Origin of the sequence: Xanthobacter agilis, from assembly GCF_021730435.1 — a bacterium.
Lineage (GTDB): Bacteria > Pseudomonadota > Alphaproteobacteria > Rhizobiales > Xanthobacteraceae > Xanthobacter > Xanthobacter agilis.
This window is the reverse complement of sequence record NZ_JABWGX010000017.1, coordinates 57,672-112,089: the sequence shown is the minus strand read 5'-3', so window position 1 is coordinate 112,089 and position 54,418 is coordinate 57,672. Positions and strand designations below refer to the sequence as shown.

At 70.6% G+C, this 54,418-nt stretch carries 55 protein-coding genes and 1 tRNA gene (2 of these 56 only partly in view); 33 read left to right on the top strand and 23 right to left on the bottom strand.

Annotated features, from left to right (window positions below):
- A protein-coding gene (locus tag HUW53_RS13685) for a GGDEF domain-containing protein (RefSeq protein WP_237346325.1) crosses the window boundary here: on the bottom strand, window positions 1–1,030 show its 5' portion. It extends 155 nt beyond the left edge of the window; only the first 1,030 of its 1,185 coding nucleotides appear in the window; its start codon is at window positions 1,028–1,030; the stop codon falls past the left edge of the window.
- Between the two features lie 584 nt (window positions 1,031–1,614).
- Here HUW53_RS13685 and crtY point away from each other — a divergent pair.
- Genes crtY through HUW53_RS13665 form a run of 4 tightly spaced genes read left to right on the top strand, consistent with a single transcriptional unit; the run spans window position 1,615 to window position 6,486 of the window.
- Window positions 1,615–2,772, top strand: coding sequence for a lycopene beta-cyclase CrtY (gene crtY / locus HUW53_RS13680; protein WP_237346324.1), 1,158 nt, complete (start codon window positions 1,615–1,617; stop codon window positions 2,770–2,772).
- On the top strand, window positions 2,769–4,292 hold the full coding sequence (locus HUW53_RS13675; RefSeq protein WP_237346323.1) for a phytoene desaturase: 1,524 nt from the start codon (window positions 2,769–2,771) through the stop codon (window positions 4,290–4,292). Before crtY ends, HUW53_RS13675 begins: the two co-directional genes overlap by 4 nt.
- The gene (locus HUW53_RS13670; RefSeq protein ID WP_237346322.1) at window positions 4,289–5,224 is read left to right on the top strand and encodes a phytoene/squalene synthase family protein; all 936 of its coding nucleotides are present in this window, start codon (window positions 4,289–4,291) and stop codon (window positions 5,222–5,224) included. Before HUW53_RS13675 ends, HUW53_RS13670 begins: the two co-directional genes overlap by 4 nt.
- Window positions 5,221–6,486 carry a glycosyltransferase gene (locus HUW53_RS13665; RefSeq protein ID WP_237346321.1) on the top strand — a complete coding sequence of 422 codons (1,266 nt, stop codon included), beginning with the start codon at window positions 5,221–5,223 and terminating at the stop codon, window positions 6,484–6,486. Before HUW53_RS13670 ends, HUW53_RS13665 begins: the two co-directional genes overlap by 4 nt.
- A 1,258-nt stretch (window positions 6,487–7,744) precedes the next feature.
- Here HUW53_RS13665 and HUW53_RS13660 read toward each other — a convergent pair.
- The 4 genes from HUW53_RS13660 to HUW53_RS13645 form a co-directional block, all read right to left on the bottom strand.
- Window positions 7,745–8,239, bottom strand: a complete 495-nt coding sequence (locus tag HUW53_RS13660; protein ID WP_237346320.1) for a sterol desaturase family protein — start codon at window positions 8,237–8,239, stop codon at window positions 7,745–7,747.
- A gap of 100 nt (window positions 8,240–8,339) precedes the next feature.
- On the bottom strand, window positions 8,340–9,539 hold the full coding sequence (locus HUW53_RS13655; protein WP_237346319.1) for an ABC transporter permease: 1,200 nt from the start codon (window positions 9,537–9,539) through the stop codon (window positions 8,340–8,342).
- Window positions 9,539–10,534, bottom strand: coding sequence for an ABC transporter ATP-binding protein (locus tag HUW53_RS13650; protein ID WP_237346318.1), 996 nt, complete (start codon window positions 10,532–10,534; stop codon window positions 9,539–9,541). The genes HUW53_RS13655 and HUW53_RS13650 overlap by 1 nt, the downstream gene beginning before the upstream one ends.
- Complete coding sequence (locus HUW53_RS13645) at window positions 10,531–11,496, bottom strand: polyprenyl synthetase family protein (RefSeq protein ID WP_237346317.1); 966 nt, start codon at window positions 11,494–11,496, stop codon at window positions 10,531–10,533. The genes HUW53_RS13650 and HUW53_RS13645 overlap by 4 nt, the downstream gene beginning before the upstream one ends.
- A gap of 385 nt (window positions 11,497–11,881) precedes the next feature.
- Here HUW53_RS13645 and fni point away from each other — a divergent pair, with 385 nt between their 5' ends.
- Window positions 11,882–12,952, top strand: coding sequence for a type 2 isopentenyl-diphosphate Delta-isomerase (fni, locus tag HUW53_RS13640; protein ID WP_237346316.1), 1,071 nt, complete (start codon window positions 11,882–11,884; stop codon window positions 12,950–12,952).
- 9 nt (window positions 12,953–12,961) lie between these two features.
- On the opposite strand, the gene HUW53_RS13635 is transcribed toward fni, so the two are convergent.
- Complete coding sequence (locus HUW53_RS13635) at window positions 12,962–13,783, bottom strand: DUF1194 domain-containing protein (protein WP_237346315.1); 822 nt, start codon at window positions 13,781–13,783, stop codon at window positions 12,962–12,964.
- 281 nt (window positions 13,784–14,064) lie between these two features.
- Window positions 14,065–15,372, bottom strand: a complete 1,308-nt coding sequence (gene ribB / locus HUW53_RS13630) for a 3,4-dihydroxy-2-butanone-4-phosphate synthase (protein WP_237346314.1) — start codon at window positions 15,370–15,372, stop codon at window positions 14,065–14,067.
- Between ribB and HUW53_RS13625 the strand changes: the two genes are divergently transcribed.
- Together HUW53_RS13625 and HUW53_RS13620 are read left to right on the top strand one after the other, a co-directional pair.
- Window positions 15,348–15,578 carry a hypothetical protein gene (locus HUW53_RS13625; RefSeq protein ID WP_237346329.1) on the top strand — a complete coding sequence of 77 codons (231 nt, stop codon included), beginning with the start codon at window positions 15,348–15,350 and terminating at the stop codon, window positions 15,576–15,578. The genes ribB and HUW53_RS13625 overlap by 25 nt on opposite strands.
- Window positions 15,575–16,168: an HXXEE domain-containing protein gene (locus HUW53_RS13620; protein ID WP_237346313.1), complete on the top strand. Its 594-nt coding sequence runs from the start codon at window positions 15,575–15,577 to the stop codon at window positions 16,166–16,168. The genes HUW53_RS13625 and HUW53_RS13620 overlap by 4 nt, the downstream gene beginning before the upstream one ends.
- Here the strand turns inward: HUW53_RS13620 and HUW53_RS13615 are convergent.
- Window positions 16,158–16,958, bottom strand: coding sequence for a cupin domain-containing protein (locus HUW53_RS13615; protein ID WP_237346312.1), 801 nt, complete (start codon window positions 16,956–16,958; stop codon window positions 16,158–16,160). The genes HUW53_RS13620 and HUW53_RS13615 overlap by 11 nt on opposite strands.
- 705 nt (window positions 16,959–17,663) lie before the next feature.
- A complete protein-coding gene (gene aroC, locus HUW53_RS13610) occupies window positions 17,664–18,776 on the bottom strand; it encodes a chorismate synthase (RefSeq protein WP_237346311.1) in 1,113 nt (370 codons plus the stop codon).
- 159 nt (window positions 18,777–18,935) lie between these two features.
- On the opposite strand from aroC, the gene HUW53_RS13605 reads away from it, so the two are divergent.
- Window positions 18,936–20,246, top strand: coding sequence for a hemolysin family protein (locus tag HUW53_RS13605; RefSeq protein ID WP_237346310.1), 1,311 nt, complete (start codon window positions 18,936–18,938; stop codon window positions 20,244–20,246).
- Window positions 20,247–20,346: 100 nt separating this feature from the next.
- Here HUW53_RS13605 and HUW53_RS13600 read toward each other — a convergent pair whose 3' ends face one another.
- The 4 genes from HUW53_RS13600 to fabI form a co-directional block, all read right to left on the bottom strand.
- Entirely contained in the window at window positions 20,347–21,099 is a 753-nt protein-coding gene (locus HUW53_RS13600) for a hypothetical protein (protein ID WP_237346309.1), read from the bottom strand.
- A 168-nt stretch (window positions 21,100–21,267) separates the two neighbouring features.
- The gene (locus tag HUW53_RS13595) at window positions 21,268–21,906 is read right to left on the bottom strand and encodes a histidine phosphatase family protein (RefSeq protein ID WP_237346308.1); all 639 of its coding nucleotides are present in this window, start codon (window positions 21,904–21,906) and stop codon (window positions 21,268–21,270) included.
- A gap of 136 nt (window positions 21,907–22,042) precedes the next feature.
- Window positions 22,043–22,552, bottom strand: a complete 510-nt coding sequence (locus HUW53_RS13590; RefSeq protein ID WP_237346307.1) for a hypothetical protein — start codon at window positions 22,550–22,552, stop codon at window positions 22,043–22,045.
- Window positions 22,553–22,610: 58 nt separating this feature from the next.
- Window positions 22,611–23,438 (bottom strand): enoyl-ACP reductase FabI, encoded by an 828-nt coding sequence (fabI, locus tag HUW53_RS13585; protein ID WP_237346306.1) that lies wholly within the window; start codon window positions 23,436–23,438, stop codon window positions 22,611–22,613.
- A 176-nt stretch (window positions 23,439–23,614) separates the two neighbouring features.
- On the opposite strand from fabI, the gene HUW53_RS13580 reads away from it, so the two are divergent.
- A tRNA-Pro gene (locus HUW53_RS13580) sits at window positions 23,615–23,691 on the top strand.
- A 412-nt stretch (window positions 23,692–24,103) separates the two neighbouring features.
- Here the strand turns inward: HUW53_RS13580 and HUW53_RS13575 are convergent.
- Window positions 24,104–25,354, bottom strand: a complete 1,251-nt coding sequence (locus HUW53_RS13575; RefSeq protein WP_237346305.1) for an Hsp70 family protein — start codon at window positions 25,352–25,354, stop codon at window positions 24,104–24,106.
- Between the two features lie 175 nt (window positions 25,355–25,529).
- Between HUW53_RS13575 and HUW53_RS13570 the strand changes: the two genes are divergently transcribed.
- The 3 genes from HUW53_RS13570 (at window position 25,530) to HUW53_RS13560 (ending at window position 28,446) form a co-directional block, all read left to right on the top strand.
- Window positions 25,530–26,489 (top strand): GGDEF domain-containing protein, encoded by a 960-nt coding sequence (locus HUW53_RS13570; RefSeq protein ID WP_237346304.1) that lies wholly within the window; start codon window positions 25,530–25,532, stop codon window positions 26,487–26,489.
- 129 nt (window positions 26,490–26,618) lie between these two features.
- Window positions 26,619–27,173, top strand: coding sequence for a hypothetical protein (locus HUW53_RS13565; RefSeq protein ID WP_237346303.1), 555 nt, complete (start codon window positions 26,619–26,621; stop codon window positions 27,171–27,173).
- On the top strand, window positions 27,070–28,446 hold the full coding sequence (locus HUW53_RS13560) for a DNA-packaging protein (protein ID WP_237346302.1): 1,377 nt from the start codon (window positions 27,070–27,072) through the stop codon (window positions 28,444–28,446). The genes HUW53_RS13565 and HUW53_RS13560 overlap by 104 nt, the downstream gene beginning before the upstream one ends.
- 31 nt (window positions 28,447–28,477) lie before the next feature.
- Here HUW53_RS13560 and HUW53_RS13555 read toward each other — a convergent pair whose 3' ends face one another.
- Window positions 28,478–28,741, bottom strand: a complete 264-nt coding sequence (locus HUW53_RS13555; RefSeq protein WP_237346301.1) for a hypothetical protein — start codon at window positions 28,739–28,741, stop codon at window positions 28,478–28,480.
- 151 nt (window positions 28,742–28,892) lie between these two features.
- Between HUW53_RS13555 and HUW53_RS13550 the strand changes: the two genes are divergently transcribed.
- Window positions 28,893–30,059 carry a phage portal protein gene (locus HUW53_RS13550; RefSeq protein ID WP_237346300.1) on the top strand — a complete coding sequence of 389 codons (1,167 nt, stop codon included), beginning with the start codon at window positions 28,893–28,895 and terminating at the stop codon, window positions 30,057–30,059.
- A gap of 6 nt (window positions 30,060–30,065) precedes the next feature.
- Here HUW53_RS13550 and HUW53_RS13545 read toward each other — a convergent pair whose 3' ends face one another.
- Entirely contained in the window at window positions 30,066–30,470 is a 405-nt protein-coding gene (locus tag HUW53_RS13545; RefSeq protein WP_237346299.1) for a ribosomal maturation YjgA family protein, read from the bottom strand.
- A gap of 10 nt (window positions 30,471–30,480) precedes the next feature.
- Window positions 30,481–31,416 (bottom strand): DUF817 domain-containing protein, encoded by a 936-nt coding sequence (locus tag HUW53_RS13540; protein ID WP_237346298.1) that lies wholly within the window; start codon window positions 31,414–31,416, stop codon window positions 30,481–30,483.
- 232 nt (window positions 31,417–31,648) lie between these two features.
- Between HUW53_RS13540 and HUW53_RS13535 the strand changes: the two genes are divergently transcribed.
- Window positions 31,649–32,704: a DUF5677 domain-containing protein gene (locus tag HUW53_RS13535; RefSeq protein WP_237346297.1), complete on the top strand. Its 1,056-nt coding sequence runs from the start codon at window positions 31,649–31,651 to the stop codon at window positions 32,702–32,704.
- Window positions 32,705–32,839: 135 nt separating this feature from the next.
- On the opposite strand, the gene HUW53_RS13530 is transcribed toward HUW53_RS13535, so the two are convergent.
- On the bottom strand, window positions 32,840–33,145 hold the full coding sequence (locus tag HUW53_RS13530; RefSeq protein WP_237346296.1) for a hypothetical protein: 306 nt from the start codon (window positions 33,143–33,145) through the stop codon (window positions 32,840–32,842).
- 407 nt (window positions 33,146–33,552) lie between these two features.
- Window positions 33,553–34,017, bottom strand: coding sequence for a hypothetical protein (locus HUW53_RS13525; protein ID WP_237346295.1), 465 nt, complete (start codon window positions 34,015–34,017; stop codon window positions 33,553–33,555).
- 312 nt (window positions 34,018–34,329) lie between these two features.
- On the opposite strand from HUW53_RS13525, the gene HUW53_RS13520 reads away from it, so the two are divergent.
- The 6 genes from HUW53_RS13520 to HUW53_RS13495 all read left to right on the top strand — a co-directional run bounded on the left by HUW53_RS13520 (window position 34,330) and on the right by HUW53_RS13495 (window position 38,617).
- Entirely contained in the window at window positions 34,330–35,301 is a 972-nt protein-coding gene (locus HUW53_RS13520; RefSeq protein WP_237346294.1) for an antibiotic biosynthesis monooxygenase, read from the top strand.
- A 60-nt stretch (window positions 35,302–35,361) separates the two neighbouring features.
- Window positions 35,362–35,844: a nucleoside deaminase gene (locus HUW53_RS13515; RefSeq protein WP_237346293.1), complete on the top strand. Its 483-nt coding sequence runs from the start codon at window positions 35,362–35,364 to the stop codon at window positions 35,842–35,844.
- 313 nt (window positions 35,845–36,157) lie between these two features.
- The gene (locus tag HUW53_RS13510; protein WP_237346292.1) at window positions 36,158–36,355 is read left to right on the top strand and encodes a hypothetical protein; all 198 of its coding nucleotides are present in this window, start codon (window positions 36,158–36,160) and stop codon (window positions 36,353–36,355) included.
- 198 nt (window positions 36,356–36,553) lie between these two features.
- Window positions 36,554–36,772 (top strand): hypothetical protein, encoded by a 219-nt coding sequence (locus HUW53_RS13505; protein ID WP_237346291.1) that lies wholly within the window; start codon window positions 36,554–36,556, stop codon window positions 36,770–36,772.
- Window positions 36,773–36,829: 57 nt separating this feature from the next.
- On the top strand, window positions 36,830–37,327 hold the full coding sequence (locus tag HUW53_RS13500; protein WP_237346328.1) for an HK97 family phage prohead protease: 498 nt from the start codon (window positions 36,830–36,832) through the stop codon (window positions 37,325–37,327).
- Between the two features lie 33 nt (window positions 37,328–37,360).
- Complete coding sequence (locus HUW53_RS13495; RefSeq protein WP_237346290.1) at window positions 37,361–38,617, top strand: phage major capsid protein; 1,257 nt, start codon at window positions 37,361–37,363, stop codon at window positions 38,615–38,617.
- A gap of 311 nt (window positions 38,618–38,928) precedes the next feature.
- On the opposite strand, the gene HUW53_RS13490 is transcribed toward HUW53_RS13495, so the two are convergent.
- Window positions 38,929–39,828, bottom strand: a complete 900-nt coding sequence (locus tag HUW53_RS13490) for a lytic transglycosylase domain-containing protein (RefSeq protein WP_370877842.1) — start codon at window positions 39,826–39,828, stop codon at window positions 38,929–38,931.
- Between the two features lie 235 nt (window positions 39,829–40,063).
- Complete coding sequence (locus tag HUW53_RS13485) at window positions 40,064–41,011, bottom strand: S1 family peptidase (RefSeq protein WP_237346289.1); 948 nt, start codon at window positions 41,009–41,011, stop codon at window positions 40,064–40,066.
- Here HUW53_RS13485 and HUW53_RS13480 point away from each other — a divergent pair.
- The 8 genes from HUW53_RS13480 to HUW53_RS22105 are packed head-to-tail and all read left to right on the top strand — an operon-like array spanning window position 41,010 to window position 44,744.
- The gene (locus tag HUW53_RS13480; RefSeq protein ID WP_237346288.1) at window positions 41,010–41,567 is read left to right on the top strand and encodes a head-tail connector protein; all 558 of its coding nucleotides are present in this window, start codon (window positions 41,010–41,012) and stop codon (window positions 41,565–41,567) included. The two genes, HUW53_RS13485 and HUW53_RS13480, sit on opposite strands and share 2 nt — an antisense overlap.
- A complete protein-coding gene (locus HUW53_RS13475; protein ID WP_237346287.1) occupies window positions 41,564–41,887 on the top strand; it encodes a head-tail adaptor protein in 324 nt (107 codons plus the stop codon). The genes HUW53_RS13480 and HUW53_RS13475 overlap by 4 nt, the downstream gene beginning before the upstream one ends.
- Window positions 41,884–42,201, top strand: coding sequence for a hypothetical protein (locus HUW53_RS13470; protein WP_237346286.1), 318 nt, complete (start codon window positions 41,884–41,886; stop codon window positions 42,199–42,201). The genes HUW53_RS13475 and HUW53_RS13470 overlap by 4 nt, the downstream gene beginning before the upstream one ends.
- Complete coding sequence (locus HUW53_RS13465) at window positions 42,198–42,617, top strand: DUF3168 domain-containing protein (protein ID WP_237346285.1); 420 nt, start codon at window positions 42,198–42,200, stop codon at window positions 42,615–42,617. Before HUW53_RS13470 ends, HUW53_RS13465 begins: the two co-directional genes overlap by 4 nt.
- A gap of 24 nt (window positions 42,618–42,641) precedes the next feature.
- Window positions 42,642–43,049: a phage major tail protein, TP901-1 family gene (locus HUW53_RS13460; RefSeq protein WP_237346284.1), complete on the top strand. Its 408-nt coding sequence runs from the start codon at window positions 42,642–42,644 to the stop codon at window positions 43,047–43,049.
- A 49-nt stretch (window positions 43,050–43,098) separates the two neighbouring features.
- On the top strand, window positions 43,099–43,449 hold the full coding sequence (locus HUW53_RS13455; protein ID WP_237346283.1) for a gene transfer agent family protein: 351 nt from the start codon (window positions 43,099–43,101) through the stop codon (window positions 43,447–43,449).
- Window positions 43,446–43,691 (top strand): rcc01693 family protein, encoded by a 246-nt coding sequence (locus HUW53_RS13450; protein ID WP_307500621.1) that lies wholly within the window; start codon window positions 43,446–43,448, stop codon window positions 43,689–43,691. The genes HUW53_RS13455 and HUW53_RS13450 overlap by 4 nt, the downstream gene beginning before the upstream one ends.
- A 39-nt stretch (window positions 43,692–43,730) precedes the next feature.
- Window positions 43,731–44,744, top strand: coding sequence for a phage tail tape measure protein (locus HUW53_RS22105; RefSeq protein ID WP_370877840.1), 1,014 nt, complete (start codon window positions 43,731–43,733; stop codon window positions 44,742–44,744).
- 6 nt (window positions 44,745–44,750) lie between these two features.
- Here HUW53_RS22105 and HUW53_RS13440 read toward each other — a convergent pair whose 3' ends face one another.
- Both HUW53_RS13440 and HUW53_RS13435 read right to left on the bottom strand, forming a co-directional pair.
- Complete coding sequence (locus tag HUW53_RS13440; RefSeq protein ID WP_237346281.1) at window positions 44,751–45,179, bottom strand: porin; 429 nt, start codon at window positions 45,177–45,179, stop codon at window positions 44,751–44,753.
- A 316-nt stretch (window positions 45,180–45,495) separates the two neighbouring features.
- On the bottom strand, window positions 45,496–46,296 hold the full coding sequence (locus HUW53_RS13435) for a hypothetical protein (protein WP_237346280.1): 801 nt from the start codon (window positions 46,294–46,296) through the stop codon (window positions 45,496–45,498).
- Window positions 46,297–46,403: 107 nt separating this feature from the next.
- Between HUW53_RS13435 and HUW53_RS13430 the strand changes: the two genes are divergently transcribed.
- The 5 genes from HUW53_RS13430 to HUW53_RS13410 all read left to right on the top strand — a co-directional run.
- Window positions 46,404–47,045, top strand: coding sequence for a DUF2460 domain-containing protein (locus HUW53_RS13430; RefSeq protein WP_237346279.1), 642 nt, complete (start codon window positions 46,404–46,406; stop codon window positions 47,043–47,045).
- A gap of 73 nt (window positions 47,046–47,118) precedes the next feature.
- Window positions 47,119–48,009 (top strand): DUF2163 domain-containing protein, encoded by an 891-nt coding sequence (locus HUW53_RS13425; RefSeq protein ID WP_237346278.1) that lies wholly within the window; start codon window positions 47,119–47,121, stop codon window positions 48,007–48,009.
- The gene (locus tag HUW53_RS13420) at window positions 48,006–48,449 is read left to right on the top strand and encodes an NlpC/P60 family protein (protein ID WP_237346277.1); all 444 of its coding nucleotides are present in this window, start codon (window positions 48,006–48,008) and stop codon (window positions 48,447–48,449) included. The genes HUW53_RS13425 and HUW53_RS13420 overlap by 4 nt, the downstream gene beginning before the upstream one ends.
- A 26-nt stretch (window positions 48,450–48,475) precedes the next feature.
- The gene (locus HUW53_RS13415) at window positions 48,476–52,387 is read left to right on the top strand and encodes a baseplate multidomain protein megatron (protein ID WP_237346276.1); all 3,912 of its coding nucleotides are present in this window, start codon (window positions 48,476–48,478) and stop codon (window positions 52,385–52,387) included.
- A 96-nt stretch (window positions 52,388–52,483) separates the two neighbouring features.
- Window positions 52,484–54,418, top strand: partial view of a DUF2793 domain-containing protein gene (locus HUW53_RS13410; protein ID WP_237346275.1) — the 5' portion only. The gene runs 27 nt beyond the window's last position; only the first 1,935 of its 1,962 coding nucleotides appear in the window; it begins with the start codon at window positions 52,484–52,486; the stop codon falls past the right edge of the window.

Below are 54,418 nucleotides of genomic sequence, written 5' to 3'. Positions count from 1 at the left end.
TCCCCACGCTCGCCGTGAGCGAGATGGCGTGGCCCCGCCAGTGGAGGGGCGTCGCGGCCACGGCCCGCACCAGGGCGTCGGCCACCTGCACCGCGTCGCTCGGCTGGGCGTCCTCCAGCAGCATGGCGAATTCGTCGCCCCCCAGGCGCGCGACGAGGCTCCGCAATCCGGCGCTGGCGGCGCACAGGGCCGAGAAATGGCGCAGGCAGGCATCGCCGGCGGCGTGACCCAGGCGGTCGTTGATGCCCTTGAAATGATCGAGGTCGATCAAGAGGATGGCCAGGGGCTGTTGATCTGCCCGTGCGCGGTTGAGGCCGTCTTGCGCCACTTCCAGGAAATGGCGCCGGTTGGGCAGCTCGGTCAGGGGGTCGGACATGGCGAGCCGGTTGAGCTTCAGGCGCAGCCGGTCCACCGCCATCAGCAGAAAGCCGAGGTACCACAGGCCGGCGCCCACGATGACGGCCACCAACAGGCCGGCGGCAACGGTGTAATAGCCTTCGGTGGAAAGGCGCCCCAGCAGGCGCAGGGTGTTCAGCGCGGCTTCCGCGCCATGCCCGCCGATGGCGACGAGGAGGCCAGCCTCAGCCACATAGGCGCCGAGCGTGCCGCGCCCCCATCTCCAGAGCACGGTGAGCGACAGCACCAGCGGCACCAGCTGGCTGCCGGCATAGGCGATGTTCTGGCTGGCCCGGCTGTGGTCCGCGAGCAGCCCCGCCAGCACCGCGCCGGCGACGATGGCGAGGCCGATCCGCCAGCGCGGCCGGCACCCGTAGAACGCGCGGATGCCGTGCCATACCAGCACGAATCCCCCAACCACCAGCGCATTGCCGGCGATCATGAAGGCCCGGCCCCAGGTCGAGCCGTCGGCCGCCATGAGCAGGCCGCCGAGGGTCGTCATCACCGCCGCGCCGAACCAGTATCGCGCGCCGGGAATGTCGCGGTGCACATGGGCGAAGCCGGCCCAGACCACGCAATAGCTCAGCGAATTGAGCAGGACGATGACATAAAGGGTCTGGAAGTCCAACCGCATCTTCGCGTCCAGAGGCAAGGGCTGTCCGGGAGGGTCGTGAACCCCGCGTGGTGCCTGGATCAGGCGTGTGCCCTTTTAAGCGGAGTGGAGTCCCGTCCGCGTGAAAAAGGCGTAGACATAGTCGTTTGATACGTCTTCCAGCGCTGGCGACCGGTTCCCGTGACGCGTGAAGCGCACCTGCGGCCCCCGCGCGCGACCTTGAGAGCCGGGAGTGGTGGTCGCAAGCCGCGGCGCGCGGAAGACACGCGCGGATTATGGCCCGGCAGCTTACACGAGGGCGGGTGAAAGGGAAGGCGCGCCGGGTCCGGATGCATATCCAAGGTGGAATGCCGGCGTTTTGCACCGGGTGCGGCGACGGTGCCACACCCTCGACGCCGGTGCACAAGGCGCGGCTCCGCTCTGCTCTCTCTTGTTCCCTTTCTTGGTCCGTCTCTTGGCCCTCTCTTGGCCCTCTCTTGGCCCTCTCTTGGCCTGTCTCTTGGCCTGTCTCTTGGCCCCCATGGCTGAAAGGCTGGTCCGGGCGGCGGGAACGGGGTATGCGAGAGGGGGCGGATCTGTAGCCCCGGGCGGGGAGGAGCCGGCGCATGGACATCCTTTTCGTCGGGGCGGGGTTGGCCAATTGCCTCATCGCGGCGCGCCTGTTCGAGCGGCGGCCGCAGGTGCGCTTCACGCTCCTGGAGGCGGGCGAGAGCGTGGGCGGCAACCACACCTGGTCGTTCCATGCCTCCGACCTCGATGCCGCCGGCAGCACCTTCATCGCGCCGTTCCGCGCGCTCGGCTGGATCGGGCACGAGGTGCATTTCCCCGCCTTCTCCCGCAGCCTCTCCGGCCATTACGGCGCCGTCACCTCCGAGCAGCTGGCCACGGTGCTGGCCGAGCGCGTCTGCGCCCGCATCCGCACCCAGGCCGAGGTCGTGGAGGTGGCGCCGTTCCATGTGACGCTCGCCGATGGCACCCGCATCGCGGCTGACGCGGTGGTGGACGGGCGCGGCGCCGCGCCCTCGCCCCACCTTGACCTCGGCTATCAGAAGTTCCTGGGGCAGGAGGTGCGCCTGACCCGCCCCCATGGGCTGAAGCGGCCCATCCTGATGGATGCGCGGGTGCCGCAGGTGGACGGCTATCGCTTCGTCTATGTGCTGCCGCTCGATGCCGAAACCCTGCTGGTGGAGGACACCTATTATGCCGACGGGCCGGAGCTGCCGCGCGCGGCGGTGCGTGCCCGCATCGGCGCCTATCTGGAGGCCCAGGGCTTCGTGCCCGACTATGTGGTGCGCGAGGAGGCCGGCGTGTTGCCGATCGCCCTCGGCGGCGACATCCGCGCCTATTTCGCCGATGGGCACCCCCATGTCGCCCGGAGCGGGCTGCGGGCCGCCCTGTTTCATCCCACCACCGGCTATGCCCTGCCGGATGCGGTGGCGCTGGCCGAGCATGTGAGCACGCTGCCCGACCTGTCCGGGCCGGCGCTGGCCGCCGCCATGCGCCGCCACGCCATCGCCGCCTGGGAGCGGCGGGGCTTCTTCCGCCTGCTCAATCGCATGTTGTTCCGCGCGGCCGATCCCGAGCGGCGCTATATCATCCTGCAGCGCTTCTACGGCTTGTCCGAGGATCTGGTCGCCCGTTTCTACGCCGATCGCCTCAGCTTCGCCGACAAGGCCCGCATCCTGACCGGTCGGCCGCCGGTCTCGATCCTGCGCGCCGCGCGCTGCCTCCCCGAGACCAAACGCGCCGCGACGACCGCATGATGCTCGATGCCATACGTCCCCCTCGCACCGCCGCGGTCATCGGCGCCGGCTTCGGCGGGCTCGCCCTCGCGATCCGTCTGCAGGCGGCGGGCCTCGCCACTACCCTCTATGAGAAACGCGACAAGCCCGGCGGCCGCGCCTATGTCTACGAGGATCGCGGCTTCACCTTCGATGGCGGGCCCACCGTCATCACCGATCCCACCTGCCTTGAGGATGTGTTCGAGGCCGCGGGGCGCCGGCTCGCCGACTATGTGGAGCTGATGCCGGTCTCGCCCTTCTACCGGCTGATGTGGCGGGACGGGCGCGCGTTCGACTATGTGAACGATCAGGACGCGCTGGATGCGCAGATCCGCCGCTTCGCGCCGCAGGACGTCGAGGGCTATCGTCGCTTCCTGGCCTATTCCCAGGAGGTGTTCGAGGAGGGCTATCTGAAGCTCGGCGCGGTGCCCTTCCTCCATTTCAGCGACATGATCAAGGCCGCGCCCCAGCTGCTGCGCCTACAGGCGTGGCGCTCGGTCTATTCCATGGTGGCGCGCTTCATCTGCGAGCCGCACCTGCGGCAGGCGTTTTCGTTTCACTCGCTGCTGGTGGGGGGCAACCCCTTCGCCACCTCCTCCATCTATGCGCTCATCCATGCGCTGGAGCGCAAATGGGGCGTGTTCTTTCCGCGCGGCGGCACCGGCGCGCTGGTGAAGGCCATGGTGCGCCTGTTCGAGGAACTGGGTGGACAGGTTCGCCTCTCGACCCCGGTGGACGAGGTGGAGGTGGAGGAGGGCCGCGCCTGCGCCGTGCGGCTGAAGGGCGGGGAGCGGGTGCCGTGCGACCTCGTCGCCTCCAATGCGGATGTGGTGCACACCTACGGCACGCTGCTGCGCAACACCGCGCGCGGCCGGCAGGAGGGGGCGCGGCTCGCTGGCAAGCGGCACTCCATGAGCCTGTTCGTCACCTATTTCGGGGCGCGGCGCACCTGGAGCAACCTGGCCCAGCACACGGTGCTGTTCGGCCCGCGCTATCGCGGGCTGGTCCGGGACATCTTCAGGGGGCCGGGGCTGGCGGCGGATTTCTCGCTCTATGTCCATGCGCCGAGCGTCACCGACCCGAGCCTCGCGCCGGCCGGATGCACCGCCTTCTATGTGCTCTCGCCGGTGCCGCACCTGGGCAAGGCCCCCCTCGACTGGGGGCGGATCGGCCCGCTCTACCGCGACCGCATCCTCGCCCACCTGGAGCAGCGCCTGCTGCCGGGCCTGCGCGAGAGCCTCGTCACCACGCGCATGCTCACCCCGTTCGGCTTCCGCGACGAGCTGAATGCCCACCATGGTTCGGCCTTCTCCATCGAGCCGATCCTGACCCAGTCGGCCTGGTTCCGGCCGCACAATCGCGACGACCGCATCCCCAACCTCTATTTCACCGGCGCCGGCACCCATCCGGGGGCGGGGGTGCCGGGCGTGGTGGGCTCGGCCAAGGCGACCGCGGGGCTGATCCTGGCCGATCTCGCCGCCGACGGGGCGTCGCGTCCGTGAGCGCGCCCGCCAGCAGCGTGCTCGGCGCCAGCGAGGCGGCCATCGCCCAGGGCTCCAAGAGCTTCGCCACCGCCGCCCGCCTGTTCGATCCGCGCACCCGCGCCGACGCGGTGATGCTCTATGCTTGGTGCCGCCATTGCGACGACGTGGTGGACGGGCAGGTGCTGGGGCATGGGCGCGTCGCCTCCGCCGCCACGCCGCAGGCGCGGCTCGACGCGCTCCAGGAGGAGACGGCGCGGGCCTGCCGTGGCCAGCCGGGCTCCCATCCGGCCTTTGTCGCCTTGGCCGAGGTGATGGCGCGCCATGCCATTCCCGCGCGCCTGCCCATGGACCTTCTGGCCGGCTTCCGCATGGACGTGGAGGGCCGGCGCTATGGCACGCTCGATGACACCCTGGGCTATTGCTACCATGTGGCCGGCGTGGTGGGGGTGATGATGGCCCTCATCATGGGGGTGAAGGACGAGCATGTGCTCGACCGGGCGTGCGACCTGGGGCTCGCCTTCCAGCTCACCAACATCAGCCGCGACGTGATCGAGGATGCCGGCCTTTGCCGCCTCTACCTGCCGGCCGACCTTCTGGCGGCGGAAGGGGTGGAGGCGGGCGCGGTGGCGGACCCGGCCCGGCGGGCGGCCGTGGCCCGCGTGGTGGCGCGGTTGCTGGACGCGGCGGAGCCCTATTACGATCAGGCGCGGATCGGCATCCGCGCGCTGCCGTTGCGCTCGGCCGCCGCCGTCGCCACGGCGCGGGCCGTCTACCGGGCCATCGGCAGCGGCGTGCGGGCGCGCGGCGCCGCCGCCTGGGACGGGCGGGTGTCCACCAGCCGGATGCAGAAGCTGGGCCTGCTCGCGGGCGGGGTCGCGGTGGCGGTGGGCTCGCGCTTCACCGCCCCCGCCCCGGCGCGGCCGGCGGAGTTGTGGACCCGGCCGCGATGACCCATTTCGCCGTCGTCGCGCCACCCCTGCCGGGCCATTACAACCCGCTGCTGGTCCTGGCGCGGGAGCTGGGCCGGCGCGGGCACGAGGTGACGTTCGCGCACATGGCCGATGCCGCCGCCCTGGTGGAGGGGCGAGACGCGCGCTTCGCGGCGGTGGGGCCGGCGAGCCACCCGCCGGGCGCGCTTGGGGCCTATCTCGATCGTCTCGCTCATCCCGGCGGCCTGTTCGGCTTTCTCGCCATGCTGCGGGCGACGGCGGGGATCACCGACATGCTGTGCCGCGACCTGCCGGGCGCGCTGGCGGCCATCGGCGCCGAGGCGGTGATCGCCGACCAGACCGAGGCGGCGGGGGTGCTGGTGGCGCGGCATCTGGGACTGCCGGCGGTGTCCACCGCCACCGCGCTGCCGCTCAACCGCGAGCGCGGCGTGCCGCCGCCATTCGTGCCCTGGCCCTACGATCCGTCCGAGCGCGGGCGGGTGCGCAACCGGGGCGGCTATCGGGTCACCGATCTTCTGATGACGCCCATGCGCCGGGTGCTGGCGCGCCACGGCGCCGCCTTCGGCCTCGACCCCAACGCCGACCAGGGCTTCTCGCCGCTGCTGACCGTGGCCCAGATGCCGGCGGGGCTTGATTTTCCGCGCCTGGAGCTGCCCGCCAGCTTCCATTACGGCGCGCCCTGGCGCGACGGCGAGGACATCGCCGCCTTGCCCTGGACGCCGCCGTGCGCGGACGGGCGACCTTTGGTGTTCTGCTCCCTCGGCACCCTCCAGGGGGCGCGGGGCGACCTGTTCGCCAAGGTGGCGCGGGCGGCGGCGCTCTGCGGGGCGCGGCTGCTCATCGCCCATGGCGGGCTGCTCTCGGCGGCCGAGGCGGCGCGGCTGGCCCCGGTGGCCGAGGTCCATGCGTTCGTGCCGCAGCGGGCGGTTCTGCGGCAGTGCGCGGCGGCGGTGCTCCATTGCGGCATGAATACCGTGCTCGATGCCCTGGCCGCCGGGGTGCCGCTGGTGGCGCTGCCCATCGCCTTCGAGCAGCCGGCCACCGCCGCCCGCCTTGCCTTTGCCGGCGTGGCCGAGGTGGTGCCCGCCGGGCGCGCCGGCGCCGGCCGCCTGACGCGGGCGCTGGAAGGCGTGCTGCGCGAACCCCGTTATCGCGCGGCCGCCCGTCGTCTGGCGGCCGACATGGCCGGGCATGGCGGCGTCGCTGACGCAGCGGACCGGATCGAGGCCGCGGTCGGCCGAGGGCATCCGCGCGGGCCGTGAAGACCGGGGCGGGGAGATGGGGTCTTCCGAAGCCCTGGTGGCAGGGGCGGAACGGATGGATGGAGCTCGGGGCCGCACGGCCGGGGTGCTCCCGCTGGCGCCGTTCGCGCAGGCCACGCCGTCGTGCCGCGACGCGAGCGGGCGGGAATGGGGAGGGTACCCGAGCGCCAGCGTCGAGCCGGGGCGGCGGGGGTGCGGCGCCCTGTTCGCCGTTCCGGTGGCTGGAGCGGGGTCGCTGGCGGGTGGCGGTGGCTCGGGAGCGTCCTCAGGGGCGGTGAAGACCGGTGCGCAGGTCCAAGCCCTCGTGCCGCGACGCGCGCGGGTGGCAAGCGGAAACGGGGAGGGTGCCCCCGCCAGCGTCGAGCCGGGGCGGCGGGGGCGCGTCGCCCTGTTCGCTGTTCCGGTGGCTGGGGGGCATTCTCAGGGGCGGTGAAGACCAGTGTGCAGGTCCAAGCCCTCGTGCCGCGACGCGCGCGGGTGGCAAGCGGAAACGGGGAGGGCGCCCCCGCCAGCGTCGAGCCGGGGCGGCGGGGGCACGGCGCCCTGTTCGCTGTTCCGGTGGCTGGAGCGGGCGGCGTTTGAGCCCGATCGGCGCGGACGGACCCTGTCGGCGTGGGGGATGGCTCTCCACGTTACAGCGCGACGACCCGTTGCCCGATCATCTTGCGCGGCAAGCCGATTGGCGCAGCGGTGAGGGGGAGCGTTTCGCGTGCCTCATGGCGGTGTGACTTCGGCGCGCGCTGCCGTGGCCGCCGGGGTGGCGCGGCCCATGGCCGCCGGCCACCGTGGCCCGCCTCACCTGTGCCGGCGTGGCCGAGGGGGTGCCGCCGGGCGGGGGGCCGGTACCGGCCCGGCTGACGTGGGCGCTGGACAGCCTGCTCAGCCCCCGCGATCGCGCGACCGCCCGTCGTCCGGCGGCGGATATGGCCGGGCACGGCGGCGGCGCGGCGGAGCGGATCGGGTGCGCCATCTCCACATGAGGCCAGCACCACAGGGGACCAGCTCCAAAGGGGGAGATATCCGCGCAGGCCCTTTGTCCACCGCGCCTTCAGCCGGCCGGGTGCCGGGCTTCGAGGTGATCCCGTCGGGCCGATGGGAGCCGGTGGCACACGGACCGGTTCCGCGCGCCGAAGGGTGCGGCGCCGTGCGCGCCTTTTTTCCTGTCGGCTTCGGCTTTCGCGCCGTGCCGGTCGCGCGCGCCGGCGCAGGGAACGGGATGCCCCGAAGGCCCGTGCGTGATGCGCTCACCCGCTTGGGGTCATTCTGCCGGGGGCGTGGACTTCAGGGCGGGGCCGTGCAGGGCCTTCAGGCGCGCCTTCAGGGCCGGCACCGGGGGGGCGTAAAGGAAGCCGAAGGACACGCAGCCGTCCTTGCCGTCCACCGCATGATGCAGCCGGTGGGCCTGCACCAGCCGTTTCAGGTAGCCCCGGCGTGGCACGAACTGGAATGGCCAGCGCTGGTGGGCGATGCCGTCATGGGCCACGAAATAGAGCGCGCCATAGGCCGTCATGCCCACCCCCACCCACAGCACCGGGGCCCCATGGCGGCCGATGAAGATGAGCGCGATGGCGATGGCGGCGAAGAACAGGGCATAAAGATCGTTGCGCTCGAACAGGCCGGTGCGCGGCTCGTGGTGGGATTTGTGCCAGCCCCAGCCGAACCCATGCATGACATATTTGTGCGCCCACCAGGCGACGCCCTCCATGGCGGCCACGGTCAGAAGCACGATCAAAAGGTTGATGGCGAAGCCCATGGCGGCTTTTCCCTCGGAGGTTCTGACGTTTTAGGCGCGACCGGGCGCCGGCACCATGGCGAAAGTCAAAACGCGGGTCGAGGCATGGCGCATGTCGCCCCTATCCCAGCCGCGCCGCCCGGCGCAGCAGCCAGAACGACAGGAGCGCGCCCGCCGCGCCATAGGCCAGCAGCACCGCCAGCGCCGGCAGCAGGGTGTCGAGGGGGGCGCCGCGCCACAAGGCATCCTGATAGGCCTCGATCCCCCAGGCGGTGGGGGTGAGGTCACCCAGGCGCTGGAGCCATTCCGGCATCAGGAAGCGCGGTGCCATGGAGCCGCCGACGGCGGAGAGCAGCAGCACCACGAAGGTGGACAGCGTCTGCGCCTGCTGGCGGGTGCGGCTGGCGGCGGCCAGCGGCAGCGCCACCCCGGCGGCGGCAGCGGCGGCAGCCACCGAGACCACCAGCCAGGACCAAAGGTGCCCGGCCGCGTCCACGCCATAGACGAGCTGCGCCACCGCGAACAGCACCGCCAGCAGGGCGAGCCCCTGCAACAGCAGGAAGGCGAATTTGCCCGCCACCAGAGCGCCGATGCCGCCTCGCGTCATCAGGATGCGGTCGAACACGCCGCTGCGCCGCTCCTCCACCAGGCTGGCGGCCCCCTGCACGGCGCTGAACAACAGGAACAGCAGGGCGATCGCCCCCGCGTAATAGGTAACCGCCGGCTGCCCCTGCGCCGGTTCCACGCTCTGGCGCGCCATCAGCTCGGCGCCGCCGCCGGCCACCAGCTCGGGGGCGCGGGCGACGGCCTCTTTCAGGCGCCGCGCCTGTTCGGGAGAGAACGGGCCGACCAGCACCTGAACCTGCCCCGCCACACGCGACAGCGCCATGCCCGGCAGAACCGTGGTGAACAGCGTCTGGATCCGGGCCATCAGCAGGGCCGCCGCCACCGCCCGTCCCGGATCGGCGACGATGACGAGGGGGGATGCCGGGGTGACGATGCCGGGGTCGTCGCGCACCAGCAGGCCCACGTCGGCGCGGCCATCCCGCACCTGGGCTTCCACCCGCGCCGCGGCATCCGCGCCGGTGACGAGCCGCAGCGTCGTGTCGGGGGCGGCGGCGAGGGCATCGAGGAATGCTTCGGCGGCGGGCGCCGGGGTGAGCCGCGCGGCGGCCACCTTCAGCGCGCCGGCATCGCCTCCGGCACCGGAGAAGATGGCCGCGAACAGCAGGAACAGCAGCGGCGGGAGCACGAACGTCATCGCCAGCGCGCCCCGGTCGCGCAGCAGCGTCAGCGCCATGGCGCCCATGATCGCGCCCATCACACCCCCGCCGATGTCACGGCATCATAGAGGGCGGGAAGGCCCGGCGTCTTCAGAGTGAGGGTGCGCGGCGGCAGGCCGAGGGTGTCCAGCCGCGCCAGCAGCGTGCTCACCGCGCGCGGGGAATCGGAGATGAGGCCGCGCGCGGTCGCGCCCTCCGTCGCGAGGCCGAGGCTGGCCAGCAGCTCCGCCCGCAATGCCGGCGGCGGGGCGGCGAAGGTGATCTCCACCGCGCGCCGATGGGCGAAGCGCTGGCCGAGGAGATCCGCAAGCGGGCCTTCGAGCGCCATGTGCCCGCCCATGAGGATGGCGGCGCGATCGGCCACCTGTTCCGCGAACTCGAAATCGTGGGTGACGAGCAGCACCGCCAGGCCATCGTGCGCGAGGGCGCGGACCAGGACCGCGAGCGCCTCGCGGGCCGAAGCGTCCACCCCCGCCGTGGGTTCATCGAGCAGCAGCAGGCGCGGCGCGCCCATGAGGGCGGCGGCGAGGTTGGCGCGCCGCTGCCAGCCGCCGGACAGGCGATCGATGCGCTCGTCCTGCCGGGCCGCCGTTCCGGTGCGCTCCAGCACCTGCGCCACCCGCAAGCGGCCATCCGAGGGACTGAGCCCCGACAGCTCGGCGAACACGGCGAGATTTTCGGCGATGGTGAGGGCGCGGTAAAGGGCGATGTCCTGGGGGGCAAGGCCGATCTTCCCGCGCGCCTCGGCGGTGTCGGCGGGGAGGCCACAGATGGCGATCGCGCCCGCCTTGACCGCGAGACGGCCGCAGATGGCGCGGATCAGCGTGGATTTGCCGGCGCCGTTCGGTCCCACAAGCGCGGTGACGCAGCCGGCCGGGACCGTCAGGCTCAGCGCGTGCAGCACCGGGGTGCGGCCATAGCCGGCGTCGAGGCCCTCGATCGCCAGCGGCGGCGGCGCGCTGGCGATGGCGGTCGGCGCTCCGGCTTGCGGTGGCGCCGGGGCCGCCACGAGATGCAGGTGGGAGGGGCTCACGGCGCGTGGTGCCGCGTCAGGTCGCCGAAGGCGGCGTCGAGGAACAGCAGCAGCGGCTGGTGCCCCTCGTCATTGGGGCCGATCCGATGGGACGCCTCGGCCGCCCGCGCCAGATGCGTGTCGAGCAGCGCGCGCGCCTGCGGGGCGCCGAGGGCGGCGATGAGGGTGGCCTTGCCCGCGTCCTGCCCCACGTCCTTGCCCAGGGCGTCGCGGGACGCGGTGGCGTCGAGCAGGTCGTCCAGGATCTGGTAGGCGCGTCCCACATGGGCGGCGAAGGCGGCAAGGTCCGCCATGCGGGCCGCGCTGGCGTCCGCCACCCGGCCGGCGATCTCGGCGGTGAGGGTGAACAGGACGCCGGTCTTGCGCCGGTTCACCTCCTCGGTGGCCCGCGCCGGCCGCCCGGCGGCAGGCCGCAGATCATCGAACTGGCCGCCGCACAGGCCCAGCGAGCCGACCGCCATCGACAGCCGCGCCACCGCGTCGAGCCGAACCGGCGCGCTCACGCCGGGCGCATCCGCCGCCACCCCGAACGCCCGCGACAGCAGCGCGATGGCGGCCAGCAGAGCCACATCCTCCCCGAATGCGACATGGGTGGTGGGCTGGGCGCGGCGCAGGGCGGCGTCGTCCATGCACGGCAGGTCATCCATGATGAGGGAGGCGGCGTGGATCATTTCCACCGCGCAGCCGAAATCGAGCACCGCATGCTCGCTGACGCCGAGCTGCAAGGCCGCCGACAGGGCGAGCAGCGGCCGCAGCCGCTTGCCGGGGGCCAAAAGAATGTGCCGCATGGCCGCGTGCAGCGCCGCCGGATGCAGCGCCGTCGACGGCACCAGAAGGCCGAGGCGCCGATCCACCATGGCGCGCAGAAAGGACAGGTCCCGCGCGCCGGGACGCGCCGCGCCGTCGTCCGCCGGCGCGGCGGGCGCATCGTCCGCGCCATCGTCGCGGCTTGCCTTGCGCATGATGAACATCCGTATCTCAACGGCCCCGCTCGCGCTCTGGTAGAAGGCCGCGGGGGCGTATCTCGCACGACTTTAGATCATTCCTCGCCCATCGATGCCAGAGGCGGCGGCACCGCCGGCCCGGTTCGGACCGCCTTGTGTGAAACCTGCATCGCTTTGAAGGTATTAAGGTGCGTGCGCGGCTGTCGGGCGCGAGACGGCGCCCGCCGGGCTGATTTTGGCGGTTCATCGGCGGCGGAAAATGCTCTACATCAAAATCCGATGCCGGTTCCGCCGGAAGCGGCCTTGCGTTCCGTCTGTTCGCGCCGGACACGACGCGTCCGGGGGGCGCCGGGGCCGCATGCGGCTCCCCCTCGACGTGCCTCTCCAGCCCCAAGGCTTGTGCATGCCCGTTCCGCCCCTCGTTCCGCCGCCCGATGTCGCGTCGTCCGCGGCCGATGGCGCGCAGCGGCGCAAGAGCGATCATATCGAGGTGGTGCGCGCCGGCCATGCCGCGAGCGCCTGCGACCCCGGCTTCGACGCCGTGCGCCTGGTCCATTGCGCCCTGCCGGAACTGGCGTTGGACGAGGTGGATCTGTCGACGCGGCTGCTGGGCAAGCCCCTGGCCGCGCCGCTCCTCATATCCGCCATGACCGGCGGGCCGGCGCGGGCGGAGCGCATCAACATCCATCTGGCGGAAGCGGCACAGGAATTGGGGATCGCCTTCGCCATCGGGTCCCAGCGCATCGCCCTGGAGCGCGGCGGGGCGGCAGGGCTCGGCGCGGAGCTGCGGCGCCGCGCGCCGGACGTGCTGCTGTTCGCCAATCTCGGCGCCGCCCAGTTCGTGCGCGGCTACGGGCCGGAGGAGGCGCGCCGGGCGGTGGAGATGGTGGGGGCGGATGCCCTCGTGATCCATCTCAATCCGTTGCAGGAGGCCATTCAGCCCGAGGGTGACCGCGATTGGCGGGGGGTGCTCGATGCCCTGGGCGTGCTCGCGGCGGCGCTCGCGGTGCCGGTGGTGGTGAAGGAGGTGGGGTTCGGCCTGTCGCCGGCGGTGGCGCGGGCGCTGGTGGCGCGGGGCATCGCCGCGCTCGACGTGGCCGGGGCCGGCGGCACCAATTGGGCGCTGGCGGAAGGCGCGCGCGGCGAGGGCCGCACCCGCGCCGTGGCCGCCGCCTTCGCCGATTGGGGCGTTCCCACCGCCATCGCCATCCGGCTGGTGCGCGCCGCATGTCCCACGGTGCCGGTCATCGCCTCGGGCGGGGTACGCCATGGGGTGGACGTGGCCAAGGCCATCCGCCTCGGGGCCGATCTCGCCGGGCAGGCGGCGGCGGTGCTGCCCGCCGCCATGGAGTCCACGGCGGCGGTGGTGGAGCATTTCACGATCCTGCGCGATCAGCTCAAGGTGGCGTGCTTCGCCACCGGCGCGCGCGATCTCGAGGCGCTGCGCCGGGTGCCGCTGCTGGACGAGGCTTGAGGTACGGCCTCAATTGGACCAGTGGTCGAGCCACATCTTCTCGCCGATGGTGCAGGACACGCGCGGCCGGGCCGCCGCCGCCGGCACCACCAGACCCGGCGTCGGCTCCGGCACCACCCCGGCCACCTCCAGCACCAGCTTGGTCTTGATGGCGCGGGCGAATTCGGACATGTGCTCCACCGGGATCACGAACGCCCCCGGCCCGCCGATGACGCAATCCTCGTAATAAATGTCGAGTTCCGGCGCATCGACGGCGGCGGCGGAGCCGCGCTTCATCACCAGCGGCAGGCCGTTCACGGTGATGCCGCGCCCGACCACGGCGTCGCGCGCCACCTCGACCGGCGGACCCTGGTTGTTCACGCCGTCGCCGGACACGTCGATGACCCGGCGCGGGCCTTTGAACCCGTTCAGGTCGAACTGATCGGCGCTGTAGAGCAGCGCGGACGAGATGGAGGTGCGGTAGACCCGGTGCAGGGGCGCGGATGTCACCGCGGCGGCGAACGCCTGGGCGGTCTGCGGCCCGTCGATGATGCGCCAGGCCACCACCACCTGTTGCTCGGTCTCGCCGGCCCATTCCACATAGGCCACCGCGATGCGGCCCTGGGGCCCGAGGCGCAGCGCCTGCAGGAATTCCGGCGAGGTGACGGCGGCCGCGTAGCCGTTGCGCTGGAGCGCCTGTTCTTCGGTGTCCATGGAATAGGAGATGTCCACCGCCAGGACCAGCTCCAGGTCCACCGGCGTGGTGCCCGCCTCGCCCGCCGTCGCCGCATCCGCGGCCACCAGGGCGAGGCCGGCCAGCCACGCGCCATGCCAGAGCCTGCGTGTCCCCATCGCCTTCGCTCCCCTTCGCACATCCGCCGCGACATGTCGTCGCGATGATGCTGACACCTTCCGGTCGGGGGCAAAAGAGGTGAGCCGCCTCTTTTGGTTGCGGTGGGCGCGATGCAAAGCGGCATGGGTGAAGGATTTCAAGCGCGGTGACGCGTGTCGCGCCATCGTCACAATGCGTTGAGCCCCGCCGCCCTGCGCAAATTTTGCGCAGGGCGGCGGGGCTCAAGGGCCAGAGGTCATGGATTCTCCATGGATCCTCGTCGCGACTCAGCCGCCCGTGGTCACTGCTCGAGGGTCTCGGTGTCCACGATCTCGATGCCGAAACCGCCGAGGCCCACATAGGTGCGGGCCTTGGAGGCCAGCAGGCGGATGGAGACGATGCCGAGATCCCGCAGGATCTGCGCGCCCAGGCCCACCTCGCGCCAATGGCGGTCGCGCTCGGCCTCGCTAGAGGTCACCTCGCCGCTCAAGGCGGACGCCGGCACGCCGGCGGTGCCGTCGCGCAGATAGACCAGCACGCCACGGCCTTCCTGATCGATGCGCTCCAGCGCCCTCTGAATCGACTTGCCGCCGCCGAAGGCGTCGCCGATGGGATCGGCCCGGTGCAGGCGCACGAGCACCTTCTCGCCGTCGCCGATCCGGCCCTTCACCAAGGCGAGATGATTCACCACGTCGAACGGAGTGGTATAAGAGTAGCCCTGAAGCTCGCCCACGCAGGTGGGCACGGGAAATTCGGCGGCGCGGGTGACGAGTTTCTCGCGCGCCTGGCGGTAGGCGATGAGGTCGGCCACCGAGATCCGGGTCAGCATGTGGGTCTCGGCGAACTGGGACACCTGCGGGCCGCGCTTCACGGTGCCGTCGTCGTTCACCAGCTCGGAGATGACGCCCACCGGCGGCACGCCGGCAAGGCGGCACAGGTCCACCGCCGCCTCGGTGTGGCCGGAGCGCATGAGCACGCCGCCTTCCTTGGCGATGAGCGGGAACACATGGCCGGGTCGCACGAAATCCGCCGCCCCCATGTTGGGGTTGGCGAGGGCGCGTACGGTGTTGGTGCGTTCCTCGGCGGAGATGCCGGTGGTGGTGCCGTGCTTCACGTCGATGGAGATGGTGAAGGCGGTGCCGAGCGGGGCGTCGTTATTGGACACCATGGGATCGAGCCGCAGCCGCTTCGCCTCGGACGGCGGCAGCGGCGCGCACACGATGCCGGAGGTGTTGCGGATGATGAAGGCCATCTTCTCCGGCGTCGCCAGGGAGGCGGCGAGGATCAGGTCGCCCTCGTTCTCGCGGTCGTCGTCATCGGTCACGACGATGATCTCGCCACGGGCGAAGGCTTCGATGGCGGCTTGGACGCGGGACTGGGTACTGTCGGTCACGGGAGAACCTCGGAGACTGAGCGGAGGGAGACCGAGGAAATCGTTGGGCGTCACCTCGTGGCCGGTGGCCTCTGCGATCCTCTCGGCCGTCTCGCGGGAGATCCAGGCCCTCTCGTCATTGCACAAAGACGTGACGCTGGCGGGGGATAACCCCACCTGCCGCGCGAACGCGCTGCGCTTGGTGCCGGTGCTTGAAAGCCAGTCCGCGAGCTTCATGGCGCCAGCATATCATCGCCAATTTCACTCGCAATGAAATTTTCAAAAGTTCAGCATCAGTGAAATTCGTCGAAAACGGCCTGCCGGTCCCTGGCCGCTTGCGGGATGGAATGAATGGCGTCACCGTCGAAGCGGCAAGCGGCAAGCGGCAAGCGGCAAGCGGCAAGCAGCAAGCGGCGCGCAGCGCGCGGAGGGGCGGACGATGAAGGATTGGCTCGCGGTCCATTGGGTCACCGGCGCGATGTTCATGTGCGGCGCGCTGCTGCTGGTGGTGCCGGTGGTGCCCGGCGGGGCCGAGCGCATCATCTATCTCGCCGGACCCCTCTATATGCTGCATCAGGTGGAGGAGCACTTCGGCGACCGCTTCCGGACCTATGTGAACAGCCGCGTGTTCGGTGTCGAGGCGCTGACGGTGGCCGACGTGCTGTGGATCAACCTGCCCGGCGTGTGGGGCATCAATCTTCTGGCCCTCTATGCCGCCCAGTGGCTGGCGCCCGGCTGGGGGCTGTGCGCGCTCTATCTCATCCTTTTGAACGGCATCGCCCATGTGGGCATGGCGGTGGCCCTGCGCGGCTACAATCCGGGGCTGGGCACCGGCGTCGCGCTGTTCATCCCGTTCGGCATCCTCGGCCTCGTCACGGTGCCGGCGACCACGGCGCAGCATTTGTTCGGCCTTGCGGTGGCGGTGCTGGTGCACGCGGGCATCGTCGCGGTGGTGAAGCGCAATGCCGCCCGAGCGGCTCAGGTCCGGGGCGGGGAGCCGGGACGCGCCCCGCCGTCCGCGATCAGCCCTTGACGACGGGGCTGTAGCCCTGGCGCAGGGACGAGAGCAGCGGGTCGCCGACGTTGAGGTGGCCCTTGACCAGGTCTTTCGGGGTCAGCGCCAGCCACTGGTTCAAGGAAACGTCCTTGTATTCGCCTTTATTGAACGCGTTGAGCACGCGCATGGGTTCGTTGCCGACGTTCTCGATGTAATGGGCCAGCATCTTCGGCACATAGCCCACGTCGCCGGAGCTGTAGTCGAAGGTGCGAGCATTGTTCACCGCGTCGAACACGGTCATGCGGGCCTTGCCGCCGAGATAATATTGGATCTCGTCCGCATTGGGGTGCCAATGGATCTCGCGCATGCCGCCCGGCTCCAAATCGATCATGAGCGCCGCCATGTTGGTGACTTCGAAGGTCTTGGAATCGATGATCTTGGTGGCCCCGCCGGCGAACGACTTGGGCGGCACCTCGGAGGCGCGGAACACGTATTTCCCGGTCATGGAGGCGGCGCCAAGCTGCTTGCGCACGTCCGCGATCGGGCTAGGCACGGGCATGCGGAAGATGTATTTCTCGGGCGCCGGAAGACCCTCGAAGGCGCTTTGCGGCACGCCGAAATTCTTCGCCAGAACCGCGCGCGGGGTATGGGCGAACAACTCGGTGACGAGCAGGGTCTGGTTCTCGGAAAAGTTGCCGTCGTTGAACACCAGGACGAACTCGGTGCCCTCCTCAAGGCCCTGGATGGCGTGGGGGAAACCGGCGGGCGCAAGCCACAGGCCGCCGGGGTTGAGGTCTTCCACCAGAACCTGAAGCTGGTCGTCCACCAGCTAGAAGCGCACGCGGCCCTGGACCACATAGGCCCATTCGGCCTCCTTGTGCCAGCAGCTCGCGCACCACGCTGGGGCCGAGGCGCATGTTCACGATCGCCAGCTCCTTGAGGGCGCCGAGCTCGCGGATGGTCACCTCGCGCGCCCAGCCGCGATCCTCCAGGCGGTTGTGCGCCATGGCGAACGGGAACTTGAGGTTCGCAATACCTCCATTGTCGGTGGCGGGCGGAATGAGGAGATCGGGGTTCTGCGCTTCGACGGCGGGGTTGCGGCGACCGGTGATGGTGGCCCCGTTCGTGCCCACGATCGGCTCCGGCAGGTCAGTCATCTTGACGTTCCGTGTTGCCGGCCGCAGTCGCGACCGCGAACTTGGCAATGCGTATCAATGTCTTACGCGTCAAGTTAGGGCCGGGCCTGGAACGCGCGGACTTTTCGGACCGATCGGATGCGAAAGATCAAAGCGTCAAATCAAAAGCGTGAAGCCCCTCGAGGGGCCTTGCTCAAGCCGGAGTCGCGTGGTCGGGGTGCGGCGAACGCGTGGGTGTTCGTCGCCGGAGGGCGGAAAAGGCCGGGTGTGGACGTCCGCCGGCCCCGGCCGGTGCGCTGCAGATCGGTGCCGATGGAACGCGGACCTTGGCAACGGACCTCGCCGTCAGGCGCCGCGATGGAGGCCCTATCGCAGGGGAAGTCCGTCGGCTTGGTCTATCGCGTGAACGGCCATTGGGGTGGCGTGCCGACCTGTCCGCGATGGCGCAACATGTGGTCCGCGAGCACGCACGACACCATCGCCTCGCCCACCGGCACCGCGCGGATGCCCACGCACGGGTCGTGCCGGCCCTTGGTGAACAGCTCCGTTTCGTCGCCGAAACTGTCCACCGTGAGCCGGGGCGTGAGGATGGAGGAAGTGGGCTTCACCGCGAACCGCGCCACGATCGGCGCCCCGGTGGAGATGCCGCCCAGGATGCCGCCCGCATGGTTGGCGAGGAACAGGGGATGGTCCGCGTTGCCGCGCCGCATCTCGTCGGCGTTTTCCTCGCCGGTGAGGCGGGCGGCGTTGAAGCCCTCGCCGATCTCCACCGCCTTCACCGCGTTGATGCCCATGAGCGCGCTGGCCAGTTCCGCGTCGAGCTTGCCATAGAGCGGCGCGCCGAGGCCGGGGGGGACCCCTTCGGCCACCACTTCCACGATGGCGCCGACCGAGGAGCCCTTCTTGCGAATCGCGTCGAGATAGTCGCTCCACAGGTGCACGGTCTCGGCATCCGGGCAGAAGAAGGGGTTGTTGCCCACCTCGTCCCAGTTCCAGCGCGTGTGGTCGATGGGGATGTTGCCGATCTGGACGAGGGCGGCGCGCACGGTGACGCCCGGCAGCACCTTGGCCGCGATCGCCCCCGCCGCCACCCGCATGGCGGTCTCGCGGGCCGAGGAGCGCCCGCCGCCGCGGTGGTCGCGGATGCCGTACTTGATGTCGTAGGTGAAATCCGCGTGCCCAGGCCGGTAGGCGCCGGCGATGTCGGCATAGTCCTTGGAGCGCTGGTCCACGTTCTCGATCAGCATGGCGATGGGCGTGCCGGTGGTGACGAGCCCGCCCATGGGATGGTCCAGCGTGCCGGAAATCACCTTCACCTGGTCCGGCTCGCGGCGCTGGGTGGTGAAGCGCGATTGGCCCGGACGGCGCCGGTCGAGGGCGGACTGCACCTCCTCGAGGGTGAAGCGCAGGTTGGGCGGACACCCATCCACCACGCAGCCGATGGCCGGCCCGTGGCTCTCGCCAAAGGTGGTGACGCGGAAGAGGTGCCCGAAGGTATTGAACGACATGACGCGACCTTGTTCTCCAACGCGCCCAATAGACGACAACGCGCGCGTTGGAAACCATTCCGCCATCATGATGGTATTATCGTGCGATAATGTCACTCGGAAGGTGCGATGGGGCGCTGAAAGTGATAGGAAGAAGGCGACGGAGCCCCATTTCCCGCCATGCCTTTCCTTGAAATCCTCATCGTTGTCGCCCTGGTGCTGTTGAACGCGGTGCTCGCGGCGGCGGAATTGTCCATTGTTTCATCCCGGCCCGCGCGGCTGAAGCTCATGGCCGAGCGCGGCCGCTCCGGTGCCCGGGCGGCGCTGGCGCTGGGGGCCGACCCCGGCCGCTTCCTGTCCTCGGTTCAGATCGGCATCACGCTGATCGGCATCGTGGCCGGCGCCTTCTCCGGCGCCAGTCTCGGCGCCCAGCTCAGCGACATGCTGCGCGACGCCGGCATGCCGGCGAGCTTCGCCGGGCCGGTGGGCTATGCCGCCGTGGTGGCCGCCATCACCTATGTCTCGCTGGTCATCGGCGAGCTGATTCCGAAGCGCCTCGCCCTGCGGGATCCGGAGCGGCTCGCCTGCATGGTGGCGCCGCTGATGGTGAGCCTGTCCAAGGTGGCGGCGCCGGCGGTGTGGCTGCTGGACGCCTCCACCCGCCTCGTGCTGCGCCTCATGGGCGAGGGCGGCGACCGTGATTCGGCCGTCACCGACGAGGAGATTCGCGCCATCATCACCGAGGCCGAGAGCGCGGGCGTCATCGACCCCGCCGAGCGGCGCATGATCTCGGGGGTGATGCGCCTCGCGGATCGTCCCGTCACCGCCATCATGACGCCGCGGCCGGATGTGGAGTGGGTGGACATCTCCAAGAGCCCGGACGAGGTGCGCGCCGAACTCTTGGAAACCCCCCATTCGCGGCTGCCCGCCTGCGAGGGCTCGCCGGAGGAGACCATCGGCGTCATCCAGGCCAAGCGCGTGCTCGACGCCTATCTCAAGGGGGAGGACCCCGACCCGCGGGATTTCGTGCAGCCGGCCCCGTTCCTGGTGGAGACCGTGGGCGCGCTGGAAGCCATGCGCATCCTGCGCGGGTCGCAGGTGCCCATGGGCATCGTGGTGGACGAATATGGCGACATGGTCGGCGTGGTGACCGGCTACGACCTGCTCGACGCCATTACCTCCACCGTGCCGGTGGACACCCAGGCCGAGCGCAACATCGTGGAGCGGCAGGACGGCTCCTATCTGGTGGCCGGCGACACCCCCATCGACGAATTGATGGAGCTGATCGATGTGGATCTGCCGGTGGACGAGGGCTTCCACACGGTGGCCGGCTTCGCGTTGTCGCGCATCAAGGAGCTGCCGGAGGAGGGCGCGGTGTTCCATGCCCACGGTTGGCGCTTCGAGATCGTGGACATGGACGGGCGGCGCATCGACAAGCTGCTGGTCTCGCGCCCCCATGTCCTGCACCGCCAGAAGACGGCGGGGGAGTGAGGCTTCCCCGCGCCCGGTGACGAATCAAAACGGGCGCCCGCGTAGGGCGCTCGTTTTCTTGGGAGGTCTGTTTTCTTGCCGCCGGGGCGGGAGGGGCGGCTCAATCCCGCCGGGCGAGCGAGCGCAGGAAGCCCTGGTATTCGTCGGTCAATTCCATCTCCACCGCCGGCGCCATCTTCAGGAGCATGTTGGCGATGAAGGCCTGATCGTTGCGGGGGTCTTCCAGCAGTTCGCGCAGCAGGGGCACGTTGTCCTCGATGTGGGCCATGAAGGCGATGCCCTTCTCCTGGGTCTCGGTCCACTTCTCCCGCGTCCATTTGGCGAGCGGGAACATGATCTCGCTGACGAAATTGGATTTGCGCGCCTTCTCGAAGAAGCGCAGCCCGGCGTTCCAGTTCTCCTTGGCGCGCATGGGCGGCGGGGGGATGTCGCCCGCGAGCATCTTCTTGCCCGCCTGGCCGACGAAATCCTCCAGGGTCTGCGGCGCGTCGATCTGGGCGCGGAAGTGCCAGAGGGCGAAATTGCCCGGATATTCCTTGCCCATGGCGGCGACGAGGGCGGCTTCCACCGTGTCCACGGCGGCGGTGTCGCCTTTGAGCGCGGCGGTCATGGCGAAGGCGAAGACGGTGTCGTTGCCGACATTGTGCACGCCGCCGGTGGCGAGCTGCTGGGGCGTCAGCGCCGGCGTCTTGCCGTCCACCGGGGCCACCGGCTCGCCGGCGCGCTCGGCCATGATGTAGCTCGTGATCTCCAGCCAGGGCATGTAATTGGCGATGAACGCATCGGGATCCACATGCACGATGGCCAGGTTGAGGGGCATCTTGCGCTTTTGCAGCTCGGCCATGTCGGTCATGGAAATCCCCTGGAATATGGAAGCGAAGAAAGAACGGGTGTTCGGGACGGGCGGGCCGGTGGCCCGGCCGGGACCGACGCGCGTCGCCTTCGCGACAGCACGGGTCCGGGCGATGTGTCGCAGCAAGAAAAGTGCCAGTGGCACCGAGGGAGGCTGCCGCGGGGGTCCTCAGCCGGCGACGGCGAAGCGTCCGCCGGCGACCACATAGACCGCCCCCTGGCGCACCGGGAGCCCGGCGGCTTCCTCCGGCGGCATGCCGGCGAGCACATGCAGGGCCGCCCGGATGACGCCGCCATGGGTGACGATCACCACATCGCCGGCGAGCCGCGCGATGGCGGCGAGGATGCGACGCGACAGGTCTACATAATTCTCGCCGCCGGGGGGCACGAAGCTCCAGGGGTCGCGGTCACGTTGGCGCACGGCCTCGAAGTCGCGGCGGCGCAGCTCGGGCCAGGTCTGGCCCTCCCATTGGCCGAAGGAGATTTCGGCGAAGCGGATGTCGGTGGCGAAGTCGTGGGCCGGCAGGTCGAGGCTGGTGCGCAGGATGCGCATGGTCTCGGTGGCGCGCACCAGCGGGCTTGATACGAAGGTCAAGAGCTCCGGCGGTCCGGCGAGCTGGTGCAACACCCGCCCCACCCGGCCGGCCTGGATGCGCCCCAGGGGGTTCAGCGGCACGTCGCGGCGCCCTTGCAGGCGGCCGGCCACGTTCCAGTCGGTCTCGCCGTGGCGCACCAGGAAGAAGCGGCGGGTTACCTCGGCGGTGGCGGCCATGGCCGATTCGCTCGCGGCGCTGGCGGAAGATGTCATGGTCGAGGCCTCGCCCATCATCGGGTCCACGTTGCCCGTTTCGGTGCGACGGCTCCCGGCGGGCGGGCGCCGGGGCCTGGTGTTCGGGGTGTCAGGGCTGGCGGCCGCGGCGTCGCCGCCACTGTCGTGCCGGCCATCAGCGGGCCGGCACCGGCACGACGTGGTCGTACCACGCCCCGAGGGTGGGATAGGTGACGCGCAGCGTCACGCTCTGGCCGGGCGCGCGGCGGCCCTTGAAGCTCACCACCGCGCCCTTCGCGGGATGGCCGAGGCAGGGATTGGTCGCGCCGCCGTCGGTTCCGGTGGCGACGAAGGGGCCGAAGCTCACGCTGATCCGGGCGCCCGGCGGGGCCGACACCACGGCGATGGTGGGCGCCTGGCTCTGCTGGCACAGGAAATCCATGGTGGCGGCGCCGAAGATGGCGCCCTTGGGCAGCCGGGCGGCCGGTCCCATGCCGGTCATGTAGGAGATGCCGGGCATGCTCGGCGTCACATAGTTCGGGAAGAACGCGCCGCCAGGTCCGAACACGCGATCCCGGAGCGGATATTGTTCCAATGTGGGCAGGCTCTGCGCGCCGGCGCCGCTCGCGCCGAGGGCGACCGGCAGCGCAAGGGTGGCGAGAACAAGGCGCAGGGCTGTCCGCATGATCGTTCTCCTCATCCGCGCGTGCGGCGCGGCTTCGCGTGACGCCTTTAAAGCTCGATCAATCGCGCACCAGCGCGAGGTCGGGCGCGTCGGGGTGCTTCATGCCAACGATATGATATCCGGCGTCCACATGGTGCACCTCTCCGGTCACACCTCGTGACAAATCAGACAGGAGGTACACGCCGGTATCGCCCACCTCGTCGGTGGTGACGGTGCGCCGCAGCGGGGAATTCAGCTCGTTCCACTTCAGGATGTAGCGGAAATCACCGATGCCGGAGGCGGCCAGGGTCTTGATGGGGCCGGCGGAGATGGCGTTGACGCGAATCGCCTTCGGCCCGAGGTCGGCGGCCAGATAGCGCACGGAGGCTTCCAGCGCGGCCTTGGCGACGCCCATCACGTTGTAATGGGGCATCCATTTCTCGGCGCCGTAATAGGTGAGGGTGAGCAGCGACCCGCCCTTGTTCATCAGCTTCTCCGCCCGCTGGGCGATCGCGGTGAACGAGTAGCAGGAGATGAACAGGGTCTTGGTGAAATTGTCGGCCGTGGTGTCCACATAGCGGCCGTCGAGCTCGTCCTTGTTGGAAAAGGCGATGGCGTGGACCACGAAATCGAGGCTGCCGAACAGCTTCTCGGTTTCGGCGAAGACCGCGTCCAGGGTCTCGGGCTCGGTGACATCGCAATGGCCGACCAGGTGTCCGCCGAGTTCCGCCGCCAGAGGCTCCACCCGCTTCCGCAGCGCTTCGCCCTGGTAGGTGAGGGCGATCTCGGCGCCGGCGGCGCGCGCGGCCTTGGCGATTCCGTAGGCTATGGATCGGTTGTTGGCGACACCGAGAATCAGCCCGCGCTTGCCCTTCAGGAGACCGCTCGCGAAACCGTCCGTCGCCATTTGCCCATACTCCAGATTCTCAAGCCGTTGATGCCACATGGGCCAACGTCCCGCGCGGGACGTGACCCATAGGCCGGCTTCCTATGGCATGGGGCCATCCACCGTTCAAGCGAGCAAGGCTCAACTTGGCACTTGCATCCGGGCAAAAGGCCATGTTAGACGCATCGTCCTGGGCACGGAGTGTAGCGCAGTCTGGTAGCGCACCACGTTCGGGACGTGGGGGTCGCAGGTTCAAATCCTGCCACTCCGACCAGGTATACCGGCAGTTCTCTGTCCGGTGGCCAGGTCGATGAGATCGATGCCGAGGGATCTGAAGGATCCGCAAAAATATATTCAGCAATGAGTGCCGGCCGGGGCGCGGATGAACGCATGCGCGATGCGCGCATGTCGAGTCTTCGCGGTGCGGAGCGGGATGATTCGCACCGCGGCGGACGGCCTGGCGGGCGTCGCCACGGTGTGCCCCGCGGCACCCGGCCTCCGCAGCGCTGAAGCCATCCGACACCGGCCCGACGCAGGGCTATTTGGTCCCGATCTTTCCACCGCAATTGTGCGTGCCCTCTTCTGAAAGGGGGCGCGCGCCGCGCCGTGTCCGGAGGCTGTTCCGACGGAGGCCAGATCCATGCCCCGCCCGCGCGCCCCGGCCGCAGCGGGGGCGCGGCGGGCGTTCAGGCGCCGAAGTGCCGGGCGGCGGTGACCGTGAGGCCGATGCCCACCGAGCCGAAGGTGTCGCCCTCCACCACCTTCGCGGCGGGCAGGGCGGCGGTGATGGCGGCGCGCACATGGGCGAGCCGGGTGGAGCCGCCGGTGAGGAACAGGGCGTCGATCCGCTCCGGCCCCACTCCGGCCTGTTTCAGCACCGCCTCGATGCGGCGGGCGATGCGGGCGGCGAGGTCGGCGGTGGTGTCCTTGAGCTCTTGGCTGCTGACCCCCAGCTTGAACCCGGCCGCCATCCAGCCGAGCGGGATGTGGGCTTCGGGCGCCGCCGCGAGGTCGATCTTGGCCGCCTCCACGGCGCCGGCGAGGGCGTGGCCGCGCCGCTCCTCGATCACCTGCTCCAGCCGTTCCAGCCGCTCCGGCTCCATGGCGTCGCGCTTCACCTCGCGGATTTCCCGCGCCACCTTGGGCTCGTACACCCGGTTGATGGAATGCCAGCTCGCCAGGTCGTGGAAATAGCCCGACGGCACGTCGATGGCCTTGGTGCGCATGGGGCTGCCGTAGCCGAGCAGGGGCATGAGGGTGGCAAGGCTCAGCACCCGGTCGAAATCGGTGCCGCCGATGTGCACGCCGTCATTGGCGAGGATGTCGTCGGCGCGGTCGGCGCGGGCGCGGCGGTCCGGGCTGATGCGGACGATGGAGAAGTCGGAGGTGCCGCCGCCGATATCGGCGATCAGCGCCAGCTCCTCGGTGTCGATCTGCTGCTCGTAATCCAGGGCGGCGGCGATGGGCTCGTATTGGAACACGATCTCGCGAAAGCCGATCTCGCCGGCGATGGTGCGCAAGGTCGCCTCCGCCTTGCGGTCCGCGTCCGGGTCGCCGTCGACGAAATGCACCGGGCGGCCATGGACCACCGCATCGAGGGGCCGGTCGGCCACCGCCTCGCCACGCCGCTTCACCTCGGCCAGAAAGCGGGCGATCACCACGCGGAACGGGGCGCGTTCGCGGCCGATTCGGGTCGCCTCCTCGATCAGGGCGCTGCCGAGCACGGACTTCAGCCCGCGCATGAGCCGGCCTTCCACGCCTTCCACATAGGCGTCGATGGCCGCGCGGCCGATGCGATAGGTGCCGTCGGCGCCGAAAAACACGGCGCTCGGGACCGTCACATGGGTCCCTTCCAGCGCGCAGAGCAGTGCCCGGCCGCCTCTGAAAAGGCCGAGAGTGGTGTTTGAAGTGCCGAAATCCAGGCCGCAGGCGCTCATGTCAATCTCCAGAGCGGGGTTCACACCAGAGTTGCCGACTCATTTCAAGATGATGACAGGGCGACAGCCATGCGCGTCGCGTGGGTGCGGGGCCGGTGCCATGTGAGGAGCGCGCGTCATCCTTTTCATCGCCGTCTCCCGTCCCACGCATTTCTCGGCTATGTTCGGTACCATCATGACTGATTTAGCGGACCATCTGCTTCAGCTCCAGGAGGAGAGTCCCGTTCTGCTCGCCTCCTTCGACGACCAGGGCCGCCTGCGGTATGCGAACGCCGCATATCGCGTCGCCTACGGTATCGAGGATGGGGAAGCGCTGTCCTGGTCCGAGGTCATGTGCCGCAACGCGGCGGTGAACGTGGGCGCCGCCGTCAATGTCGGGGCGGTGATGGACGCGGCGCAGATCGAGGCCTGGATCGCCTCCGCCGCCCGCATCGAGGAGGGCGGCGCCGGCCGCACCATCGAGGCCAAGCTGCGGGACGGGCGCTGGCTGCTGGTGCACGAAAGCGTGTCGGCGGCCGGCTGGATGCTCAGCGTCGGCTGCGACATCACCCAGCTTCGGGCGGATGTGCGGGCGGTGCGGCGCGACCGGGACGAGGCGCTGCGCGCCGCGCATACCGACGATCTCACCGGGGTCGCCAACCGCCGCTTCGTCATCGCCCGCATCGCCGAGATGCTGGAGCGATGCGCGGCGGGCGAGGGCGCGCGGGTGCCGGGCACCTTGTGCGTGCTCGATCTCGATAATTTCAAATACATCAACGATCGCTACGGCCATCAGGCGGGCGACGCGATCCTGCGCGATTTCGCCGGGCGCATCAGCGGTCAGGTGCGGCGCTCCGACTGCTTCGGCCGGGTCGGCGGGGAGGAGTTCGTGCTGGTGCTGCCCGACACCGCGATCGAGGAGGCGGTGGTGATCGTGGAGCGCATGCTGGCGCTGGTGCGCGCCTCCCGCCCGCTCGAGGAGATGCCGGATTTCGCCTATGCCTTCTCCTGCGGCATCGCCGCGGTGCGGCCGGAGGATGATTTCGAGGCGATCTATGGCCGCGCCGACAAGGCGCTCTACGCGGCCAAGATGGCCGGCCGCAATCGCGTGCAGCTCGAAGAACCCGCTCGGGTGCGGGATGGTGAGGGTATTTGATCCTAATTTTCCGTTTCAGGGGAATTTAGTCCTTGACAGCGGTGCGCTGCCGGGGTAGGGTTCTGCCATGTTCGAGAGTTGCGTCTGGCGCGGCCGGCGCTTCTTGAGCCTCCAGCTTCGGAAATCTCCATGGCAGCACCACCGCCGCGTCGGCAGACGCCCGCGTCGGCCGGGCTCGCGCGTCGGCTTTACGCCGAGGGCGTGCCCATCGCCGAGATCTGCGCGCGCACCGGACTTTCCACCGGCGCCGCCTATCACTGGATCGACCGGGAAGTGGACGCCGACGGCACCATCCGCGTTGCGCCCATTGGCCGGCGGGCGTCGAAGACCTTCCTCCCGCGTCCCGATACGCCGCCCCGCACGCGCCTGCTGGCGCGGCTGTGGCGGGCGGCGGAACGCCAGGTGGCCGACATCGAGGCCCGCGTCGAGAACGCGGCACCGCGCGAGGGCGGCGGCGCGCCGCCACGCCTCGCCGCCGACGCGGAAAAGGATGCCCGCGCCCTGGCCTTGATCGCCCGCACCGTGCGCGAGCTGGTCGCCGCCGAGGACGATGCCGCCGACAAACCCCGGAAGGACGCCGATGACACCGTCCGCGATCTCGACGAGTTCCGTCGCGAGCTTGCGCGCCGCCTTGAGCGTCTGCGCGAGGACGACACCGCACCTGGCGACCCGCTTCCTTCTTGAGCTGTCGGAGGGCGAGCTGCGGGCGCTGCTGTCCGACTGGGCGTTCTGGGCGCGGGCGGATCAATTGCCGCCGCGAGCCGCCGAGGGCGGCGGCCCCTGGACCACCTGGCTGGTTTTGGGCGGGCGCGGCGCCGGCAAGACCCGCGCCGGGGCCGAATGGGTGCGCGGGCTCGCCCTCGGGCGGCCGCCGTTCGCCACCCGTCCGGTGGGGCGCATCGCCCTGGTGGCGGAAACCTTCGCCGATGTGCGGGAGGTGATGGTGGAAGGCGTCTCCGGCCTGCTCTCGGTCCACACCGATGCCGAGCGGCCCCGCTGGGAGCCCACCCGGCGCCGGCTGGAATGGCACAATGGCGCGGTGGCCCAGGGCTTTTCCGCCGACGATCCCGAAAGCCTGCGCGGCCCGCAGTTCGCCGCCGCCTGGTGCGACGAGCTCGGCAAGTGGCGGCGCGGGGAGGCGGCCTTCGACATGCTTCAGTTCGGCCTCCGGCTGGGCGATCATCCGCGCCAGATGGTGACCACCACGCCGCGCCCGACCCATCTTCTGCGCCGCATCCTGGCCGATCCTTCCACCGTGGTGACGCGGGCGCGGACCACCGACAACGCCTTTCACCTCGCCCCCGGCTTCCTGGCCCAGGTGCTGGCCCGCTACGGCGGCACCCGGCTCGGCCGGCAGGAGCTGGACGGCGAGATCATCGAGGACCGGCCCGGCGCCCTGTGGACCCGCGCGGCCCTGGAGCTGGCGCGCTCCGCCGCCGCCCCGCCGCTGCGGCGGATCGCGGTGGCGGTGGACCCGCCGGCCTCCTCCCGCGCGGGGGCGGACGCGTGCGGCATCGTCTGCGCCGGCATCGACGGCGCCGGCCTGGTCCATGTGCTGGCGGACGAGAGCGCCGCCGGCCTGCGCCCGGCCCAGTGGGCGGCGCGGGCGGTGGCGCTGTTCCACCGCCTGGAGGCCGATGTGGTGGTGGCCGAGGTGAACCAGGGCGGCGAGATGGTGCGCGCGGTGCTGGCGGAGGTGGATCCCGCCGTGCCGGTGGAGCCGGTGCGGGCCACCCGCGGCAAGTTCCTACGCGCCGAGCCGGTGGCCGCACTCTACGAGCAGGGCCGGGTGCGCCATGTGGGCGCCTTTCCGGCGCTGGAGGATGAATTGTGTGATTTCGGGCCAGACGGCCTCAGCTCCGGCCGCTCGCCGGACCGGCTCGACGCGCTGGTGTGGGCCGTGACAGCCCTGGCCCTGGGGCGGCCGGTGGCGGTGCCACGGGTGCGGGAATTGTAGCCCGCGCGCCGGCCGTGTCCCGCCCGTCCGCTCAGCGCACCGGGGGTTCGGGCGGCACCTCCACCAGCACGCACATGGGGCGGATGGTCTGGCCTTCCGCGCGCCGGGGCCACGCGGCGGTGGGGCGCCGCGCGGCGCGCTGGCAGGCGCGCTCGGTCTCGTAATAGGCGATGAGCTGCTGCGAGTTCACGGTCGCCACATAGCTCGATCCCACCTGCACCGGCCAATCGGGTCCGGGGGTGAATTGCTGGATGCGGGTGGTGGTGGAGATGACGAGAACCAGCGCGTACAGCATGCGCCCTCCTGGTGCCGCTACGCCATGACCTTACGCTTTTTCCACGCCGCCGGGAACCGGCCTGGGGCGTCCCCGGCGCGCGCCGGGCCGCTTATCCCTGGGCTTTTCCGGGGTCTCTCCCCTTGCTTCCTCCGTCGTCTTGGAGCCGCTCATGCTCGCCGCCCTTTTCGCGCCGTTCCGGCACAAATCCGCCCCGCCCGAGGCCAAGGCGAGCCGCACCGCGGCGCTGGTGGCGCTGTTCTCCACCGGCAAGGCGCGCTGGAGCCCGCGCGATTATGCCTCGCTCGCCCGCGAGGGGTTCGCCCGCAACGCCATCGCCTATCGCGCGGTGCGGCTGATCGGCGAGGCGGTGGGAACCGTGCCTCTGCTGCTGATGGACGGCCCGCGCGAGATCGACACCCATCCGCTGCTCGACCTTCTGGCGCGGCCCAATCCGCGCCTGACCGGCTCATCCCTGATGGAGGCGCTGGCGAGCCACCTGATGGTGGCCGGCAATGCCTATGTGGAGGTGGTGGCGGTGGACGGGCGCCTGCGCGAGCTGCATGTGCTGCGGCCCGACCGCATGCGCGTGGTGCCGGGGCCGGACGGCTGGCCGGAAGCCTATGACTACACCTTGTGCGGGCGCACCCTGCGCCTGTCGCAGGCGAGCGTGGTCGAGGGCGGCGACGTGCCGGCCATCCTCCACCTCACCGCCTTCAATCCGCTTGACGATTATTACGGCTTCCCGCCTTTGGAGGCGGCGGCCCAGGCCCTCGACCTGCACAATTCCGCCAGCGCCTGGAACAAGGCGCTGATCGACAATGCCGCCCGCCCCTCCGGCGCGCTGGTCTATGGCGGCACCGGGGCGCTGAGCGAGGAGCAGTTCGAGCGGCTGAAGGGGGAACTGGAAACCTCGTTCCAGGGCGCCACCAATGCCGGGCGGCCGCTGCTGCTGGAAGGCGGGCTCGACTGGCGGCCCCTGTCGCTGTCGCCCAAGGACATGGATTTCGAGGCCGCCCGCAATTCCGCGGCGCGGGAAATCGCGCTGGCGGTGGGGGTGCCGCCCATGCTGCTCGGCATTCCCGGCGACAACACCTATGCCAATTACGCCGAGGCCAACCGCGCTTTGTGGCGCCAGAGCGTGGCACCGCTGGTGAAACGCATGGCCGAAGGCCTCTCCAACTGGCTCGCCCCCGCCTTCGGCGGCACCCTGCGCCTCGTCCCCGACTTCGACCAGGTGGAAGCCCTCGCCATGGAGCGCACCGAACTGTGGACCCGCGTCGGCGCCGCGGACTTCCTCAGCGACGCGGAGAAACGGGCGGCGGTGGGGTATGGGTGAGGCGCCTCACCGCCCCCGCGTGTTCCGGATCAGAACATGGAGCGGCAAGGCCAAGGCGATGCCCAGCCCATAGGCGACGATGTTCCAGGGGTTGAAAATGCGCCCCAGCAGCAAGGCGCCGGCGAGCGTGGTGCGGAAGGCGTCGAGCGCGGGCGCGTGATAGAGGCGGAACAGCTCCGCCGCGAGCGCGATCCCGACCGCCGCGAGGGGGGTGATCCACCCCCTCCCACGCCCGCCGAGGACAGCGCCGACCAGCAGCAGCACCATGGCGCCCCACAGCACGCCGCCGCCATAATTGAGGAAGAAGCCCGGCAGCCCCATGGGCACCAGCCGCCACACGAGGCCGCAGGCCATGACGATCAGCGCCGCGCCGAGGTGGAGCAGCGCCGGCCTCATGCCGGGCCATCTCATGCTGGGCGCCTCATGCCGGGTCGCCTTGGCGCGTCAGGGCGGGGCGCTGCGCGTCATGATCCACGGCCGTGCGGAGGGGGCGCGCCATGGCGGTGGCGACCAGGGTGTAGGAGATCAGCATCAGCAGGAACCAGGATGTGAGCTTGCTGGGGGACACCATGGTCCAGGATCCGACTTGGTGGGGGTAGAGCCAGGCGCCCGCGCCGGTGCCGATATTTTCCCCGAACCAGATGAAAAGCGCGACCAGGAACAGGCCGAGCAGCAGCGGCATGTGGCGATGGACGATCCAGACCTTGAAATAGACCGTGGTGCGGCCGAACAGCACCACCGCCGCCGCCACCAGCACCCAGCGCAGGTCGAGCCCGAAGTGATCGGTGAAGAAGTTCACATAGATGGCGGCCGAGAGCAGGCCCAGGGCCCACAGCGGCGGATGCCGGGTGAAGCGGAAGTCGAACAGGCGCCAGACGCGGGCGATATAGCTGCCCACCGCCGCATACATGAAGCCCGAGAACAGCGGCACGCCGGCGAGGCGCAGATAGTTCGCCTCCGGGTAGTGCCAGGAGCCGGTGCCGGTCTTGAACAGCTCCATCACCGTGCCGACGATGTGGAAGACCAGGATGACCTTGGCTTCCTCCAGGGTTTCGAGGCGAAACCCCAGCAGGGCCGCCTGGACCACGATGCTGGCGATGACCAGCGCGTCATAGCGGGGCAGGGCCGCATGCTGGGGGTACCACAGGCGGGTCGCGATGATGAGGCCGAGCAGAATGCCGCCGAACAGGCAGGCCCAGCCCTGCTTGACGCCGAACCGAAGGAATTCGTAAAGCCCGGCGCTGAACCGGCCCCGGCGGGCGAACCACGCGCCTATGCGCGCCTCCCGCCCCGCCAGCGCCGCCAGCAGCGGCCAACGGGCGCTGGCGTGCGCCGCGAAAGAAGGTGTCGTCGGCATGAATCCACAATCCCCGGATGCCCCGCCCGGCACTTGAACCTTCAGCCGGACGATTTCAAGCCGGTTGTGTTGGGGGGGATGGAAGGGGGCGGGATGCGCCAGGAGCCGAGGTTGGTGTCCGGACTGGAAGACACATCGACACCTAGGGTGCGTCCCCACAAATTTGCGTAGTGTCGGTCGTTATGATTCAAGCTTCTCAGACCATTATGAATCCGTTGCCGAGGAACCGAACATGTCCAGCCAGGAGCCAGACCAAGCATGGCCGATGGATCAGTTGCAGGCGGTGGTCGCCTCGAAACTCGCTGGCGATCAGGCCTTCGCGGCACTTTTGCCAAAGAAGCAGCGGAAGCTTATTTTGAAGCTCGCCAAAGAGTCCGCGACGGCGATCAGCAAGGATCTCCTGAAGCGTGCGCCGAAGATGCTGGCCTGGCGGCGTAAATCTCAGGCTGCATTCGAAACCCGGAATCTTTGCCGATGGCGTAAGGCATTCGATCTGATCGAGACGCTGTGGGTCTGCAGCGAGGAAATGGGGCGTAATTTCCATCAGCATTTTCGCGCTGATGCCGTTCTCACCCAAGACTATGTTTTTGAAGCCATTAGCTCCATCCACGCTAAATCACTCCTAGTCGGCGAGGAGATGATTTGCCTTATGAAGGGCGGCTTCGCTGATGCCGCTCTCACGCGTTGGCGGACCATGCATGAGCTGTCTGTTATGGCGACCCTTTTGAGGCAAGAAGGTCAAGACCTTGCTCTTCGGTATCTCGCGCATGCCGACGTACAGGCCGCGAAGGATATCGATCCAGACGACTTGACGGACGATGTCGAGTTGCAGGCGACCAAGGAGCGGGCTGACTATGCTTTGTCGCGCTTCGGAAGCGACCTCAAGAAGCACTACGGCTGGGGGTGTGAGTTGATCGGCAAACCGATGCCCACCTTTGAGGACTTGGAGAAGCGGGCCGGCAAAACAGAAGCTCGATCCATCTACAAGTACGCTTCGCAGCACATCCACAGCAACCATCGTCCCTATGACGCGTTGCTAGGCGTTGCGGAAAGCGTGGAACACGTTCTACTGGTCGGATCCAGCAACGCGGGTATGGTCGGCCCCCTCACACTCGCATCGATGAGCCTCGCGGAAGTCACGACGCTCTACCTTAACACACGGCCCAACTTCGACCGCGTTGTATGCGCAGGCGTATTGATGCGCATGGCTACCCGCATGAATAGACTAGCCACTCGACTGGAAGAGAAGACGCTGCGGGCGGCGAAAAAGAGAAAAAGCAAAACATAACCGGTAGCATCCCTCTAGCCTTCTTGAGTGGATAGGGCGAAAGTGAAGCTAAACCGCCACACGGCGAACAAGTAGACGTTGCTCAGAGGCAGCTAAGGCTCATCCTGTCCCGTTACCCCTCCCCATCCGCCCCCCTCACACCACCGCCAGCCGTTCCGCCAGTTCGCTCACATCGTCCCAACTCAGGTGGTGGGGGCCATCGGGGGTTTCCACGGCTACGCCGTCTTTCGTCACGGCGGCGGAGAATGCGGTGTCGGTGGCGACGGGGCTCAGATAGAGGGCGTCCGTGCGGCGCCAGTCGTGGGCGACGGCGGTGAAGGCGCGCGACAAGGTGCGGCCCTCCTCCAGCGTCAGGTCGAAAAAGACGGCGTCGCTCAACATCATCCGCAGCATGTCGCCGAGCAGCCGGTGGGGCACGCGCTTCACAAGGGGATAGCTCATGGGTCTTCGCTCCTGGGTCTTCGCGTCTGGGTCTTCGCGCCTGGGGGGGGCTCCGCGGGGCGCGGTCGCGGAGGGGATGGCAAGGGCGCGCGCCGGCCGGACCCGGCCGACCTTCGGCGCGGGGCAAGGCGGAAGGGGCAAGGCCGGAGGGGCAGGGCCGATGGCGCGCGGCGAACGGCTCGCCCACCGCCGCCCCCTCGCCCACCGCCGCCCCCTCTCCCGCTTGCGGGGGAGGGCAGGGGAGGGGGCAGGCGCGCGGGGGATAGGCGCGGCGGACCTTGAAGGGCCGGTGTGCCCTCAAGGCCCCTCTTGTGAGGAACAGGGAGCGTCCCGGCCCCCTCCCGAACCCTGCGCGCGGGAGAAGGGATGCGCCGTCCACCAGGCCCGGCCTGGGCGCTCGATCGGCCTTAGATCGCGCCCACCTCTTCCGGCTTCGCGATGACGTCCACGCGGTCGGCCTGGTCGAAATCGTCCAGCGACACCTCGAACACGAAGCGGTTCGGGTACCAGAAATTGGCATAGGGCATGAACAGGCCGGTGGCGGTCCGGCTGCTCAATGGCCGCTCGCCGGCGAACAGGACGATATCGAACACGCCGCCACCGGCCAGCATCGCCGTATTGTCGCCGAACACCTCGAATTGCACGAACACCTTGGCGGAGGGTAGCCCGCCCTCGACCGTCTTGATGGCGATGACGCGGAGATCCTGGTAGCGGCGGCCGATCTTGCCATCGGCCAGAAGCTGCTCATGCTCATGCACGCGCCCCTTCTTGACGGTGGTGGTGTCGACCAGCGGCACGCCCAGATCCGCCAATCCCGTGGGCTTCGCGGGTGCCAATGTCACCGCCGCGCGGGTATCCTGCAATACGGGCAAGGTCAGCTCCTGTAGGGTTCGACGTGGGAAACCCGACGAAAGTGCGGGTGGCCCGCCAGCAGGCATATTGCGCGCCAGATCGAACAGACCGCCTCGAACCCGCGCGCGAGCGGCCGCCCCGCGCCGGGGCTGTCCCGGCCTTGTGCTCAAGGTCGATGCGTAACGAAGACCCTCACCGTCGCCTAGCGGGCGCGGCCAGCGTCCCCGCATTGCATACACAGCGGAGCTCTGACACTATCGGGGGAAGGGGTGCGCGCCTGGATCGGCGGGGGCGCGGCGAGCGGGGTCGAAGGTGACGCAGGGCCACGGACGATGACGCTTCCCTCCGAGGGCGCGGCGGATGCCGGCGGGGGCACTGTTGCCATTGTGATCCAGACCCGCGTCCGGCCGGAGGCGGCGCGCGCGTTCGCCGACTGGCAGGCGAAGACCAGCGCGATCGTCGCCAGCTTCCCCGGTTTCATCGAGCAGACGGTGATGCCGCCCAGTCCGCCGCAGCAGGTGGATTGGGTCATCCTCCAGCGCTTCGCGCGCGAGGCGGATGCGGTGGGCTGGCTGAACTCGCCGCAGCGGCAGCGCCGGATCGCCGGCGTGGCGGGGATGCTGTTCGGCAACGACGACGTCCATATCCTGAAGGAGGGGCATGCCCGCGTGCTGCCGGCGCCCATCGCCATCGTGATCTCGACCCGGATCCGGCCCGGCTGCGAACCCCAATATCGCCAGTGGGAGCAGCGGATCGCGGCGGCGCAGACCCGCGCCAAGGGCTTCCTGGGCTATCGGTTCGAGCCGCCCATTCCGGGCATCCAGCCGGATTACCTGTCGATCCTGCGGTTTGACACCGAGGAGAACCTGCAGGCCTGGATGGACGCGCCGGAACGCCAGCGGCTTCTGGAGGAGGCGGGGGATTTCACGCAGGAATTCCATGCGCGAACGGTCCGCACCGGCTTCGACCAATGGTTCGCGAACGATCCGGCGGCGCCGGGGCCGGCGGCCTGGAAGGCCAATATGGTCGTTCTCCTGCTGCTGTACCCGGTGGTGTTCCTGTTCGGCGCCTTCGTGATGTCGCCTTATCTTCTGGGCTGGGCCGGCCTGCCGTTCGCCGTCGCGTTGTTTCTGGCGAATGTGGTCAGCATTCTTCTCCTGAACGCCTGCGTGCCATGGACCAGCGATCGCCTGGCCTGGTGGCTGCGCCCCGCGACGCGCGCGCTGCCGACCGACATCGCGGGCGCGGCGCTGTTGTGCTGCCTTTATGCGGTGATGATCGCGCTCTTCGTCAAAATGAGCTAACGTCTTTTTTCGCAATTCCACCGGTTTCAACAACAAACAACCATGCCGAGGGCGCTCGAAATGAATGAAGATGAAAAGACATACATGAGCCGGGCGATCGCCCTTTCGGCGAAGACCTCGCTGGTGGATTGCGCCGGCGGCGTCTTCGGCTCGGTGATCGTGAAGGATGGGCAGATCATCGGGGAGGGGGCCAACCGTGTCGTCGCGGAGAACGACCCGACCTGGCACGGCGAGATCGAGGCCATCCGCAACGCCTGCAAGACCGCCGGGAGCTTCAAGCTCACCGGCGCGACCCTCTACACCAGCGCCGAGCCGTGCCCCATGTGCATGGCGGCGGCCTATTGGGCGGGCATCGAGCGCGTCTATTACGCATCCACCAATGCGGATGCGCGCCAATACGGCGATTTCGACGACGACGTGATCTATAAGGAACTCGCCAAGCCGGTGGATCACCGCTCCATTGCCTGCACCCAGATCATGCAGGACGAGGCCGTGGAGGTCTGGAAGGCCTATCACGACAAGCCGGATCGCGTTCCCTATTGAGCCTTCAGCCGCGATAGCGCGCCTTTCCGCGCGCGGCGACGGGCCTGCGGACGGGGCCGTCGCCGCGCGCGCGTTCATGAAAGCCCATTGCCCGAAAGTCTCGTGCCTGAAAGCCCCGCGCCCGGCGCGGCGCGCGTTGCGGCGCGACCGGCCGGGAGCCGGCCACCGTCACCGACCGGCCGGCATCGGCCGCTGCCCCTGCCCCTTGCCCTTGCCGCTACCCCTCTGCCCTTGAAATTCCGAAGCGGACCCGCGCGGCCCTTCCGTCGCCGGGGGCCGCGCGCGCATCGGCGCCCCAAGCGTGAGCCCGCCCATGGATATCCTCATCCGCACCTTCGCCGAGCGGGGCGATCTGGCGCATCTGGCGCTGCTGGTCTGGGCGCTTTCGGCCTCGCTCGCCTTCTGGCGGGTGCTCGGCGAATTGTCCCGCGCCACCCGTCGCTTCGACGACTTCATCCGCGAGATCGCCAGCTTCAACGCCCGCTACGACGATCCTTCCAAAGGCTCATGAGTTGGACTCAACGGGCCTTTGGTTGAGCCCGCGCGGCGTCTGAGCGAACCCACTTGGCGCCGGTCGAAGACCGGGGCGATGGCATAGGCCTGAGCGCCCGCCGGCGCGCGCCCACCACCCATCCGAAGCCTTCGCCCGCTGCCGGCACCCGCCGCGCGGCGCGCTGCCGTTTGCCTGCCTCACATCCGGAGATGTCTTATGCGTGCCCCCTTTTCGAAGGCGCCGGCGCCGCGCATCCGCGCGCTCGGTGGCGCCCCCTCGCGGGCCAAGGCCCAAAGTCCCGCGTCCCACGGCCCGGCGTCCCAAGGTTCGGCGCCGACCGCCGGCAAGGTGTTCCGCGATTTCGTGGCGACCCTGGAGAAGCTCGACACCTCGCGCCGCCGCAAGACGCCCGGCGCCAGCGGCGGGGAGGGGTGAGGCATGGGCGCTCCGAACCTCTCGGGGGATCCGAGCCCGTCCGCCGGTTCGCCGCCGATGGGGCGCCCGCTGCCGCCGCCCGAGGGCTTCGTGGTGGAGGGCTATGCCTGCCTGTTCGGGGTCCCCGATCTCGGCCGCGACCTGGTGCTGCCCGGCGCCTTCGCCGACAGCCTTGCCCGGCGCGGCACCGGCGGGGTGCGCCTGCTCTACCAGCACGATCCGGCCGAGCCGATCGGCGTGTGGACCGACATCCGCGAGGATGCGCGCGGCCTTTATGTGCGCGGCCGGCTGTCCCCGGCGGTGGCCCGTGCCCGCGAATGCGCGGCGCTGGTGGCCGAGGGGGCTCTTGACGGCCTCTCCATCGGCTTCAAGGCGGTGGAGGCCCGCACCGATCCCAAGACCCGGCTGCGCCGCCTCTCCCGCATCGACCTGTGGGAGGTGTCCATCGTCACCTTTCCCATGCAGCCCGGCGCCCGCCTCGCCGCCGCCGACCCGCCGGCGCTGGTCCTGGCCGGTGCCGCGCGGCGGCTGCGCGCCGCCCTTGCCGCCCATTGATCCGCCGTTTCCCAACCCTTTGAGGATCGTCTCATGCCCAATTCCGTCCACGCCCCCGAGGTGAAGGTGGCTTCCGCCGAATTCGCCGGTCCCGAGGCGCGCGCCGCCGTGGCCGATTTCCTGTCCGCCTTCGAGGCCTACAAGGCCGCCAACGACACCCGCCTCGCGGAGATGGAGCGGCGCGGGGTGGATGGCCTCACCACCGATCAGATCGCGCGCATCGATGCCGCCCTCGATGCCCATCAGGCGCGGCTCGACGCCCTCGTCACCAAGGCCCGCCGCCCGGCCCTCGGCGCGCCCGAGCGCACGGTGGCGGCCAGCGCCCACGCCGGCGCCTTCGACACCTATGTGCGCCACGGCGAGGCCGGCGGGCTGAAGGCGCTGGAGGCGAAGGCCCTGTCCTCCGGCTCCGGGGTGGATGGCGGCTATCTGGTGCCGCTGGAGATCGAGAGCGAGATCGGCCGGCGCCTGTCGGCGCTGTCGCCCATCCGCGCCGTGTCCTCGGTGCGCACCATTGGCGGCGGCAGCTATCGCAAGCCGTTCATGACCTCCGGCCCGGTGTCCGGCTGGGCGGCGGAGACGGCGGCCCGCGCCCAAACCGACAGCCCGGTGCTGGCCGCCCTCGATTTTCCCGCCATGGAGCTTTACGCCATGCCGGCCGCCACCCAGGCCCTGCTGGATGACGCCCAGGTCAATGTCGAGGAATGGCTGGCCGAGGAGGTGGACACGGTGTTCGCCGCGCAGGAGGGCGCCGCCTTCGTGAGCGGCGACGGCGTCGCCAAGCCCCAGGGCTTCCTGTCCGCGACCAAGGTGGCCGAAAGCGCCTGGGCCTGGGGCAAGGTGGGCTATGTGGCCAGCGGCGCCGCCGGCGGCTTCCCGGCGGCCGAGGGCGGCGACCGGCTCATCGACCTCGTCTATGCGCTGAAGGGCGGCTATCGCCAGAACGCCACCTTCGTCATGAACCGGCGCACCCAGTCCGCGGTGCGCAAGCTGAAGGACGAGAACGGCAATTACCTGTGGGCGCCGCCGCCGGTGGCGGGGCAAGGCGCGAGCCTCATGGGCTTCCCGGTGGTGGAGAGCGAGGACATGCCCGACATCGCGGCCGACGCCTTCCCCATTGCCTTCGGCGATTTCCGGCGCTTCTACCTGGTGGTGGACCGGACCGGGCTTCGGGTGCTGCGCGATCCGTTCTCGGCCAAGCCCTATGTGCTGTTCTACACCACCAAGCGGGTGGGCGGCGGCATCATGGACTTCGATGCCGCCAAGCTCCTGAAGTTCGCTGCCGCCTGACGGCGGCGCCCAGGGCCGCCGCTCCTTTACGGGGCGGCGGCCACCCCGTCGCGTCGCCGCGGCGGTTTGAAGGCGGTTGCGGTGCGGGGCGTCGCGGGCGTCGCCCCGCGCGGTCCGGCGCTACGCAGACGGCGCCGAACCGGCGGGTGGTGGCGGTGCATGGGGGGCGCCGGTCGTCCCGGTGTTTGAGGAGCGGCGGCGCGTCCGTGCCGGTGGCCTTGCCGAGGGCGGGCAGGGCATCCATCGCGGCCGGCGCGTTGCTCGTCGCGGCATGGCCGCGCCGGCACCGGCGGCGCCCTTGGCCGTGCGGCTCAAGGCCCGCGGTTCGACAGCACGATGCAGGGGCCGCCGGCCTTGCGCAGGCGCGCGCACAGGGCATTGGCCTCGGCGCGGGTCTGCGCCGGCAGGCGCACGCGGTAGAAGGTCCGCGCGCCGCGTCCCGCCATGCGGGTGGCGATAACGACTGGCTCGCCGTCGCCGAACGCGGCCTGATATTTTTGCGCCGCGCGCTGGAACGCGGCGAGCGCGAGGTCTTTCGAGAAATTGCCGGAGATTTGCACCCCCCAGGGCGCGAACAGCGCGTTGGGGCCGGCTTCCGAGGCTGGGGCGCCCTGGCGCAGGCTGGCCAGGGTCGCGAGGCAGGGGGCGTCCTTGTCCTCCGGCGGCGTCTCGCCGCGCCGCTTCAGCGCCGCCCAGTCGTCGGCGGTGCGGCCGGTGATGAGGCGCACATAGGCGCGGGTTTCCTGGGGCAGGCCGCCGCCACTGAGAAAGCCCGAGACCCGGCCCGGCCCCGCGTTGTAGGCCGCCGCGGCGAGCCCGAGATTGCCGAACTGGCGCTTCAGGTCCGCCAGCAGCGCGGCCGAGGCGGGGATGGCCTGTTCGGGATCGAACGGGTTCGACAGGCCCCGTTCCCTGGCGGTGCCCGGCATGAACTGGGCGATGCCCTGGGCGCCCGCGCGGCTCACCACATGGGGGCGGAACGAACTTTCCCGCCAGATGAGGCGGGTGAAGAAGCCCGCCGGCAGTCCGGCCCGCGTCGCCGCCCCGTCGATGAGCCGGCACAAAGCGGCGTCGATGCTCTCGCCCTGCGGCCCGCCGCCGGCCTCGGCCGGGGCGGTGGCCTGCGCCGGGGTCGGCGCCGGGTCGCTGGCGCGATCGGTCCCGGTCGCATCGGCTGCGCCGGACTCTTGGGCGGGGGCGGTGCTTCGGATGGGGCTTGTCTTTGCGCGATCCGCCTCGCGCGGGGGCGGCGGCTGCTGCGGCGGAGACGGGGGCGGCGCACCGTCCCCCGGCGCGCCGCCGGGTTCGGCGCGCGTCGCTGGCGCGGGGGCCGGGTCGCCGCCGGACAGGAGCAGGGCGCCGACGGCGGCGCCCGTGAGGATCAATGCGCCGACCACGGCGGCGGCCCGGCGCGCCGTCCGAGGGGCGGGCGACGCCGGGGCCATCTCAGCGGCCGATGGGGCTGCCGAGGGCAGCCGCCTGGGAGAGGATCCAATCCCGGTGGATCGACACCAGCGTCACGCCGGTGACGCCGCCGCATCCGCGCGTGCCGCCGGGCCCGGTGGCCCAGCCGATGACGCCCGCCACCGCGCCGTTCTGGAACGCCGGGCCGCCGGAATCCCCGGTGCAGGCGCCGGCGCTTCCCTGCGACGGGGCAAGGCGCACCATGATGCCGCCGGTGGTGCCGATGGCGGGCAGGCGCACCGTGCGCAAGGTGCCGGCGCTCTTGGTGGCGCCCTCGGCGGTGACGCCGAAGCCGGCGAGGGTGAAGTCGGAGCCCTTGGCCGGCAGGCCCTCGGCGGTGGTGAGGGGGGCCGGCTGGAATGGCGCCGGCAGCGGCTCCGCGAGCTTCAACAGCGCGAGGTCCGGCGTCGGCCGCCGGGTGCGGAACTGGTCGGCGTCGAAGCGCGGGTGCACCGCCACCCGCAGCGCCGGAATGAGCTTGGGCGGCCCCGCGCCGATGATGGCCACCGCATAGTCCGCCTTCGGTTCCACGCAATGGGCGGCGGTGAGCAGCAGGTCGGGCGCCAGCACGACGCTGGAGCAAACGGCCCCGCGCGTGGACACCACCATGGCCGCATGGCCCGCGATCTCGGCCGAGGCCGGTCCGCCGCCCACCATGGCGGCCGCCGGCGCCGCGCCGCCGGCCATCGCGACCAAGGCGCCGCAGGCCAGGGACACCAGGGCGCCGCAGGCACGGGCGACCAGAGCGCCGCCGGCACGGGCGACTAAGGCGCCGCGGGCCTGAAAGACAAGGGCGACGCTGGCCCGAACACCAAGGGCATCGCGGCCCGCGCGGAGGGGGTGAAAGCCGATCATCCGCGCGTTCTGCCGCTCCCACGGAGCAGCGTCAATGGTGCTGCCCGCCTTCATCTTGACCCGGAGACCGAACATGGCCGAACTCCTCGCCGGCCCCGCCGCCGAGCCGCTGACCCGCGCCGAGGCGAAAGCCTTCCTGCGCATCGACCACGAGGCGGACGACGCGCTGGTGGATGCCTTGATCGCCGCCGCCCGGCGGGCGGTGGAGGCGGCCACGGGGCGCATTCTGCTGATGCAGACCTGGCGCTTCACCCGCGCCGCGTGGCCCCTGAGCGGGGTGATCCCGGCACCGGTGGCGCCGGTCACGGCCATCTTGTCGGCCCTTGTGACGCTGGCCGACGGCAGCACGGTGGAGGTGGCGCCGGGCGTCCTCAGCCTGAAGGCGGACCGGGCGCCCGCGTTGATCCATGTGGACGCCCGCCGTGCGCCGCAGCCGGGGCCGGGCGGCATCGCCCTCACGGTGAGCGCCGGCTATGGCGCGAGCGCCGCCGATGTGCCGGCCGATCTCATGCAAGCGGTGCGGCTGGTGCTGGCCCATTTCTACGAATATCGCGACGGCTCGGGCACCGCCCAGGCCCTGCCCGCGACCGTCGCGGCGCTGCTCGCGCCTTACCGTCTGGTGCGATTGTGAGCGCCATCGCGGCCTTGCGCCAGCGCCTGACGCACCAGACCTGCGTCGATCTCGCCGACGGCGCCGGCGGCACCAGCCACGCGTTCCTGTCGGTGGAACAGATGTGGGGGGCGGTGGAGACCGTGGCCACCGAGTTCGGCGTGAGCGAGGAGCGGCCGCGCGCGGCCCATGGGGTGCGCATCACGGTGCGGGCGCCCCACACCATCGCCCCCGGCGACCGGCTGCTGCTCGGTGCGCGGGTGTTCCAGGTGGAGGCGGTCACCGATGCCGACGGGCGCGGCCGCTTCTCGCGCTGCCATTGCCGGGAGGAACAGCCATGAAAGTGCGCGTGTCCAGCCGCGGCATCGAGGGGCTCGGCGGGCGGCTTGGCGCGCGGGTGCTCACGTCGGCGGCCGAAAAGGCGGCGGCGCGGGCCGCGGCGGATCTCGCCCGGCGCATTGCCACGGCAACCGGCGCGACACCGACGATCGCGGGGACGCCGGCGCGGCCGCTGGTGCGCGTCGGCGATGCGGCGGTGCTCGACCGCGTGCGCGGTGACGCCGGACGGGAGGGCGACCCGGTGCTCGACCGGGTCCGGCTCGACTTCAACCGCCGCCGCCGGGCCGCCCGCACGGCGGGGGAGGGGACACCATGAGTGTGCCCCTCGCCAGCCCGGCCCTGAGCCTGCGCAAGGCCATTCACGACGCGCTCGCGGCCGACGCGCCGCTGACCGGCCTGCTCGGCGGCGCGCGCATCCACGACGTGCCGCCGAAGGATGCCGCCTTCCCCTTCGTGGCGCTGGGGGAGGCGGTGGTGAGCGACTGGTCCACCGCCACCGAAGCGGGGTGCGAGCACGCTTTGACGTTGCACGCCTTTTCCCGCAGCGGCGGCCGGGCCGAGGCGTTCGCCCTCGCCGCCGCGGTGCAGGAGGCGCTGCACGACGCGCCGCTCGCGGTCGCTGGCCACGCGCTCGTCAATCTGCGCGCCACCAGCGCCGAGGTGGTGCGCGAGAAGGACGGACGCACTTTTCACGCTCTGGTGCGGTTCCGCGCCGTCACCGAGCCGTTGTGACGCAAGATCAATTGGAGATGTCCCATGAGTGCGCAAAAGGGCAAGGATCTGCTGTTGAAGATCCAGGACGGCACGGCGTTCGTGACGGTGGCGGGCCTGCGCTCGCGCACCCTCGCCTTCAACGCCCAGAGCGTGGATGTGACCCATTCCGAATCCGCCGGTCGCTGGCGCGAGCTGCTGGAGGGGGCGGGGGTGAAGCGCGCCAGCATCTCCGGTTCCGGCGTGTTCAAGGATGCGGAGTCCGATGCCCTGGTGCGGCAGTTGTTCTTCGCCGGCACGCTGGCGTCGTGCCAGGTGGTGGTGCCCGATTTCGGCACCATCACCGGCATCTTCCAGGTGACCGCGCTCGAAATCGCGGCCGAGCATGACCGGGAGGTCACCTTCGACCTGACGCTGGAGAGCGGCGGCGAGATCGCTTTCGCCGCCCTGTGAGCGGTGCCGGCGAAAAACCACCTGAACCACCTGCCGAAAGGAGAAGCCCATGGCCAACGCGCACCGCGGCGAGATCGAGGCCGTCATCGACGGCCGCCCCCATGTGCTGGTGCTGACCCTGGGGGCGCTGGCGGAACTGGAAGCCGCCTTCGGCGCCGCCGACCTGATGGCGCTGGCGGAGCGCTTCGAGCGGGGCCGCCTGTCCGCCCGCGATGCCGCCCGCATCCTGTGCGCGGGCCTGAACGGGGCGGGGGAGGAGGTGAGCCTGGACGCGGTGGAGCGCATGCGCGTGGAGGACGGGGCCGCCGGCTTCGTGCGCATCGTGGCGGCGCTGCTCACGGCCACCTTCGGCGGCGGCGAGGCCCTGCCCGCTTCCCCTCGGCCGCCGCAGGACGTGTGAGCCCGCCCCGCGCCTCGGCCCCGCCCGCCTTTCCGTGGGACCAGGCGATGGGGCTCGGGCTCGGTGTCCTGCGGCTGTCTCCGGCCGCCTTCTGGCGCATGACCCCCCGCGAGCTCGCCGCGGCGGCGGGCCTCCACGCGACGCGTGTCGCGCCGCCCCTGGCGCGGGCCGACCTCGCGGCCCTGATGGAACGCTTCCCTGACCGGCCGGACCCCCGGCCCCTGGCGCCGCCTGCGCGGTGAGGCGCCGTGCGAGACCCCCCAAAGCAGAGGAGAGCCGGCGTGACCGAAACCGTCGATATCGCCGTGGCCGTGGACACGCGGGAGGCCAAGGCCGCCCTCGGTGAGATGGAGGTCTCGGCCAAGGGCCTGGCGGGTACGCTGGGCTCGGCCTTCACCGGGCTCGCGGTGCAGGGCAGGGACCTCGGCACCGTGCTGGAGCAGCTCGGGGTCAAGCTGTCCAACATGGCGCTTACAGCGGCCCTCAAGCCGCTGGAAAGCAGCTTCTCGACCCTGCTCTCCAGCGTCACCGGCGGCCTGGGCTTTTCCAGGGGCGGCGTGTTCGACGGCGGCGCGGTGCAGCCGTTCGCCAAGGGTGGCGTCATCGGGCCGGGCGGCGGCGGTGGCGCGGCGTCCGGCTCCGGCGGGCTGGTGGTGCGCCATCTGGTCCAGGGCGGCACGCTGATGCCCTTCGCCAAGGGTGGGGTCATCGGGCCGGGTGGCGGTGGGGCGTCGTCCGGCTCGGGCGGGCTGGGCCTGGGCCATCTGTTCCAGGGCGGCACGCTGCTGCCGTTCGCCAAGGGTGGCGTGATCGGGCCGGGGGGCGGTGGGGCGTCGTCTGGCTCCGGCGGGCTGGCGCTGGGTCATCTGTTCCAGGGCGGCACGCTGATGCCCTTCGCCAAGGGCGGGGTGATCGCACCTGACGGGGGGCTCGGCGAAGTGGTACGGGCCTTCGCCAAGGGCGGCGCCTTCTCCGCACGGGGGCTGAACGGGCCGGTTGAGATGACGCAAGCGCGGGTGCGCCCGTTCGCGCGCGGCGGGGTGGTGGCGGCACCCACCTATTTCCCGCTCGGCACCGCCTCGTTCGGGCTCATGGGGGAGAAGGGGGCGGAAGCCATCATGCCCCTCACCCGCGGCGCGGACGGCAGCCTGGGCGTGCGGCAGGTGGACGGGGGCGGGCGGGCACAGGTGACGGTGAACGTCGCGACCCCCGACCTGGCCGCCTTCCGCCGGTCCGATGCCTATCTTTCCGGCCTGGTGTCGCGCGCCGTGACGCGGGCGCAGCGCAGCGCGTGAGCGCCGTCAGCGCGCCTGTTTCCAGGGATCGGGCGCGGTGCCCTGGGCCGTGCCGTCGCCGCCCAGGGTGGTGGCCGTGTTGCCATAGCCCGGATTGCTGGACACGGTTCCGCCGGAAAAAGCCTCGGCGCGGGCCGCGCCGCGCAGGCGCACGCAGGTGTCCGCGCCGGGCATCCGCACGAAGCCTTCGCCAAGGGCGGCGCAGCTCGACGCGGTCTTGGCGCCGGCGCCGGAGCTCTGCGCGTGGGCCACCGATCCGGCCGGAGATCCGCCGGCCAGCACCATCATCGCCAGCGCGCCGGCGGCGATGGCCAGACGCTTCGACCGGTGAACGCCATCGGACCGCGTCCGGAGCGCGCGGAGCATCGGGGCACGGAGCATCGGGGCGCGGGCCATGACGGGGATGGGACGCCTGAGCTTGAGAGCCGGCAGCATGGGCGACAACCTCGAGAGGGCTGCCGCCACCGGGCAGCCGATAGCGACATCGACAGGCGGGCACCCTGATCCTGGCCCACACCGTATTTAATTATCGCACAGGCTCGCACGCCCACCAATGCCGCCTTTGCGCAAGGTGGCGCAAGGCACGGAACCATCTTCGCTCCCGCGCACCCACACGGCGGCCGCACGGGCCGGTGTCCGATGGACGATGAAGCGAACTCATATCCTCCCTCTCGGAATGTGATCCCGAGGGGGCCTATGTCGCGGCCTTTGTTCACCCGCCGGCGTTCCCGTCGTCGGGTGGGTGTCCGCCTCAGGCCTTGGCCGGTGCGGCCTTCGCCTTGGCTTTAGCGGGCGCCTTCTTGGCCGACGTCGTCGGTGCCGGCTCGGCTTTCACCTCGGCCGGCGGCGCCTTCTCGGCGGCGGGAGTCTTCGCCGCGGCCTTCTTCGGAGCAGGGGCGGCCTTCACCGCTTCGGCTTTGGCGACCGGAGCCTTCGCCGCGGTTGCCTTCGCTACAGGAGCCTTCGCTACAGGAGCCTTGGAGGCGCCTGTTTTGGCGGCGGCTGTTTTAGGTAAGGCGTCCTTAGGCGCGGCGTCCTTGGGTGCTGCCGCTTTGGCGGTCGGCGCCTTGGCCTTTGGGGGCGCGACGACTGGGGCCGGAGGCGCCTCAACCTTGGGGGCCGCCTTCGCTTTCGCAGGCGCGGATTTCGCGGCGGCGGGGGCCTTCTTCGCCTTTTCGGGGGCGGCGGGGGCCGGTTCCGCGACCGGGGCGGCGACCGCCTTGGCCGGCTTCGCGGGCGCGCTCTTCGCGGTCGCGGCCTTCGGTGTGGCCGCCTTCGATGCGGCGGCCTTCGCGGGGGCTGTCTTTGACGCGGCGGGCTTCGGTTCGGCCTTGGGTTCGGCCGGGGCCTTCGCTGCGGTTTTCACTGTTTTGGCAACCGCCGGCTTTGCTTCGGGGGTCGCGATCGCTGCGGGCTCGACCTCGGGCGTGGGGGCCTTCGCGGCCTTGGTCGCCGGGGTCTTCGCGGCGGGTGCTGCCTTTACCGGAGCCGCCTTTTTAGCGGCCGGCTTTTCCGCAGCAGCCGCAGGCTTTTTTGCGGGCTTCGTCGCCATGCATCTGCTCCATCCTCATCGAGGCGATGAAAGTCAAGGCGCCGCGTTCAACTATGTCAAGGTCGTTTCTATTGCCGGGGCTGAAGAATTGGGGATGAGGGGATCAAATGGCCGCCTTCCATGACATTCTGTTTCCAATCGACGTGGCTCTCGGCGCCTCGGGTGGCCCGGAACGGGTCACGCAGGTCGTCACCACCGCCACCGGACGCGAGGAACGCAACACGCGCCTCGCTGATTCGCGGCGCCGCTGGGATGCCGGCTACGGGGTGAAAACCCTCGCCGCCTTGTCCCAGGTGGTGGCCTTTTTCGAGGAGCGGCGCGGGCGCCTCTACGGCTTCCGCTGGCGGGATCGGCTCGATCATTCCTCCGCCCCGCCGGGCCTCGTGCCGAGCCCGCTCGACCAGATCATCGCCACCGGCGACGGCGCCACCGCCGCCTTCGCCCTGACGAAGACCTACGGAGCGTTCCACGCCCCCTATGTGCGACCCATCGCCAAGCCCGTTTCAGGCACCGTGCGGGTGGCCGTGGACGGGACCGAACAGGGGGAGGGCACGGCCTTTTCCACGGATACGGCGGGCGGGCGCATCGTCTTCCTCGACACCCATGTGCCCGCCGCCGGCGCGGTGGTGACGGCGGGGTTCCTGTTCGACGTGCCGGTGCGCTTCGACACTGATTTCCTCGAGGTTAATCTGTCCGCCTTCGCCGCCGGGGAGATCCCCCGCGTTCCGGTCATCGAGATCCGGATCTAGAGGCAGAAAAATAAAAAATATCAATGTGTTGTGGATGTCTGTTCCACGCCTTCAAACGCACCGGGGATCCCTCATGCGCACCCTTTCCGCAGCGCTCGCCACGCATCTGGCAAGCGGCGCCACCACTTTGTGTTACGGCTGGCGGCTCACCCGCCGCGACGGCCTCGTGCTGGGCTTCACCGACCACGACTGGGACCTGGTGCTCGACGGCCTCACGTTGAAGGCCGCCTCCGGCATCTCGGCCTCAGAGAGCGCCGCCGCCGAGGGGCTGGCCGTGACCGGAACCGAGCTGTCCGGCGCCCTGTCCGCCGACGCGCTCACCGAGGATGATCTGGCCGCCGGCCTCTACGATGGCGCCGTCGTCGCGCTGTATCTCGTCAACTGGGCCGATCCCCAGATGCGGCTTCTGCTGCGCCAGGGCACCATCGGCGAGGTCAAGCGCGAGGACAGCCGCTTCACCGCGGAAATCCGCGCCTTGACCGACAGTCTGAACCAGACCCGCGGCCGCATCTACGGCACCCGCTGCGACGCCGATCTGGGCGACGGGCGATGCGGCCTCGACCTTGCCGCGCCCGCCTTTTCCGGCAGTGGCGCGGTGCGCGCGGTGGAAGGCGCGCTGCGGTTCTCCGTCGATGGTCTTTCCGCCTTTGCCGCCGAGGCCTTGGCGCGCGGGCGGCTCACCTTCACGAGCGGCGCCAACCTGGGCTTTGCCACCGAGATCAAGAGCCACACCAAGGACGGCGCCACCGCCCGGCTGCGCCTGTGGCAGCGCCCGCCGTTCACCGTGGCGGTGGGGGACACGGTGGCGGTGACGGCGGGCTGCGACAAGCTGTTCGCCACCTGCCGCGACCGGTTCGCCAACGCCGCCAATTTCCGCGGCTTTCCGCACATGCCCGGCAATGATTTCGTGATCTCGGTCGCGGTGCCGGGCGAGGGCGGCTATGACGGGAGCCTGCTCGCATGACGGCGCTCACCCGCGCCGCCTTGGTGGCCGAGGCCCGCACCTGGATCGGCACGCCCTATCGCCACCGCGCCTCGCTTAAAGGGGTGGGGGCCGACTGTTTGGGGCTGGTGCGGGGGGTCTGGCGCGGCTGCATCGGGCCGGAGCCCGAGCCGCTGCCGCCCTACGCGCCCGACTGGGCCGAGGCGGCCCGCCGCGAGACCCTCGCCGACACCGCCCGTCGCCATCTCGACCCCATCGATCCCGCCATGGCGGGGCCGGGCGACGTGGTGCTGTTTCGTTTCCGCGCCCATCTGCCGGCCAAGCACGCGGCCATTCTGAGCGGCCCGTCTGGGATGATTCACGCCTATGACGGCGTCAGCGTCTGCGAAACGGTGCTGACCCCCTGGTGGCGCCGACGGCTCGCCTATGCCTATCGCTTTCCCGGCGTCGGCGCGCCCTGATCCCCTTCCCATCGCGAGGACTTCTTATGGCGACCCTGCTTCTCGGCGCGGCCGGCGGGCTTGTCGGCGGCGCCCTGTTCGGGCCTCTCGGGGCGGTGGCCGGCCGGGCGCTCGGCGCCCTCGGCGGCGCGGTGCTCGATCAGTCCCTGGTCGGCGGCAACCGCACCAGCACCAGCGAAGGCCCGCGCCTGTCCGACCTCGAGGTGACGGCCTCCACACCCGGCGCCTCCATCCCCCGCCTTTATGGCCGCGCGCGCCTGGCGGGACAGGTGATCTGGGCGACCGCGCTCACCGAGGTGAAGACCACCCAGAGCCAGTCGGCGGGGGGTAAGGGCGGCAGCCTCTCGGCCAAATCCAGCACCATCAGCTACACCTATTACGCCAATTTCGCCGTGGCCCTGTGCGAAGGTCCCATTTCCCGCATCGGCCGCATCTGGGCCGACGGCAAGCTTCTGGACGTGGGCGGCCTGTCCATCCGCATGCATCTCGGTGGCGAGGCCCAGGCGGCCGATTCCTGGATCGCCGCCAAGCAGGGCGATGCCGGCACCCCGGCCTATCGCGGCATCGCCTATCTCGTGTTCGAGAATCTGGAGCTCACCGACTACGGCAACCGCCTGCCGCAGCTCACGGCGGAGGTGGAGCGCGGGATCGGCGCCCTGGAACGGCAGGTGCGGGCGGTGACCCTGATCCCCGGCGCCACCGAGTTCGGCTACGACACGGTGAACACCGTCCGGGTCTACGGCAGCGGCAGCTATGGGGCGGAAGCGCGCCACGTCTCCACCGCCGGCAGCGATTTCGAGAGCGCCCTCGACCAGTTGCTGGCGGCCTGTCCGAACCTGGAGCGGGTGTCGCTGGTGGTGTCCTGGTTCGGCGATGATCTGCGGGCCGGGCAATGCCGCATCCGCCCCAAATGCGAGCGCCACGGCAAATCGACCTTTCCCAATGAATGGTCGGTGGGCGGGCTCACCCGCCTGCTGGCGCAGACCGTGTCCCCATATGACGGCCGCGCGGCCTATGGCGGCACCCCGGCCGACATCACCGTGGTGCGGGCGATCCGCAAGATGAACGAGGCGGGCATCAAGGTTACGCTCAACCCATTCGTGATGATGGATATTCCGGCCGACAACACGCTTGAGAACCCCTGGACCGGCGCCGTGCCCCAGCCCCCTCACCCCTGGCGCGGGCGCATCGTGTGCGATCCGGCGCCGGGCCTTCCCGGCACGGCGGAGGGCACGGCGGCGTGCGCGGAGCAGGTGGCGGCCCTGTTCGGCGCGGCCGAGGCGGGCGACTTCCTGCGGGCCGGCACCCTTGTGGTCTATGACGGCCCCTCCGAATGGAGCCTCAGGCGCATGGCGCTGCATTACGCCCATCTCGCGGTGGCGGCGGGCGGGGTGGAAGCCATTCTCATCGGCTCGGAGATGGAGGCGCTGACCCGCCTGCGCGATCACACCGGCGGCTTTCCCGCCGCCGCCGCCTATGCCGCCCTCGCCGCCGACGTGAAGGCGGTGGTGGGCGCCGACACGCGCGTGTCCTACGGCGCCAACTGGGCCGAATACGGCGCCCAGGTGTTCGACGATGGCGACGTGCGGTTTCCCCTCGACGTGCTATGGGCATCGTCGGCGGTGGATTTCGTGGGCATCGATTACTACCCGCCCTTCACCGACTGGCGCGACGGCACCACCCACCGCGACGCGGCGCTGGCCTCCAGCATCACCGATCCGGATTATCTCAAGGCGGGCCTGCGCTCCGGCGAGGCGTTCGACTGGTATTACGCGGACGATAATGCCCGCGACGCCCAGGACCGCACGCCCATCACCGATGGCGCTTATGGCGAGCCGTGGGTGTATCGGCAAAAGGACCTGTGGTCCTGGTGGGCCAATGCCCATCACGAGCGCCGTGCGGGCGTGCGCGCGGCGACGCCCACCGCCTACGTGCCGGGGGGCAAGCCGATCCGCCTCATGGAGGCCGGCTGCGCCGCCGTGGACAAGGGGCCGAACCGGCCAAGCGCCTTTCCCGACGCCAAATCCTCGGAAAACGCCCTGCCGCCCTATTCCTCCGGCACCCGCGACGACACGGTGCAGCGGCGCACCCTGGAAGCCATCCTCGGCACCTTCGAGCCGGCGGCGGGGGCAAGCCTTGCCGACAATCCGGCCGCCCCCCTCTATGGCGGGCGCATGGTGGAGGCGGGCTGCGTGTTCCTGTGGACCTGGGACGCGCGGCCCTATCCGCAATTTCCGTTGCTGACGGACGTGTGGGGCGACGGCGACAATTGGAATTGCGGCCATTGGCTCACCGGCCGGCTCGGTTCCGCCCCCCTCGACGCTTTGGTGGAGACCCTGTGCGCGGATTTCGGCGTGAGCGTGGACACGCGCCGCCTCTCCGGCGTGGTGGAGGGCTATATGGTGGCCGATCCCATGTCCGCCCGCACCGCCCTGGAGCCGCTCGCCCGCGCCTTCGCCTTCGAGGCGGTGGAAGCGGGGGACCAAATCGTGTTCCACCCGCGCGGCGACGGCGCGGTGACGGAGCTTGGGGCCGAAGACCTGGTGCAGCCCGATGATGCGGGGGCGCTCGTCACCTTTACGCGGGCGCAGGAGAGCGAGCTGCCGCTCGAAATCACCGTGGGCTTCATCGATCCCCTGCATGATTACCGCAAGGCCACCGTGTCGTCCCGCCGCCTGACCGGCCGCAGCCGCCATGTGACGGAGGTGGATCTTGCCCTGGTGGCCGCGCCGAACGTGATGGTGCGGGCCGCCGACGTCTGGCTGCAGGACCTGTGGGCGGCGCGGGAGACGGCAAGCTTCGGTCTGCCCCCGTCGCGCGCGGCGCTGATGCCGGGCGATGTGGTGCGCCTCACCCTCGACGGGCGGGCGCGGCTCTTGGAGATCACCCGCGTGGAGGAGGCGGACGCGCGCGTCGTCACCGCCCGTTCCATCGAGCCGGAGGTGTTCGATACGGCGCTCGACGTGCTGCCCGCCGGCAGCGTGGCGGTGCCCACGGTGTCGGGGCCGCCGGCGGTGGTGGTGCTCGACCTGCCCACCACCGAATCCGCCGATCCCCTGCCGCTGCAATATCTCGCCGCCGCCGCCTTGCCCTGGCCGGGGACGCTGGCGGTGTGGCGCTCCACCGATGGCGAGAGCTTCGACGCCCTGGCGGCGGTGAGCGCGCCGGCCGCCCTCGGCACCCTGTTGTCGGCGCTGCCGCCGGGGCCGGTGTGGCGGTTCGACCGCGCCAACACGCTGCTGGTGCAGGCGGGCAGCGCGCAATGGGTGTCGGCCAGCCAAATGCAGGTGCTGGACGGCGCCAACGTGCTGGCGCTGTTCGCCGACGGACGGACCCCCGAGCTGATCCAGTACACCGATGCGGAACTGGTGGACACCGGCACCTATCGCCTGTCCGGCCTGCTGCGCGGACGGGCCGGCACCGAGGCCGCCGGCGCCGACGCCTGGCCCGAGGGCACGCAGGTGCTGCGGCTCGACGGCACGCTGGCGCCGGTGGCGAGCGGCCTCTCGGCGCGCGGACGCACCAGCATCTACCGGGTCGGTCCGGCCAGCGGCGACTACGGCGGCGACGACGTGACCGAGGTCACCGCCACCGTCGCAGGCACCGCCCTCCAGCCGTTGTCGCCGGTGCACCTGACCGCGCGGCGGACGGCGGCCGGCATCGTCATCGGCTTCATCCGCCGCACGCGGCTCGACGGCGACAGTTGGGACGTGGTGGAGGTGCCCCTGAACGAGGCGAGCGAAGCCTACCGGGTCGAGATCCTGTCCGGTGGCACCGTGGTGCGCGCGTTCGAGGTCACAAGCCCGCAGGTGACCTATTCCGCCGCCGCCGAGCTGGCCGATTTCGGCGCGGCGCAGGCAAGCCTCACGGTGCGGGTGCGGCAGCTCTCCGCCACCGTGGGGGCGGGCGCGCCCGCTCAGGCCACGCTCGCCCTCTGAGGCCGGGGGAAGGGCGCATCCGTCTTTCGATCACTCCACGCATTCGACGACCCCGAAAGGCCGATGGCCGCGGGGCGCCTCACATGGGGAAGTTTCATGGCGTCCGATCAATCGGCGAACCTGGCCCTGCCATATCTGGCGGCGGCGCAGGCGCAGAAGCATGTCACCCACAATGAGGCCGTGCGGCGCCTCGATGCCCATGTGCAGCTCGCCCTCGAAAGCGTGACCACGGCCGAGCCGCCGGCCGCGCCCGCCGAGGGCGCGCGCTGGTTCGTGCCGGCGGGGGCCACCGGCGCCTTCGCCGGCCAGGACGGCAAGCTGGCGGCCTATGAGGCGCAGGCGTTCGATTTTCTCGACCTGCCCCGGGATGCGCTGGCCTACATCCGCGACGCCGAAACCTTCGCCCGGTTCGATGGCGGCGCCTGGGTCGCGCTGTCGAGCGGCGACGGGCAGGGGGCGGGCACGCTGGTGCTCGAAAGCGTCACCGCGACCGCGCCTGCGGCGGCGCCGGACGAGGGCGCGGTCTGGTTCGTGCCGGCGGGGGCCACCGGCGCCTTCGCCGGGCAGGCGGGCAGCCTCGCCACCTATCAGAACGGCGCCTTTTCCTTCCGCGCGCCGCGCACCGGCGCGCTGGCCTTCATCCGGGACGCGTGGCGCCTTGCCCTCTTCGATGGTGGGGCGTTTGTGTCACCGCTGGCGGTGCGACCGGCGCGGGCGGCCATCACGGCCGAGGTGATCGAGGAAGATCTCGTGCTCTCGGGGGCGAGCCTCGACACCGCCATGGTGATCCCTGCGCGGGCCATCGTGCTCGGCGTCTCCACCCGCATTCTGTCGGAGGTCACGGGCGCCCCCTCCTTTGATTGCGGGGTGGCGGGGGAGAGCGGCAAATTCGGCTCGGCCCTCGGCATCGCCCTCGGCGCGTCGAACTCCGGCGTCATCGGCCCGACCGCCTTCTATGCCGCGACCCCGGTACGCCTGAGCGCCACCAGTGGGGTGTTCACGGGCGGGCGCGTGCGGGTGTCGATCCACATGCTGACCTGCCCCGCATCGGCCTTTCCCGAGCGCGAGACGGAATGGTGGGCGCAGGCGGAGTACGGCCTTGACGGGGTGCCGCCGGCGCTCGCCGCCGACTTCTGCCGGGAACGCTATGCCCTGAACGGGGCCCATTCCTCCTCGCCCCAGGTGGTGGCGCGCAGCGGCGGCGCGAAAGCGGTGTTGTCCGCTGCCGGCGCGGTGGTCATGGCGCCGGCCAATGTCCTCGCCTTCGATTATGCGAGTGGCCGGCGGCAGATGGTGGTCGAGGGCGCGGCCACCAACGTCTTCATCGGCTCGGCCGCGCCGACCGCGGCGCAGGGCATCACGGTCACCGCGCAGACCTATACCGTCAGCTTTTGGGGTCCGGGGACGCTCACCCTCTCGGGGGCGGCCACGGGGACGGTCACGGGGGGCGGCACCTCCACCCGATCCACCTATACGATCACCGCAACTGCCGGGACGCTGACGGTGACGCCCTCGGGGACGGTCACCAAAGTGCAGGTGGAGGTTGGCAGCTTCGCCACCAGTTATATTGAGACCACAACGGCCGCGGTGACGCGGACGACGGACGTGGCGACATGGAGCGCCGCGGCCACGGCGCTGCTGTCCACGAATGGGCCGGTCACGATCGCGCTTCGCGGGAAGCTCAGTCACGCCGCCTCGACCGCGTCGACGGGCATCCTCTCCAACACAACGACCAACATCCTCCGCGTCGAGAGCGCGGGTACGGTGCGCATGTACATGGCCTCTTCCAGCCTGAATTCCGGGCGGAGCATCACGGCGGGCACGATGACGGAGGCGGGCATCTGCGCGGCCTGGGATACGGCCGGGCGGCGCATCGCCGTCAATGGCAGCACGCCTGTCTCGGACACGGCCCAGCCCACAACGACCATTGACACCATGTACTTAGGCACGCCGGTAGGGATGAACACGCGTGAGCGCTTCGAGCTGGATGAAATCCTGGTCTGGTCCGTCAAGGGCGGCGCGAGCGCGGTC

Excerpts from the sequence above, each read along its gene's own strand:
- HUW53_RS13435 (WP_237346280.1), bottom strand. The coding sequence starts at position 46,296 with ATGGCGACGAAGCCCGCAAAAAAGCCTGCGGCTGCTGCGGAAAAGCCG.
- HUW53_RS13530 (WP_237346296.1), bottom strand. The coding sequence starts at position 33,145 with ATGAGCTATCCCCTTGTGAAGCGCGTGCCCCACCGGCTGCTCGGCGAC.
- HUW53_RS13645 (WP_237346317.1), bottom strand. The coding sequence starts at position 11,496 with ATGCGCAAGGCAAGCCGCGACGATGGCGCGGACGATGCGCCCGCCGCG.
- fni (WP_237346316.1), top strand. The coding sequence starts at position 11,882 with ATGCCCGTTCCGCCCCTCGTTCCGCCGCCCGATGTCGCGTCGTCCGCG.
- HUW53_RS13455 (WP_237346283.1), top strand. The coding sequence starts at position 43,099 with ATGGCCAACGCGCACCGCGGCGAGATCGAGGCCGTCATCGACGGCCGC.
- HUW53_RS13560 (WP_237346302.1), top strand. The coding sequence starts at position 27,070 with ATGACACCGTCCGCGATCTCGACGAGTTCCGTCGCGAGCTTGCGCGCC.
- HUW53_RS13635 (WP_237346315.1), bottom strand. The coding sequence starts at position 13,783 with ATGGGGACACGCAGGCTCTGGCATGGCGCGTGGCTGGCCGGCCTCGCC.
- HUW53_RS13535 (WP_237346297.1), top strand. The coding sequence starts at position 31,649 with ATGTCCAGCCAGGAGCCAGACCAAGCATGGCCGATGGATCAGTTGCAG.
- HUW53_RS13605 (WP_237346310.1), top strand. The coding sequence starts at position 18,936 with ATGCCTTTCCTTGAAATCCTCATCGTTGTCGCCCTGGTGCTGTTGAAC.
- HUW53_RS13660 (WP_237346320.1), bottom strand. The coding sequence starts at position 8,239 with ATGGGCTTCGCCATCAACCTTTTGATCGTGCTTCTGACCGTGGCCGCC.
- HUW53_RS13570 (WP_237346304.1), top strand. The coding sequence starts at position 25,530 with ATGACTGATTTAGCGGACCATCTGCTTCAGCTCCAGGAGGAGAGTCCC.
- HUW53_RS13470 (WP_237346286.1), top strand. The coding sequence starts at position 41,884 with ATGAAAGTGCGCGTGTCCAGCCGCGGCATCGAGGGGCTCGGCGGGCGG.
- HUW53_RS13595 (WP_237346308.1), bottom strand. The coding sequence starts at position 21,906 with ATGACATCTTCCGCCAGCGCCGCGAGCGAATCGGCCATGGCCGCCACC.
- HUW53_RS13480 (WP_237346288.1), top strand. The coding sequence starts at position 41,010 with ATGGCCGAACTCCTCGCCGGCCCCGCCGCCGAGCCGCTGACCCGCGCC.
- HUW53_RS13430 (WP_237346279.1), top strand. The coding sequence starts at position 46,404 with ATGGCCGCCTTCCATGACATTCTGTTTCCAATCGACGTGGCTCTCGGC.
- HUW53_RS13590 (WP_237346307.1), bottom strand. The coding sequence starts at position 22,552 with ATGCGGACAGCCCTGCGCCTTGTTCTCGCCACCCTTGCGCTGCCGGTC.
- ribB (WP_237346314.1), bottom strand. The coding sequence starts at position 15,372 with ATGAAGCTCGCGGACTGGCTTTCAAGCACCGGCACCAAGCGCAGCGCG.
- HUW53_RS13665 (WP_237346321.1), top strand. The coding sequence starts at position 5,221 with ATGACCCATTTCGCCGTCGTCGCGCCACCCCTGCCGGGCCATTACAAC.
- HUW53_RS13465 (WP_237346285.1), top strand. The coding sequence starts at position 42,198 with ATGAGTGTGCCCCTCGCCAGCCCGGCCCTGAGCCTGCGCAAGGCCATT.
- HUW53_RS13575 (WP_237346305.1), bottom strand. The coding sequence starts at position 25,354 with ATGAGCGCCTGCGGCCTGGATTTCGGCACTTCAAACACCACTCTCGGC.
- HUW53_RS13415 (WP_237346276.1), top strand. The coding sequence starts at position 48,476 with ATGGCGACCCTGCTTCTCGGCGCGGCCGGCGGGCTTGTCGGCGGCGCC.
- HUW53_RS13505 (WP_237346291.1), top strand. The coding sequence starts at position 36,554 with ATGCGTGCCCCCTTTTCGAAGGCGCCGGCGCCGCGCATCCGCGCGCTC.
- HUW53_RS13655 (WP_237346319.1), bottom strand. The coding sequence starts at position 9,539 with ATGGGCGCGATCATGGGCGCCATGGCGCTGACGCTGCTGCGCGACCGG.
- HUW53_RS13440 (WP_237346281.1), bottom strand. The coding sequence starts at position 45,179 with ATGCTGCCGGCTCTCAAGCTCAGGCGTCCCATCCCCGTCATGGCCCGC.
- HUW53_RS13555 (WP_237346301.1), bottom strand. The coding sequence starts at position 28,741 with ATGCTGTACGCGCTGGTTCTCGTCATCTCCACCACCACCCGCATCCAG.
- HUW53_RS13425 (WP_237346278.1), top strand. The coding sequence starts at position 47,119 with ATGCGCACCCTTTCCGCAGCGCTCGCCACGCATCTGGCAAGCGGCGCC.
- HUW53_RS13565 (WP_237346303.1), top strand. The coding sequence starts at position 26,619 with ATGGCAGCACCACCGCCGCGTCGGCAGACGCCCGCGTCGGCCGGGCTC.
- HUW53_RS13495 (WP_237346290.1), top strand. The coding sequence starts at position 37,361 with ATGCCCAATTCCGTCCACGCCCCCGAGGTGAAGGTGGCTTCCGCCGAA.
- aroC (WP_237346311.1), bottom strand. The coding sequence starts at position 18,776 with ATGTCGTTCAATACCTTCGGGCACCTCTTCCGCGTCACCACCTTTGGC.
- fabI (WP_237346306.1), bottom strand. The coding sequence starts at position 23,438 with ATGGCGACGGACGGTTTCGCGAGCGGTCTCCTGAAGGGCAAGCGCGGG.
- HUW53_RS13545 (WP_237346299.1), bottom strand. The coding sequence starts at position 30,470 with ATGAGATGGCCCGGCATGAGGCCGGCGCTGCTCCACCTCGGCGCGGCG.
- HUW53_RS13460 (WP_237346284.1), top strand. The coding sequence starts at position 42,642 with ATGAGTGCGCAAAAGGGCAAGGATCTGCTGTTGAAGATCCAGGACGGC.
- crtY (WP_237346324.1), top strand. The coding sequence starts at position 1,615 with ATGGACATCCTTTTCGTCGGGGCGGGGTTGGCCAATTGCCTCATCGCG.
- HUW53_RS13485 (WP_237346289.1), bottom strand. The coding sequence starts at position 41,011 with ATGTTCGGTCTCCGGGTCAAGATGAAGGCGGGCAGCACCATTGACGCT.
- HUW53_RS13600 (WP_237346309.1), bottom strand. The coding sequence starts at position 21,099 with ATGACCGACATGGCCGAGCTGCAAAAGCGCAAGATGCCCCTCAACCTG.
- HUW53_RS13540 (WP_237346298.1), bottom strand. The coding sequence starts at position 31,416 with ATGCCGACGACACCTTCTTTCGCGGCGCACGCCAGCGCCCGTTGGCCG.
- HUW53_RS13420 (WP_237346277.1), top strand. The coding sequence starts at position 48,006 with ATGACGGCGCTCACCCGCGCCGCCTTGGTGGCCGAGGCCCGCACCTGG.
- HUW53_RS13510 (WP_237346292.1), top strand. The coding sequence starts at position 36,158 with ATGGATATCCTCATCCGCACCTTCGCCGAGCGGGGCGATCTGGCGCAT.
- HUW53_RS13500 (WP_237346328.1), top strand. The coding sequence starts at position 36,830 with ATGGGGCGCCCGCTGCCGCCGCCCGAGGGCTTCGTGGTGGAGGGCTAT.
- HUW53_RS13675 (WP_237346323.1), top strand. The coding sequence starts at position 2,769 with ATGATGCTCGATGCCATACGTCCCCCTCGCACCGCCGCGGTCATCGGC.
- HUW53_RS13550 (WP_237346300.1), top strand. The coding sequence starts at position 28,893 with ATGCTCGCCGCCCTTTTCGCGCCGTTCCGGCACAAATCCGCCCCGCCC.
- HUW53_RS13620 (WP_237346313.1), top strand. The coding sequence starts at position 15,575 with ATGAAGGATTGGCTCGCGGTCCATTGGGTCACCGGCGCGATGTTCATG.
- HUW53_RS13515 (WP_237346293.1), top strand. The coding sequence starts at position 35,362 with ATGAATGAAGATGAAAAGACATACATGAGCCGGGCGATCGCCCTTTCG.
- HUW53_RS13520 (WP_237346294.1), top strand. The coding sequence starts at position 34,330 with ATGACGCTTCCCTCCGAGGGCGCGGCGGATGCCGGCGGGGGCACTGTT.